The organism is Yersinia mollaretii ATCC 43969 (assembly GCF_013282725.1).
Classification (GTDB): domain Bacteria; phylum Pseudomonadota; class Gammaproteobacteria; order Enterobacterales; family Enterobacteriaceae; genus Yersinia; species Yersinia mollaretii.
Map to the genome: position 1 here is coordinate 4,498,373 of NZ_CP054043.1, position 57,671 is coordinate 4,556,043.

Here is a 57,671-nt window from a genome sequence, read left to right on the forward strand (position 1 = left end):
AAGCCATACACCTTGTTCTCTGTGGATCATGACCTGATGGCAAGCAACGATGTGGTCGTCAACAACGAGACTTTTGATAACAGCCGTAAAGGAACTCGTGTGAATGCCGGTGTTGGCGTCAATATCAACATGACCAAAAACTTGTCTGTCGGTTCTGAAGTGAAACTGTCTAAAGGCAAAAACATTGATACACCAATCACCATCAACTTGGGTGTCGGTTATACCTTCTAAACAGCACGGTGAGTTCTTCATGTAGCCATAAGAACTCGGTGCCATAAATTGAGCATCGTGATAAAAGCAAGGGAGCCATAACGGCTCCCTTTTTTATTGCCCCGGATGAGGTCATGCTGACGACTTAAAATTAGCGCCGTATTGGCCGCCATCAAGCCTAATGGCTAGTAGACGGGATCACATTTCTGAGCCAACTGCCCCATTTGCGCTGATAAAACGCCTGAGTATGGGTCATCAGATAGTGGCTGACGCCGCGCTCTTTCTCACTCACCAGACAAAAATCGACTGGGCTATCATCGGGCGCATGGTCACTGGCGATATTGCCAGCCTCTTGAATTAGCTGGTCAATCTCCTCTTCCGTGCCATCTACCTCTAGCCCCACCAATAAGTTAGGTTTCTCGTCCACACTCTTATCATGCATCAGCGCCAAAAATGCCCGGCGCACCGATTTACGCTGGCTGAAGAGTTGGATTAGCGCGTCCACCATCGCCGCAGGGTACTCTTCCGGCTGCCCGAGCAAAATTTGGCTCTCTTTATCCACTGTCATTTCAGCGGGTTGAGCTAAACCGCCATTTTCCAGCAGCATCGCCACCTCTTGTGGCCAGAACTCTTTGCCGTGCTCAGATTTCGGGTTCAAAAACAGATGTGCGCCCTGCGTCATTTCGAATAACACCCGCACTGGCATGGCGACAAAAGGCTGCTTTTCGCTGTCGATAGGGTGATCTTCGGCCAGATCCAGCGCCTGTTGCAGCACCTCGACTGAGGTGAAGAAAGGAATAACAGATTCACCATCCTGCTTTTCCCAGTGCAGAATATTGACCCCATTGCCCGCCGTGAAGCTCATCTCGCCCTCTTCACTGCCCTGCGCCGAAGGATCCACCAGCACTAAAACCGTGGCCTCCAGCAAGGCGCGGAAAAAGGCGATACGGTGAATCGACTCCGTCGCCGCCAGCTTAAGCAGGGACTCCAGACTCTGATCATCGTCATGGTGGTGATGATCGTGGTTATCATCAATGGGGGGTTGCGGCAAACTCATGCTCTACTCCAAAAATATCTTACGAGGCTAAATGGGAGGGAGGATGGGTAGAAGAGTAAAGCGTCCGCGCCAAGGATGGCGCGGCTCGAGCCTCCAGGGATGGCTTATTTTATAAACCAAGGGCGTCTCTACGATCTGCCTATTCTCACTCCTCAGTACACCAATTCCTTATTTTGCTTTCGCCAACAGCAAGTTGGCAATGGTCCGCACACCTAGCCCAGTAGCACCAGCGGACCACTGATCCACCGCACCTTTACGGTAAGTGGCAGAACAGTCAATATGCAGCCAGCCTTGCTGGTAATCTTTCACAAAATGGGACAAGAAAGCCGCTGCGGTGCTAGCACCCGCGCTGTAAGCGGCACCCGCCACATTATTCAACTCAGCAAAATTGGACGGCAACTGGCTGCGATGGAATTCAGCCAAAGGTAAGCGCCAGAAAGGTTCATGCTCACTTTTTGCACTGTTCAGCAGTTCTTGCGCCAACTCATCATCGAAACTGAACAGTGCATGGTAATCATTGCCCAGTGCGGTTTTTGCCGCGCCAGTTAAGGTGGCTGCATCAATAATCAAAGGCGCTTTCTGCTCTGAAGCATCAATCAAGCCATCAGCCAAGACCAAACGCCCTTCCGCATCGGTGTTCATGATTTCGACCGTCTTACCATTGCGGTAACGGATAATATCACCCAGCTTAAAGGCATTGCCGCTCACCATATTGTCGGCACAACAGAGATAGAGCTTCACGCGCTCCTTCAGCCCACGGGCCGCTGCCAGCGCCAAAGCCCCGGTCACGGTCGCCGCACCACCCATATCGGATTTCATGGAATCCATAAACGCGCTCTGTTTCAGGCTATAGCCGCCTGAATCAAAGGTAATTCCCTTGCCGACCAGACAGGCCATCACTGGTGCATCTGGATTGCCGGTCGGGTTATAGTCCAGCGCCAATAATACCGGCGCGCGATCAGAGCCGCGCCCGACGGTATAGATCCCGGCATAACCCTGCTCGCGCAGATCTTCACCTTTGGTGATGCGGTAGGTGACGGCATCACAGGAGACGGCACACATCAAATCAATGGCGTTTTTCGCCAGTTGCTCTGGGCCTAAGTCCTCTGCGGGCGCATTAATGGTGTCGCGCACCCAGTCGATAATTTTAAGGCGCTGTTCCAGCTCGGTTTTTTCGTTCTCTGGCAGTTCTGCCCACTCAACGCTGCGCTGGCCTTTTGGCCCACGGAACCCTTGCCAGAATGCCCAGCTTTGCTCCAGTCCCCAGCCCTCACCGGCCAGTTTGACCTGCTTAATACCTTGCCCATCTATCTTGCGGGCGGCACGTTGGATAGCCCCCAATTTGCCGTTCGCCGTCAGGTGAATGGTCATGCCCTTAGCATCAGTGCTGAGCAGCGCTTTTTCGCCCCAACGGGCATCGGCAGGCTTATCGGATAGAGATATTTGCATTGTTTCGGTTGTCATCGGTTACCTCGTCATTATTATTTTTTTACTGTATACCCTTCGTCCCTGAAGCCGCAGGGGTGTTAGCTGCGCGCACTCACCCGAATCACTTACCGATGTAAGCTCATCGGGATTCGTTTGCTGGCTGCCTACCTGCAACTCCAATGACTTTGGGTATAAGATATCAGATCCAACATAAAAAAAGGCCGCTTGCGCGACCCTCATCAATGATTAGCTAAATTCATCTAACCAGACCAACAAAATAGCTTCCAGCACTTTTTCATTTGATCCTTGCGGATCATCATCAAACTCTTCCAAATCACAAATCCACTGATGCATATCGGTAAAGCGCACCGTTTTAGGATCAAGATCGGGGAATTGGTCGTAAAGGGCTTCGCCAATCTCACGGGTATCTTGCCAAGTTAAGCTCATATCAATGCTCCCGGGCATGGTTGATGGTGTAACGCGGGATCTCGACCACCAGATCTTCATCGGTGACTCTGGCCTGACAGCTCAGGCGGCTCTCTGGCTCCAGACCCCATGCTTTATCCAGCATGTCATCTTCCAGCTCGCTACTCTCTGGCAGAGAGTCAAAACCTTCGCGCACCACACAGTGGCAGGTGGTGCAGGCGCAGGACATCTCGCAGGCGTGCTCGATGTCGATCCCATTGCGCAAGGCAACATCCAGAATGGTTTCACCTTGGGTTGCTTCCAGCACTGCGCCATCCGGGCAAAGGTCTTTATGGGGCAGAAATACTATTTTGGGCATGATTAAACCTCATCCACTGAATGGCCAGCCAAAGCACGGCGAATAGAAGCATCCATCCGGCGCGCGGCAAAATCTTGCGTTTGTGTATCTAACGCCTTGATCGCAGCTTCGATTGCTTGGGGGTCGTTGCCCTGCATCTGCTGCTGTAATAACGTTATCGCTTGCGCGATAGCTGCGTTTTCTTGCTCACTGAGGAGGGCAGCATCTTCCGCCAATGCGCCCTGTAAACTCTCCAGCACACGGGAGGCTTCGACTTGCTGCTCCGCCAGCTTACGTGCATTGATATCGGCGTGCGCATTCGCCATCGAATCTTTGATCATATTGGCAATTTCATCGTCGGACAGCCCATAAGAGGGCTTCACCTGAATCGATGCCTCAACGCCAGTGGATTTCTCCATCGCCGTGACACTCAATAGGCCATCCGCATCTACCTGAAAAGTGACGCGAATATGCGCTCCACCCGCCGGCAGTGGCGGCAGACCGCGCAAGGTGAAACGGGCAAGTGAACGGCAATCCTGCACCAGTTCGCGCTCACCTTGCAGCACATGGATCATCATCGCGCTCTGACCATCTTTAAAGGTGGTGAACTCTTGGGCGCGGGCTGCTGGAATGGTGGTGTTACGTGGAATCACTTTCTCCACCAGACCGCCCATCGTCTCCAGCCCCAATGAGAGCGGGATAACATCAAGCAGCAGCATGTCGCTGTCTGGCTTATTGCCCACCAGAATATCAGCCTGAATAGCCGCGCCAATGGCGACCACTTTATCGGGATCAATCGAGGTTAACGGCGTGCGACCAAAGAATTGCCCCACCTGTTCACGCACCAGCGGAACACGGGTCGATCCCCCGACCATCACCACTTGCAGCACTTCATCCGCCGTGACACCCGCATCTTTCAGCGCGCGGCGACAAGCCATTAATGTGCGTTTGATGAGTGAGGCAATCAGCGACTCAAACTGCATCCGCGTGATTTGCCCTTGCCAGCCCGCTACAGAGACCTCCGCAACATCGGCATCACTCAAGGCAATTTTGGCGGCAATCGCCGCATCAAGTAGCTGCCGTTGCACACTGTGGTCATCACGGGAATTAATACCTGCTTGCTCACGCAGCCAATCAGCTAATAGATGGTCGAAATCATCGCCACCTAATGCGGAGTCGCCACCTGTCGCCAGTACTTCAAACACACCACGGCTCAGACGCAGAATGGAGATATCAAAAGTGCCGCCCCCCAGATCGTAAACCGCGATCACCCCTTCCTGGCCGGAGTCCAAGCCATAAGCGATAGCCGCAGCGGTGGGCTCATTCAACAAGCGCAGCACATGCAGCCCAGCCAGACGCGCGGCATCTTTGGTGCCCTGCCGCTGTGCATCATCGAAATAGGCAGGAACCGTAATCACCACGCCATCCAGACTCCCTTCCAGCGCCGCCTGTGCACGCTGCGCTAAGGTTTTGAGGATATCCGCAGAGACCTGCACCGGATTGACTAATCCCGTCGCAGTCTGGATCATCGGCAAGCCGTTTTCGCTGGATTGGAATTGGTAAGGCAAATTGGGGTAACGCTGCTGGATATCCGCCAAAGAGCGGCCCATCATGCGTTTGACTGAGCTGATGGTATTGACCGGATCCAGTGCGGCAAACTCGCGCGCATGCCAACCGACATCAATACCATTTTTTTGATAATGCACCACTGAGGGCAAAAGATCCCGCAACTGCTCATCTGCCAGTGTTTGCGCTTTGCCGCTGCGCACCGTGGCGACCAATGAGTTGGTGGTGCCTAAATCTATCCCCGCCGCTAACCGACGTTGATGTGGGGCCGCCATTAAACCGGGCTCACTAATTTGTAATAAGGCCATGTTGAGCTTCCATCAATCATGAGTCTAAAAAGCAAAATCTATCCGGCGAGATACCAAGGCCCTGCGTTATATTCAGATCTGTTGCAGAGGTCGTTTGATAACTCACTGTTATGAGAGTTTGTTGGGCAAGATCCTCAAGAAAAATCGTCGAACAGGCGCTCTTCGAGCTGCTCAACCTGCTGCTGCAATTTATCCAGAAAACGTAATTTCCGCACTGTATCTGCTGCGGACTCCCACTGCTGTTGATCCAGTTGCTCAACCATCTGCTGACTGCGCGTTTGCGTCATCAACGCCAGACGACGATTGAACTCCGCAAGCAGGGCTTCAGCATTGGGTTGGCGTTCGATAGCATCAAGCTCTTCACGCAACTCCAACTGCTCCATCAGAAACGCGGTATCGTGCATTGTGTGCTGTTCATTGCCTAAATCAAAACCCTGCAAAGATAGCATATACTCGGCCCGTTTTAACGGGTGCTTGAGGGTTTGGTAAGCATCATTGATGGTCGCGGCTTGTTGCAAAGAGGCCAAACGCTCGCGTTCAGGCTGGTTTGCAAAACGGTCGGGGTGGAATTGGCGTTGCAATTCTTGATAGCGGGTCGTGACTAGGTTGCCGTCAATCTGATAGCGAGGCGGCAACCCGAATAATGTAAAGTAATCCATAACATGCTCTGGAGTTATCCCCTTCGCCCTTGAAGCTGCAGGGGTGTTAGCTGCAACTCCAATGACTTTGGGTATATAAGATATCAAGTGCTTGAGGCAGGAACGAAGCCGTGGTTAGACGTTAAAGCTTTCGCCACATCCGCACTCATTTGAGACATTCGGATTGTTGAACTTAAAGCCTTCGTTTAGCCCCTCTTTGACGAAATCCAGTTCGGTGCCGTCAAGATAGACCATGCTCTTGCCGTCGATGATCACTTTCACGCCCTTGTCTTCAAAAACGATATCGTCATCGTTCATTTCGTCAACAAATTCGAGCACATATGCCATACCGGAGCAGCCCGATGTTCTGACACCCAAGCGCAGACCTAAGCCCTTACCACGGTGACTCAAAAAAGCGCTGACCCGTTGTGCAGCACTGTCGCTGATTGATATCGACATACAACAACCTCAACAATGAGCTAGTTATTAATAACTTATGTTAAAACTACCTGCTGACCACAGCCATACCACCATTACTGGTTGGCAGTACGTTTGCTTTTGTAGTCGGCGATAGCGGCTTTAATAGCGTCTTCTGCCAGAATCGAGCAGTGAATTTTGACTGGCGGTAACTCCAGTTCTTCGGCGATCTGAGTGTTTTTGATCGCTTCAGCCTGATCGAGTGACTTACCTTTCATCCACTCAGTGACCAGAGAGCTGGAAGCAATGGCAGAGCCGCAGCCATAAGTCTTGAAACGCGCATCTTCAATGATGCCGGCTTCGTTCACTTTGATCTGCAACTTCATGACATCACCACACGCGGGTGCGCCAACCATGCCGCTACCTACGGTAGGATCTGCGTTGTCGAATGAACCGACGTTGCGGGGATTTTCGTAATGATCGATTACTTTTTCGCTGTAAGCCATGTGATTACTCCTCAATCTTAAAGTCTGGAATTAATGGTGAGACCATTCAATGCTGCTGATATCCACGCCCTGTTTGAACATATCCCACAACGGAGACAAGTCACGCAGACGGCCAATGGATTTACGTACCAGCGCAATGGCGTAGTCGATCTCCTCTTCGGTGGTGAAACGCCCCAGAGAGAAACGAATTGAACTGTGAGCCAGTTCGTCGTTCATCCCCAACGCACGCAACACGTAAGAAGGTTCCAGACTCGCGGAGGTACAGGCTGAACCGGATGAGACAGCCAAATCTTTCAGTGCCATGATTAGCGACTCACCCTCAACATAGTTGAAGCTGACGTTCAGAATGCCAGGTGCGCCATTCTCCAAATCGCCATTCAGGTAAACTTCTTCAATATCTTTGAGGCCGTTCCACAAACGCAGACGCAGTGAACGCAGACGCGCGGCTTCGCTCTCCATCTCTTCTTTTGCGATACGGTAAGCTTCACCCATGCCAGCAATCTGGTGCACCGGTAACGTGCCAGAACGCATACCGCGCTCATGACCACCACCGTGCTGCTGTGCTTCGATACGAATGCGAGGTTTACGGCGAACAAACAGCGCGCCAATCCCCATCGGACCATAAACTTTATGGGCAGAGAAGGACATCAGATCGACTTTCAGTTTGCTCAGATCAATGGGTAATTTACCGACGCTTTGTGTGGCATCAACATGGAAAATGATTCCGCGACTGCGGCACATCTCGCCGATTTCAGCGATATCCTGCACCACACCGATCTCATTGTTCACGTGCATGATAGAAACCAGAATGGTGTCTTCACGCATTGCCGCTTCAAGCTGTTTCAGGTCGATAATACCGTTAGACTGCGGAGCCAGATAGGTCACTTCGAAGCCTTCACGCTCCAGTTGGCGACAGGTATCCAGCACCGCTTTATGTTCGGTTTTACAGGTGATGATGTGCTTGCCTTTCTTCTGATAGAAGTTAGCAGCACCTTTAATTGCCAGATTATCAGACTCAGTTGCACCCGAGGTGAAGACGATCTCGCGAGGGTCAGCACCGACTAATGCGGCAATATCATTACGTGCAATATCAACAGCTTCTTCTGCTTGCCAGCCAAACTTATGGGAACGCGAGGCGGGGTTACCGAAAATGCCATCCAGAGTCAGATACTGCATCATTTTTTCAGCGACACGAGGATCTACCGGGGTCGTTGCTGCATAATCCAGATAGATCGGTGTCTTTATTTTTGATTCGGTCATTGCTCTTATGCTCCGTACATCACTTCCAAAACGTAAAATTCCGCAGATTCTGCTTATGCGCGCAGATTGACGTTGATCGTCTCTTGCGGTCGGCCATTGGCCGTACGGCGCGTATCGTTATTCTGACGATCCGCAACCTCTAGGATATCTTGGTTATTAACCAGTTCTGCGAGTGTGATGTTGTTGAGGAAGCTGCTAATGCGCTCGCTCAGATCACGCCACAATGTGTGAGTCAGGCAACGATCACCGCCCTGACAACCCTCTTTACCCTGACAACGGGTGGCATCAACTGATTCGTCAACGGCAGTGATAACAGCACCGACCGCGATTGCGGATGCATCTTTACCCAGCAGGTAACCGCCACCTGGACCACGTACACTGGCGACCAGACCATTTTTGCGTAACCGCGAAAAAAGCTGTTCCAAGTAGGATAACGAAATCCCCTGACGTTCAGAAATATCGGCCAGAGGAACTGGCCCGTCATGGGAATGTAATGCCACATCAAGCATGGCGGTCACGGCATAACGGCCTTTGGATGTCAGTCTCATAGCTAAATTACCTGTTGGTGAGAACAAGCCAGAATTCTGACATTCTTGAGTATTTTAGTCAACTATTTAACCTAGTAATCCACTCAAGTATTATTTGTCTGTCCCATTCTCAATAAACAGGTACAGATTTCATAATAACCAATTGATATAAATAATTAATTTTTATTATTTTCAGCCGAGTGACCCGCATCACGCTGTGGATATTTACCCTGCTTTTCGATTGATGTCAGCATACCGCGCAAGATATTCAGCTCTTGAGCCTCTGGACGCGCACGGGTAAACAGGCGACGTAACTTGCTCATTATCTGGCCTGGATGTGCCTGACGGATAAAACCGCTATGGGATAAAACCTGTTCCAGATGCAGATAAAAGCGCTCCAGATCGTCCACCAATGGGTAAGGGGCTTCCTCTTCTTCTATGACGGGTGCCGCCGCTTGCTGGCGATCAAGGAAGGCCACTCGCACTTCATAGGCTAAGATTTGAACCGCCATCGCCAGATTCAATGAGCTGTATTCTGGATTTGCGGGGATCGCGACATGATAATGGCATTTTTGTAGCTCCTCATTGGTCAAACCCACTCGCTCACGACCAAATACCAGTGCAACCGGTGCATGTTCTGCTTCACGCGCGCTGCGCACGCCACATTCACGCGGCTCCAGCATGGGCCAAGGCAAGGTGCGGGAACGGGCGCTTGTCCCGACGACCAAGCTGCACCCAGCCAGCGCTTCATCCAAGGTATCGACGATTGTGGCATTGCCAATGACATCGCTGGCACCGGCAGAGAGCGCAATCGCCTGAGAATCAGGTTTTACCAAAGGATTGACCAGATACAAATTGGTTAATCCCATTGTTTTCATGGCTCTGGCTGTGGAACCCATGTTGCCGGTGTGGGAGGTCTCAACCAAAACGATACGGATATTGTGTAACATACAAACTCTGAGGATAACGGGGAATCGGCATATCTTAACACAGACGTATACCCAAGCTACTTCGAGATGCAGGTAGGCGGCAACTGAGTGAACTCCTGGGAGCTTAGATAACTAAGTGACCGGGATAAGGGAAGACAGCCAACACCCCTGCATCTTGAAGGGGGACGGGTATAGGCATTTATCAGAACCCCTGCTATACTATGCGCCGTTTCTCGTTCTTTAACATCCTAGTGGAAAGATACCCATGCATCCGATGCTGACTATCGCCATACGCGCTGCGCGTAAGGCCGGTAACCTGATTGCCAAAAATTATGAGACCCCGGACGCTGTCGAAGCGAGCCAGAAAGGCAGTAATGACTTTGTTACTAACGTAGACCGTGATGCGGAGCATCTGATCATCGACGTTATCCGTAAATCTTACCCAAAACACTCTATTATTAGTGAAGAGTGCGGTGAGTTGCTCGGCGAAGATTATGATGTGCAATGGGTTATTGATCCACTGGATGGCACTACCAACTTCATCAAACGTCTCCCCCATTTTGCTGTTTCTATCGCCGTGCGCATCAAAGGCCGCACTGAAGTGGCGGTAGTTTATGACCCAATGCGTAACGAACTGTTTACAGCTACCCGTGGTCAGGGCGCTCAGTTAAACGGTTATCGTCTGCGCGGCACCAACGCCAAAGATTTAGACGGCACTATTTTAGCCACTGGTTTCCCATTCAAAGTAAAACAGCACGCGCCCGCTTATCTGCGCGTGGTGGGTAAACTGTTTGAACAGTGTGCTGACTTCCGTCGCACCGGTTCAGCGGCGCTGGATCTGGCGTATGTAGCTGCTGGTCGCGTTGATGGCTTCTTTGAAATTGGCTTGAAGCCGTGGGATTTCGCGGGTGGTGAGCTGTTAGTTCGTGAGTCTGGCGGTATCGTGACTGACTTTGCTGGCGGCCATAACCATTTCAGCTCTGGCAATATCGTGGCCGGTAATCCACGTATTGTGAAATCTATCGTTCAAGCCATGAGCGATGAAATCAGTGATGCATTGAAGCGCTAACGCTTCACGAGTCGCTGTTTCAACGAAAAAAGCCAGTCGGCTAATCCTGACTGGCTTTTTTTATTGCGAAATTTAGCGCCCGAAGGGCCGGATGCCCCCCATCATTTCTGGCTGGCTGGAGAGATAAAGCAGCACGCCAGCAAACAGCAAGATAATCCCGCCCGTTAGCGCCAACGTCGCCCATGCAATTGCCCCCCAAGCCGCAGGTGCCCGCTTGCGGCTTAAATGTACTGCCAATCGCCGCGCATAGTGTACAAAAAGGGCCAACAGCGAGATGGTGAGTGATGTCCCGATTGCCATGGCGATGGCCGATAAAATGCCCCACCAATATACTCCAATTACCTTGGCAAACAGCAGCACCATAATCGCACCGGAACAGGGCCGCATCCCCATCGCCAATACAATCGCCAAACGGGTGCGCCAGTCATCACCCGCCTGTAGCTCTTGGGCGCTGGGCAGATGGCGATGCCCACAGCCGCAGTCGTCACTGTGGACATGATCGGCCTCCAGAGGCTGTATCCGCTTGATAGTGATTTTCTGCGGTTTTAGCGCTTTTACCTGCTGATAAAGCCGTTTTATGGCGCGAAAACAGAGCAAAACGCCCAATGCAATCACCAGTAAGAAACTCCCCTTCTCCAGCCAGAAACTACTTTGGTGCAGATAGCGGGAGGAGAGTTGCAAAACCCCCAGCAATAATGTGACCAGCAAGATAGCCACCCCACCTTGCAGTATCGAGGCGGCAAAGGTCAGTTTCAGGCTACCTTTTAGCTGCGCTGGATGGGTTGCCAGATAAGTGATTATCACCACTTTACCGTGCCCCGGCCCCACCGCATGGAGTACCCCATAGATCAGGCTGAACATCATCAGCGCCATGCCAGTCTGATGAGGATTCTCCTTGACCTGTTGCAGTAACTGCGCCATCTGTTGATGCATACTTTTTTGCCAAACCACGGTTTTGAACAGCAGTTCAGGCCAATAGAGCCATGCCACTTGTGCCGCGCCAGCCAGCAGCAATAAAAACAGCAACAGTGGCCAGAGGTTTATCACCCAATGCCGCTGCCGCGTAGCCGCTGTGATACCTACTGACATTGCACAGTTATCCGTTGTGCGAATTGTTTTCCAAGTTCCATATCTTCTCCTGGGGAATCACTTTTATCCAACGACAACGCATAGGCCTGTAATGAGCTATTGGGGTTCGGCGTGAATAGGGTCAACTGGCAGCTTTTTTCCATTTCAGCCGATAACCTGACCGCCTTGTTACCGTCATAGGTCATATCCACAAAATAGGTCGGGTCGTAAGTTGAGATAATAAAAGGTTTACCCACCAGCGGCTGTGGCTCGGCCAGTGGCATCACAAACTCCAACACCGCCTGATGCCCCTTACGGGACAAGTGATACTCTGTCGGTAAATTTTTATATTTCACTGGTTTACCATCACGGTAAATATCCGTGAAGTAGTGCTGCCCCAACACATTTGCCATCACTTCAGCGGCCAATTTTTTCCAGATTTCAGAGTCACTTTTGGCATTTTCTGCGTCATAGAGCAGATCGGCCGAGGTGATTTCATCCATCGTCCAGACCATTTTCACCCCCACCAGCCTCTGTTTTTCACTGACGAAAGTGGCGTCCATATCAATAAAACTGTGCGGATGCGCCCCAGCCAATGGGCTATAAATAACGGCGCTCCCCGCGAGTAGTAAGGCCAATAGTCGGTTCATTACGACTAAATAGTAACGATATAACATATCATGCATTAATCAATCCTTGGATACTCTACGGTAACTATGATGTAAATCGATGTAAAAGCTCATCGACTCATTAAAACGGATAGAATCTCTTTTGCTATGCTTAAGGATGATGAATAACAACACATCCATCACGGAAGGTTATATGCGCTTGGAGACTTCTTCTGTGCCCCTGTTATCCGATCAACCACTATCAAGCCAACAACGGCGCTGTCATATGGTGCTCATGCTGTTTATGCCTGCGCGCAAGGTGCCACTGGAAACTATCAGCCAATTCAATGGGGTCGGGATACCGACTACCCGGCAAGATATAGCCGAGGTGGCTAACGAAATCCAGCGTTTCTACCATTTGCAGCTCAGTGCCGATAGCAACGATCATTGCGTGATTCAGGGGAGTCACCTCGACCAAAGACTCTGCCTGATTCATTGGTTGCGGCGTGGCTTGCGCTATTGCCCGCATTTCGTTGAGAACCAGTTTGCCCCCAGCCTATATCAAGCATTGTCGTGGGATGACTCGGTGCTATCGCAGCATTTACCCCACGTCGTCAGCCAGTGCGAACCGCACCTTAATCGGCAGCTCAATGACAAAGATCGCCAGTTTTTACAGCTCTATTTAGCCTATTGTACTTGGGAAAGTCAGCAGCAAGCACCGCCTGAACTCTCACTCACCCAGCAACAGTGGTTAAAATGTAAACCCGCGTTAGCGGCGGCTGACAGTTTGTATGATTCACTTAATCCACTGTTAGGCCACTCGCTATTGGGTCATCCGCTGGATAAGGTTGAACGGGATATCCTGATCCTGATGTTGACGATGATTAAAGCGCACAGCTATCACAGCACTCAATCAGCGGAAGATAACCGCCTGATTGAGGCTATTTATCTGTTGATCGCGCGTTTTCAGCAACTTTCAGGTATGACTCTCGGCAGTAATGACACGCTGATCAGCCAGCTCTTTGCCCATCTGGCCCCCGCCATTGAGCGCTGTTATTTCAATATCGGTATTGATAATTCATTACTGGAAGAGGTGATCCGTAAATATCCCCGGCTGCTACGGATCACCAAACAAGCGCTGATTATTTTCGAACAGGAGTATCAGATTGAATTTTCCACCGACGAAGTTGGCCTGATTGCCATTAGCTTTGGTGCGTGGCTGATGCAGGAAAATGCCTTGCAGGAGAAGCAGATTTTACTGCTGACGCGAAATAACCCGCAATTGGAACAGCAGGTGGAGCAACAGGTTCGCGAGTTAACCCTACTGCCGTTGCATATTAAGTATTTGCCCCATGATGTTTATCTGCAATCCGGCGCGCCACCAGGCACAGCGGTGGTGCTCACACCTTATGCGGTACGCCAACCTGAATCAGCCCCGCCACTGATTCAGGTGTTCTTGCCACTAAGTGACAAACAAAACAAGCAGTTACGCAACGTGCTGGAATTGCCTTAGTCGGTTTGCTCTTCCTGACTCGCTGCCACTTGAGGGCGAATAAACAGCGCCGGAATCACAATCAATGCCATCACCCAGAACACGCCTCCTTGATAATGCTCAAACAGGAAACCGGATATCACGGTCATCACCGCAATCCCCCCGCCCATTGCCAGTGCTGAATAGACCGATTGTAAGCGGATCACATCTGCCCCACGCCGTGCGGCAATAAACCGCATCGCCGCTAAATGGCAGACGGTAAACGAACCACAATGCAGGATTTGAATCAAAATGAGCCACGGCAGCTCAGTGGTTGAGGCCATTAGGCTCCAACGAATAATCCCGGTAATGGCAGAAAGCAGCAGCAGACCACGGGCAGTCCAGCGACGAAATAGCACATTACTGAACGCGAAAACCAGAATCTCGGCCACCACCCCTAACGACCATAAATAGCCAATGGTCGCAGCAGAATAGCCCGCCTCTTTCCAGTAAATGGAGCTGAAACTGTAATAACCGGCGTGTGCACCTTGCAATAAGGTGACACAGAGTAAAAAGCGCCACACTTGTGAATCAGACAGCAGCACCTTCCAGTGAGTGGCGACCACATTACGATGCTTAACCTCACCCTGTGGCATCACATTAGGTTTCAGTAGTGCGCCCAGCAACATGGCTGAAACACCAAAAATCAGGCTATAGAGAATGGCAGGATGACCCCAAATGGAGACCAATTGACCAGTCAACGCCGAACCGATAACAAAAGCTAACGATCCCCATAGCCGGACTTTGCCGTAATCCATGGTGATCTGTTTCTGCCAAGTGGCCGCTAGCGCATCAGTCAGTGGCACCAATGGGCCAAAAAATAGGTTAAATCCGGCGATCACCAGCATCAACCATGCCCAACCATGGCCAAAGCAAAAACCGACCACAAACACCAGTGTCAGCAGTGACAAAATGCGAATAGCTGTTACCAGATGGGAAGGATCTTTAACACTGGGGGCAATCAACAGACTGCCAAGAAATCGGGCAATTAACCCCGCGCCCAGTAAAATACCAATAGTTTCAGGGGGTATCCCTTCCCCTTGTAACCAGATGCCCCAAAAAGGCAGGAAAATGCCATAAGAAAAGAAATAGGTGAAGTAGCTGAGTGACAGCCAACGTGTTGATTGTAATACCATGAATCCCTCCGAGGTCAGCCATCACTGTGACAGAGGCCCCGTCTGCTAGCAACTTTGTCAGTATGTAAACATGGAGTTTGAGGTTAAGTTCACACTTAAGCCACAAGATTGACAAAATGCTCACAAGCGATGCGATATCCCGCGCATTATGCAATGGTCTTGGTTGCCCTCTGACACACATAAAAAAACCCGCATTTTCGCGGGTTTTTATTCGGCTAAAGCAAATTTGGCAATTAAAACAAATCCGACAATATTATGCGTAAACCGGTAAACGGGCGCAGATATCCAAGACTTTTTGCTTCACACGTTCAATGGTTGCTTCATCGTTGATGTTGTCCAACACATCACACATCCAGCCAGCCAGTTCGCGAGACTCTGCCTCTTTGAAGCCACGGCGGGTAATCGCTGGGCTACCAATACGCACACCGGAAGTCACAAACGGACTTTTCGGATCATTAGGTACGCTGTTTTTGTTCACAGTGATATTGGCGCGGCCTAAAGCAGCATCAGCATCTTTACCGGTGATATTTTTATCCACCAGATCCAGCAAGAACAGGTGGTTTTCAGTACCGCCAGAAACCACTTTGTAGCCGCGATCCAAGAACACCGACACCATAGCTTTGGCGTTTTTAGCCACTTGCTGCTGGTAAATCTTGAACTCAGGTTCCATGGCTTCTTTCAGCGCGACCGCTTTACCCGCGATAACGTGCATCAATGGACCACCCTGATTGCCAGGGAAAACAGATGAATTCAGTTTTTTGTAGAGGTCTTCATCTCCCCCTTTCGCCAAAATCAAGCCGCCGCGTGGGCCAGCCAGTGTTTTGTGCGTGGTGGTAGTCACGATATGTGCATGAGGAACGGGGTTAGGGTAGACACCCGCAGCCACCAGACCGGCTACGTGAGCCATATCCACAAACAGCCATGCATCAATGCTATCTGCAATTTCACGCATTTTTGCCCAATCAACGATACCGGAATAGGCAGAGAAGCCGCCGATGATCATTTTTGGTTTATGTTTTTCAGCCTGACGTGCCAGATCGTCATAATCAATCTGACCCGATTCGTCGATGCCATAAGGCACGATATTGTACAGTTTGCCGGAGAAATTCACTGGAGAGCCGTGAGTCAGGTGGCCGCCGTGTGCCAGATTCATCCCCAGAACCGTGTCACCCGGTTGCAGCAATGCGGAGTAAACCGCGACGTTCGCTTGTGAGCCTGAGTGTGGCTGAACGTTGGCATAATCAGCGCCAAACAGCTCTTTCGCGCGGTCGATAGCCAGTTGCTCAACCACGTCAACATACTCACAGCCACCGTAGTAACGCTTGCCCGGATAGCCTTCAGCATATTTGTTCGTCAACTGAGAACCCTGCGCCTGCATAACACGCGGGCTGGTGTAGTTCTCAGACGCAATCAGTTCGATGTGCTCTTCCTGACGCACCACTTCTTGCTCCATTGCACGCCATAGATCTGCATCATAATCGGCAATGTTCATTTCACGCTTTAACATCCGGCTCTCCTGACTTAGCTAACAAAATATACCTTGAAGGTCACCCGTTTGGGTTCTGACCCACAGTGTAAACTGTTTCCCCCTCGTTATGATAGGTCTTGACAGAGGTTTTTACGCAAACGATTGGCTCCAGACTGGGTAAGGCTTTGAGCTGTTCAAGGTTCATCCAAGGCAAGGGAATTATCCTCACATTCATCATGTGCTTTTTTCACATTATGTGAGCTGAGATGCCACTCTAATCCCCTATAACGACAAAGTGCATTTACAAATGAGGGGGCAAACTATAAGATGCATTTAAAATACATGTATTAAATTGCACACGATAAAAACCCAAAATACTTTTAGCTTCGGCTTTGAGTACCAAGGGATAAAATGACCAAGGAGTCACCATGCTTGACCACCAAACCATCGCCACCGTTCAATCCACCATCCCATTGCTGGCCGCCACCGGCCCTAAACTGACCGCGCATTTCTACGATCGCATGTTCGAGCACAACCCCGAGCTAAAGCACATATTCAATATGAGCAATCAGATAAATGGTGATCAGCGTGAAGCGCTATTCAACGCCCTTTGCGCTTACGCGGCGAATATCGACAATCTTGCCGCCTTGCTGCCCGCCGTCGAGCGAATTGCCCAGAAACATACCAGCCTAAATATTCAGCCAGAGCACTATGCTATCGTCGGCCATCATTTAATCAGCACGCTGGATGAAATGTTCTCACCCGGTCAGGAAGTGCTAGATGCTTGGGGGAAAGCGTATGGGGTACTGGCTGATGTGTTTATTCAGCGGGAAAATCAGATTTATCAACAAGGTGAAAAAAGTACTGGTGGATGGAGAACGTTGCGCCGCTTCCGCATCATCAAAAAAGAGATGCAGAGTGAGGTGATTTGCAGCTTCGTGCTCGCACCAGAAGATGGTGGCCGAGTGCTGGATTTCAAACCGGGTCAATATCTGGGTATTTATATTGAAGATGAGCAGCTCGAGTATCAGGAAATTCGCCAATACTCACTGACCGCCGCACCAAACGGCAAGACTTACCGCATTGCGGTGAAACGTGAAGAGCAAGGCACAGTCTCTAACTATTTACACCAACAACTGAACGAAGGCGACACGGTACGTATCGCGCCTCCTCGTGGTGATTTCTTTCTGGATATCTCACCGGATACCCCAGTGGCGCTGATCTCCGCCGGCGTGGGCCAAACCCCGATGTTGAGTATGCTTAATTCCCTGCACGACCAGCAACATGCCGCATCAGTGCATTGGCTGCACGCCGCTGAAAATGGCCGTGTTCATGCATTCGCCAATGAAGTCGCGGCGATAGCAGAAAATATGCCTAATCTCAGCCGCCACATTTGGTATCGCGAACCCACCGCGCAAGATAATCCGGGGGAGGATTATCACAGCAAAGGGGTGATGGACCTCAGTTCACATCAGTGGTTGGCGGCCGATCCCAACCGACATTATTACTTCTGTGGCCCACTAGGATTTATGCAATTTGCCGGGCGTCAATTATTGGCACAAGGGGTTGCATCCGAACGAATTCACTATGAATGTTTCGGGCCGCATAAAGTGATTTAATTATTGAATTTTATTTAATTTTCTGTGAGAGGTCATTCGGCCTTTCACATATTTCCGCGCCATAAATTCCGTCTGATTATTGTACTTAAATTTGGTAGAACGTGATTTAGATCTCATATATCCTAACTTAATATTGCCACGATGAGACATTCGGATGAATGTCTCAATATTCATATAACTGAAAGTTATTGATGTGGCTAAAATTATCCCCTCACTATTTATGACTCGGTAATATAATTTATCCCCAAGGAACTTGGTGTTGTCGTAAGACTTCAACTTCGTAAGGGATGTTGCTGAGTGTAATAAGGCTGAATTGACCTACCATGAGTAAGAAATTCATAAAAAAAGAAGGGTTGGCATTAGTATCTATGGCGCGCTATTTAATTGGTGAGCGCCCCGGCAATCGACTGAAAACTATTGATGAATTATCAGAAGATTTCGGCATCTCCGTCGGTGTTGTGCAGCACGCCTTAAAAGTGCTGGAAGCGGATGGAGCCATCATCGTTGAACGCCGTGGCCGCAATGGTACCTTATTGATTGACCTGAATATGCCACTGTTACTGCAACAGGCGGATCTGGGTAATATGGTGTGCGCTATGCCGCTCCCCTATACTAAACTTTATGAAGGTCTCGCCAGTGGTTTAAGGGAGCAATTTACCTTACTCCCCCTCTATTTTGCTCATATGCGTGGGGCTGAAGTGCGTATCGAATGCCTGATAGATGGTATTTACGATATGGCGGTGGTGTCGCATCTGGCCGCAAAAAGTTATCTGGCCCAAGGGCGAGTGGCGATGGCATTAAATCTGGGAAATGGCTCCTACGTGGATGGCCACCAGCTTATTTGCCGTCGTGGCGAACAGCACACGATTCGCCGGGTAGGATTGGACCCGCGTTCACCCGACCAATGTTTGCTGACTGAAATTAAATTTGCCGGGCAACCCATTGAGTTGGTTGAATTACCTTATAGTGACTGTATTGTGCACATTAATCGTGGTGATATTGATGCCGCTATTTGGAATCTGGCTGATGATGTTCCCCATGAACATTTACAAGCCATCAAACTGCAAGGCGATGCGCGTTATATTCAAGCCTCACAGGCGGTCATCCTTATCCGGCCAGATAACCACCCCATCAAATTATTGCTGGAGAAAGGGATCAACGAAACATTGCTGCTGAATCATCAGCGGGCAGTACAGAGGGGCGAAATAGAGCCTCGTTATTAATCACTTCGACTTAGCTACAGGCTAAGCTGTTGTTTTCAGGAGGCAAACTCTTTGGAAATTTGTGTTGATCCGCGTCTTAATATTTTGTGTCAGGCTGGGGTGATTGATGCCGATATTGGTCAGGGTTTAGATCAAGTTATCAATCGGTTAGAGAATTTTTGGCAGTTGCCGATTCGTAGCGAGCAGGGGGCGATGGCGATCACTCATATGGCAAATGCATTAATGCGCACCCGCCGTGGTGAGGAGATTAATGCTTTGGACCCAGAGATACTCGCTGAAATCGTCCAATGCGAAGATATTCACTATATTCGTGAGATTAATCAGGATTTATTGGCCTATTTTTCATTAAAACCAGCTGAAAATGAAATTGGATATTTACTCGCGAACCTTTACGGTCTATATCTTTCTAGTGACTTGCCACCTCTGCGCTAATTTAGCTTTGTGGCACGGTTTCAAGATAGACAACACTAGGGTTCTTTTTGTTATAAATATTCAAAATAATAATGATTTAATAAAAATAATTATGCCTCAGGCGCTTAGGACATGAAATGTTTCTAAAAACCCTATTAAAACAAAACAGTAAATTAATTGATGCGGCTATTTCGTTCTGGCATCAGGGAAAAATCAATCCAGATAGCTATGTTATTGATGTTGAACAAACAGAGGCCAATGCCCGCTTACTGCTAAAAACCGCTCATCATAACCAGATAAAACTGTATCTGATGAGCAAGCAGTTCGGGCGCAACCCTGAACTCTGTCGCCGCCTATTGGCCTGTCGTTATGAGGGCACGGGCTTTCAGGGCATGGTGGCCGTTGATTTCAAAGAAGTGCGGCAGCTCTATCAGCACGATATCCCTGTCGCTCATGTGGGTCATTTAGTACAGCCACCCTCCGGCATGGTGGCCGAAATAGTCCGTCAGCGGCCGGAAGTGATTACCGTTTTCTCATTGGAGAAAGCATTGGAGATCTCACAGGCAGCGCACCAACAACACATTACTCAGCCACTAATGCTGAAAGTCTGTCAGGCTGGCGACGTGCTGTATGCCGGGCAAGAAGCGGGGTTTGAATTAACGCAGTTACCCGCAATCATCGCGGCCATCCGTCAATTACCGGCGGTGCGATTAGTCGGGATAACCCACTTCCCTTGCATGATGTATGACCCCTCTTCACACCAGACCTTACCCACCGCGAATATGCGCACCTTACTGGCAGCGCGAGATATATTGGCGGCTGAGGGCGTAGATATTGAACAGGTGAATGCCCCTTCAGCCACCAGTTGTTCTACCCTGCCACAATTAGCCCAATTGGGCGTGACACACGGAGAACCCGGCCATGCCCTCACGGGGACAATCCCCGCCAATCAGCAGGGTGATCAGCCGGAGCAGATATCTATGCTCTATCTGTCCGAGATTTCCCACCATTTTTCGGGTAACAGCTATTTCTTTGGTGGTGGCTACTATCGCCGAGGTCATCTAAAAAATGCACTGATTCACCACGACAATCAGTTCAGCCAAAGTTCGGTATTACCGACTGATGAGAGCAGTATCGATTACTGCCTCCGTTTAGCGGGTGAATTCCCGATAGGCAGCCCGGTTATCATGAGTTTCCGCACCCAGATATTTACGACTCGTAGTGACGTGGTATTGATTGATGGCATTCAAAGCGGGGAACCCCGTTTACTCGGTTGCTATGACAGTCGCGGCAATCGGTTGGGTTAACAAACCCGGATAATCAGCGTCAACCTAATGCTTTAGCCTATGTAATATGTTCTCGTGATAGCTTTATCGAATAATATGGCTGATAAGTCATATTATTACTGTACTGATTGATTAATCTGCCGATATATTAGTTGCCGACATCATAAGCGACACTAATGAAATCAATCGCCCAGCGATAAACGGCTGTCAATATCGGGTGAGATTTTGCCCCTATATTTACCTGTTTCGGAGCCTGCCCGATGATTAATCCCAATGGATACACCTACGCGCACGAACATCTCCACATTGATCTGTCTGGATTTAAAAATAATCTGGACTGTCGGCTGGATCAATATCAGCCCATCTGTGACGAAATGCGCGAATTAGTGAGCAAAGGGGTCGCCAATATCGTCGAAGTGACCAACAGATACATGGGCCGTAACCCCCAATTTTTATTGAATCTGATGCGCGACAGTGGCATAAATGTCATCGCTTCAACCGGTTACTATACCGACAGTTTCTACCCGCAAATGGTGCGCGAAAGCACGGCGCAACAATTGGCGCAGACCATGATTGATGAGATCGAAACGGGGATCGACGGTACTGAACTGAAAGCGGGCGTGATTGCCGAAATCGGCACCAGTGAAGGTGTGATTACCCCCGATGAAGCAAAAGTTTTTCATGCCGCAGCGCTGACCCACCATGCTACCGGCCTCGCCATCTCGACCCATACCAGTTTCAGCACCATGGGCTTACAACAGATAGCCCTGCTCAAACAACATGGTGTGCCGCTGGATCGCGTGGTTATCGGCCATTGCGACCTGAAAGAGCAGCCGGACCTGATACTAGAAATGATCGATATGGGCGTCTATGTCCAATTCGATACTATTGGTAAAAACAGCTATTTCCCCGATGAACGCAGGGTCGCAATGCTTGTTATGCTGGCTGAACACGGTTTATTGGACAAAGTGATGCTGTCGATGGATATCACCCGCCGCTCCCATTTAAAAGCGAATGGTGGCAGCGGGTTTAGTTATTTAGTTGATTCGTTTATTCCCATGTTACTGGCCGCAGGGATTTCCCACGCTCAGGTGGAAATGATGTTGCGCCACAATCCTAATAAATTTTTCGCCACGCAAGGAAAGTGATTATGAAGAAGATTGGCATTGCCGGGCTGCAACGAGAATTAATTCGCGAAATGATTGAGCAGACGGCTCCGAATACCTTTGAGACATTTATTCTCTCGGACATGGATGCAGCCGTCAAAGTGAAAGAGGGACAGTTGGATTACTACATTGGTGCCTGTAATACCGGTGCTGGCGCGGCATTATCCATGGCTATCGCGATTATTGGCTACAACAAAAGCGCGACTATCGCCAAACCCGGCATCAAAGCCAAACCTGAGCAAATAGAAAAAGTGGTGGCAGAAGGTAAAGTGGCGTTTGGCTTATCCGTCGAACATATTGAACATGCCATCCCATTGCTGATTACACAGCTACGCTAAGGGGCCACCGTGGATTATATTCATATTGTTGTGGTTGCTCTGCTAACAGGGATGACTGCGTTGCTTTCTCACCGTTCTGTTGCCGTGTTCCATGACGGCATCCGCCCGATTTTGCCGCAATTGGTTGAAGGAAACATGAGCCGCCGTGAAGCGGGCAGTATCGCTTTCGGTCTGAGTGTCGGCTTTATTGCCTCCGTTGGTATCTCGTTTACGCTCTCAACCGGTCTGCTTAACTCCTGGTTACTGTTCCTGCCCACCGACATCATTGGTGTGCTGGCGATCAATAGCTATCTGGCCTTCGCACTCGGTGCCGCTTGGGGCATTTTGGCCCTCACTAGCCTGCCTGCGGTGAACACCGCGCTCACCTCATTGCCAGTGAACTTTATTGGCTCGTTAGGGGAGCTGAGCAGCCCGGTCATTTCCGCCTTTGCCCTGTTCCCACTGGTGGCTATTTTCTATCAATTTGGCTGGAAAACCGCGGTTGTCTCCGCTTTTGTGGTGCTGCTGACCCGTCTGTTGATTACCCGTTTTACGGGATTATTCCCTGAATCGATTGAGATTTTCGTTGGCATGGTGCTGCTGATTGGTATCGCCATCGCCCAAGACTTGCGAGCAAAAACCCACCTAGGAGGTGGTGGGCACTCTGTGTTTGAAGAGCGAACCCAGCGCATCATTAAAAATCTCCCCATGCTGGCGATTGTCGGCGGGTTAATCTCAGCGGTGGCAAGTATGAAGATCTTCGGCGGTAGCGAAGTGTCGATCTATACACTGGCGAAAGCCTATGCCCCCGGTATCACGCCGGAAGAATCGCTGGCCCTGATCCATCAAGCCTCACTGGCTGAGTTTATGCGCGGTCTCGGCTTCGTGCCGTTGATTGCGACTACCGCACTGGCGACCGGGGTTTACGCGGTGGCGGGGTTCACCTTCGTCTTTGTGGTCGGCTATCTGGTGCCTAACCCATTGCTGGCAGGCGTGCTCGGGGCGATAGTGATATCGCTGGAAGTGTTGATGTTACGTTCAATCGGTAAATGGTTGGGCCGCTTCCCATCAGTACGCAATGCCTCGGATAATATCCGTAACGCCATGAACTTGCTGATGGAGTACGCGCTGTTAATCGGGGCTATTTTTGCCTCGATCAAGATGGCCGGATACACCGGTTTCACCATCACCACAGCGCTCTATTTCCTCAACGAGGCGATTGGCCGCCCAGTGATGAAAATTGCAGCCCCAGTGGTCGCGGTGATTATCGCCGGTATAGTGCTGAATATATTCTACTGGTTGGGGCTATTTGTTCCTGCCTAAATGGCCGCGTTCAATATAAGTCAGCTTGAGATGTAAAAAAGAAAAAGCCCGTATCGTTTTGCACGAACGGGCTTTTTTGTTGCCAGTGAGGCAGAAATTAAATCGCTTCTTCGTCCTGCTCACCGGTGCGAATACGTACCACGCGGGAGACATCAAACACGAAAATTTTACCATCGCCGATTTTACCGGTCTGCGCTGTCTGCATAATCGCTTCGACACAGGTATCGACGATATCGTCCGCCACCACAATTTCGATTTTGACTTTTGGCAGGAAATCCACCATATACTCAGCGCCACGGTACAGTTCGGTATGCCCTTTCTGGCGGCCAAAACCTTTGACTTCTGTCACTGTCATCCCAGTGATGCCAACCTCAGCTAGCGCCTCACGGACATCATCCAGTTTGAATGGCTTAATAATCGCGTCAATTTTTTTCATGGTGAATCCCTGTTGTTACCAATTCTTGCGGCCAAAGCCTGATGTAATCGGATAGCGTCTATCTTTACCAAAATTGCGGGCAGTGATGCGCGGCCCGACAGCTGACTGACGCCGTTTGTATTCATTGATATCTACCAAGCGGATGACCTTACGCACGATAGTTTCATCAAAGCCGTCTGCGACCAAATCGGCCACCGACTTATCTTGCTCGACATAACCTTCGAGAATGGCATCCAAAATATCATAAGGCGGCAGGCTGTCTTCATCTTTCTGATCGGGTGCCAGTTCCGCAGACGGTGGGCGGGTGATCACCCGCTGTGGGATCACGTAGGAGACCGTATTGCGGTACTCCGATAATTTGAATACCAAGGTCTTGGGCACATCTTTCAGCACATCAAAACCGCCCGCCATATCACCGTATAAGGTGGCATAACCCACGGCCATTTCACTTTTATTGCCAGTGGTTAATACAATGCTGCGGCGCTTGTTGGAGAGCGCCATCAGCACCACGCCACGGCAACGCGCCTGAAGGTTCTCTTCCGTGGTATCACGCGCCGTATTGGCAAACATCGGTGCTAGTTGGCCCATGAAAGCATCAAACATCGGCTCAATGGAGAGCACATCAAATTCGATGCCCAGAATTTCCGCTTCCTCTTTGGCATCGGCAATACTGATATCTGCGGTGTATCGGAACGGCATCATCAATGCCTGAACCTTATCTTTACCCAGCGCATCAACGGCAATCGCCAGTGTCAATGCAGAGTCAATCCCACCGGATAAGCCCAGCACCGCGCCATTAAAGCCATTTTTCGTGACGTAATCACGCACCGCCAACACCAGCGCCTCATAGACCTGCGCTAATGGTGGTAATTCTGCGGCGGGAGCCATCATCGGCACCACTTCGCACTCATTGAGCTGCAATAAGGTAGTTTGCTCAGCAAATGCGGCCAAACGGTGGGTCAGGTTACCCGCCGCATCGAAGGCTTTGGAACAGCCATCAAAAATCAGCTCATCCTGCCCGCCAATCTGGTTGAGATAGACCAAGGGCAAACCCGTTCGCTGGCAATGTGCGGCCATCAAAGTTTTACGGATATAGGGTTTTTCGCGGTTGTAAGGGGAGGCATTGATCGACAGCAGCACTTCTGCACCGGCAGCTTTCGCGGCATCAACCGGGCCATCGAACCATAAATCTTCACAAATCAGCAGCCCGAGGCGGTAGTCTTTTAGCGCCACCACACAACTTTCATGGCCGGCTGAGAAGTAGCGTTTTTCGTCGAACACGCCGTAGTTCGGCAATTGCTGCTTAAAATAACGCGCCAGCAATTTACCCTCAGAAAACAGTGATAATGCATTGTACAGGTGACCCGCTTCGCGCCACGGATGACCCACCAGCACCGCGATATGCTGGGTTGCGGCTTGTAAACGATCCAGTTGCGCTTCACAGCGTTGATAAAAATCATCGCGATACAGCAGATCTTCTGGCGGATAACCGGACAAAGCCAGCTCAGAGAACATGACCAGATCGGCCCCCGCCTTCTGCTGCTCATTTAAGGTTTGCAACATACGTTCAGTGTTGCCTTCGATATCGCCAACCAGCCAGTTCAACTGGGCTAACGCAATGGAAAGTGATCTGCTCATTTGTATTTAAACTCGGTTATCAGCGTTGTCATTGATTAACAACAGTTATTCTTTAAAATCGTTGGCATCCAGCTCATGGCGTGACAACAATTTGTAAAACTCGGTTCGGTTACGCCCCGCCATTCTGGCGGCTTGGGTCACATTACCTTTGGTGATTTGTAGCAGCTTACGCAAATAATTCAATTCGAATTGATTACGCGCCTCAACAAACGTCGGTAATGCGGTATTTTCCCCCTCCAGCGCCTGTTCAACCAGTGCTTCACTGATCACCGGTGCCGAGGTTAATGCCACACATTGTTCGATGACGTTGACCAACTGGCGCACGTTACCGGGCCAACTGGCCGTCATAAGCCGTTTCATGGCGTCGGTTGAGAAGCTACGGACAAAGGGCTTATGGCGCTTGGCTGATTCACGTAACAGATGGTTCGCCAACAGCGGAATATCTTCTGAGCGCTCATGTAGCGCAGGGATTTTCAGATTCACCACATTCAAACGATAGTAGAGATCTTCGCGAAATTCATTTTTCGCCATCGCCTTAGGCAAGTCGCGGTGCGTGGCGGAGATCACTCGGACATCAATGCTTAAATCGCGGTTACTGCCCAATGGGCGCACTTTGCGCTCCTGCAAGACTCGCAGCAATTTCACCTGCAAAGACAACGGCATATCGCCGATTTCGTCCAAGAAAAGTGTACCGCCTTCGGCGGCCTGAAATAGCCCTTCACGGCTACTGACTGCACCAGTAAATGCGCCTTTGGCATGACCAAATAATTCGGACTCAAGCAACTGCTCAGGTAACGCGCCACAGTTGATGGCGATAAAGGCTTTTTTCGCCCGAGGGCTAGCTGCATGGATAGCTTGCGCCAAGACCTCTTTACCCGTGCCGCTTTGCCCATTAATCAGCACGCTGACATCAGATTGCGCCACCATTTTAGCTTGTTCCAGCAAGCGCAACATCACTGGGCTGCGGGTCACTATCTCTTCGCGCCAAGAATCATCACCGGCAGGCATAGAAAGCGCTAAAGCTGCATCGATTGCTTTATATAAAGCATCGCGATCAACCGGTTTGGTCAGGAAGCTGAACACCCCTTGCTGAGTCGCGGCGACGGCATCAGGAATCGAGCCGTGAGCTGTCAGGATAATCACTGGCATACCGGGTTGATGCTTCTGAATTTCGACGAACAGCGCCATGCCATCCATTTCGTCCATCCGCAAGTCACTGATCACCAAATCAATCTTCTCACGCATTAACAGGCGCAATGCTTCCTGACCGCTTTCAGCGGTGGTGACATTAAATCCTTCGCTGGTTAAACGCATCCCCAGTAACTTAAGTAAGCTGGGGTCGTCATCAACCAGCAGTAGATTGGCCGGTTTGCGTGGCGTCATGAGATTCCTTATTCGTCGCAGGGGAGACATCCGTTGGCGGCACCACTGGCGGAGTATCAGCCGGTTTTTCTATTAATGGTGCTGCCGATTTAGCCTCAGGTTGAGGTGCCACTGGCTTGACGTCGATGGGCTTGGTTTCTGCCGGTTTCGTTTCTGTCGGCTTAGTTTCTACTGGCTTAGTTTCAGTCGGTTTAGCTTCAGTCGGCTTAGTTTCTGCCGATTTAGTCTCTACTGGCTTAGCTTCAGTCGGTTTAGCCTCAGCCGGCTTAGTTTCTACTGGTTTGGCTTCAATCGGTTTAGCTTCAACGGGTTTGGCTGGCTCCACTTTGGGCTGAGGTTTAGCCTCTGTCGCTTTGGGTGCCGCTGCTGCGGGTTTGCTCTCCGCGTCAGTTTCCGGAATTTCATTCTGTAGCTGCTTACGCGAGGAGAGCTGCCGTTCGATATCGGTTAGATTTTCCAACTTACGGGTAGTGTCCAGTAAGTTATATTGCAACCGGACTTGGCTCTCCCGCAGACGATCAATCTGAGCATCCGATTCGTCCTGTAAGCGCTGATAGCGAATTCGCTCTTCAGCAAGGGAGATGCGCAGAACCTGCTGCTCGCGCCACAGTTGAATCAGTGGGCGCACAGCACCGGGGATGGTTTGGCTATAGCTGTTCAGGCGTTCAACCACCTGACGCCGTTCGGCCATTGACGGCTCGGCACTGCTAATCAAAATGCCTTGTTTAAAGGCCGCAGACCATGTTGCGACTGGCAAGGTTTTCGCTAATGCTCGCGCTTGCGTTGAACCCAGACGCTCGGCACAGTCCATCGCCCTTAACCAGTAAAGCGAGTTTTCCAACGTCTCTTTATCATCAAGATCCCACAGCACATCACAGGATAAGGTACGATAATCAACGATTTTCGTTTCCGGCATCACCATCTGGACCGCTTGTGAAAAACGGTTGCTAGCAGGATTATCCGTACACCCGGTGAGTAAAAGTGGGGCCAGCAATAACGCTCGCCAAAAAATACCCGTGCCCTGACTGCCCGCTGCTATAGCGGCCACAGTTGATGTAGGACGTGATAAAAAGACGGTCTTTTTAATGATGCTGCTCATAGACCATTTGTACATTATTCATTCATTCTCGGCGGTTAATGGCAATTCAACACGGAAACAGACGGCGGCGTAATCTACGGACACCAGTTGCAAGTCGCCCTGCATGCGTCTGATACAATCCTGAGCAATACTCAGCCCCAATCCGCTGCCTTTGACAGCCCCTTTTCGTTGATGGCTTCCCTGGAAAAAAGGCTCAAATATCATTGTTTCTTCTGAATTCGGGATGGGCGCCCCGCTATTGGCGATATCGATTTGTACGCGGTTATCTACCTGACGACTGCGAATCCAAATGGTACCGGATTCCTCGCCATAGTGTACCGCATTGGAGTAGAGATTATCTAATACCCGCATTAATAGCGTTGGGTCTGCCCAACAAATGTCCACCTGCAAATCCTGCTCGGTGCGGATCATCTTGGCTCGCGCCGGTAAACTGTGCGCGGAGATCACATCCTCGACCATTTCGGCCAGTTCAACATTTTCAAGTTCACCGGGGCCATCCGCTAATTTGCGGTTATAGTCCAGCAATTGCTCAATCAGTAGCTGTAAATGGCGGCTGCTATTATCGAGGATAGCCACCACCTCTTTTTGATCTTGCGTCAATGGCCCGGCAACTTCATCAGCCAGCAGCTCGGTTCCTTCGCGCATACTGGCTAATGGCGTTTTCAATTCATGGGAGATGTGGCGCAAAAACTCATGGCGCTGTGACTCTAGCCAGGCCAAGCGCTCGCTGAGCCAAATGATGCGCTGTGCCAGTGAACGTAGCTCCCGTGGCCCTTTAAACAAGGCCGTATTACCCAGTGGCCGCCCCTCCCCCAAGCGATTAATCATTCGCTCGATACCTTTAACCGGCCCGATTATCATACGGGTGAATAGCACTACTAATAGCACACTCACTAAAAACAGCAGCAGGGATTGCCAGCCAAAGAATTGCCCACGTTCGGCGATATCTTTTTGCAGTTGTTGACCGCGAGAGAAAATCACATCGCGGGTGGCCTGTACCATTTCGGCATTCGAGCGAGAGAACTGCTCCAATAAAGTGGAGGCGTTCTGTTCCGGGCCGCTATTTTTACATTGAATATCAGAAAGTTGGTCTAGTAGACCACTCAGAGTTTGATAGTAGCGGGCATCCGGCAAGATAGGGGCATGGGTCGCCAGCATTTGCGCGTACTGTTTACGCTGATGCTGGTACAACTTCGCCAGTGTCGCATCATCCAATACACAATATTGGCGATAGCTACGCTCCATTTCGAGCGCGATGCTGGTCATGGCTTCGCTGCGCCGGGCATCTGCCAGCGTAGTGCGATTAATATCAGCCGCCTGCGTGCTCAAATGGTCAAGGCTTTGATAAGCCTGATAGGCCAGAACCAATAGCGGCAGCAGCACCAACAGAAATGCCATGAGCACCAGTTGACGTAAAGATCGGGGAAATAAGCGCCATCTTTTCAACGAAATCATCTCATTACCTATCATTCTGTTGTGATGCTAACTGACTTTGTCAGGATTACAATGCTTGCAACTCAATAAATACCGATATCACGATGTGCGGGATAAAAAAAAAGCACTGAGCTTTGAGCAAAGTGCTTTTCATCGAGGTTGCTTGTTCATTATCGTCAAAATCGTCATCAGACCTGCTTTTAGTGTCAGAGACAGCCGGAATGGAGAGTTTTAAATGTCACAACCATTAAATGTGACAACGGGGCAATAAATTGCCCCGTTGCAGAATATGTGGATGCCCTTATACATCGTCTCCAGTTTGATGAAGCCGAAGCAATCATCGGGAGGATGAGACGAATAGCATCCATATATGTCCAAAATTGATGAACAACTCATCACAGCAGGACATAGGCGGTACCTCACTCAACGTGTCGCCCGATGTTTGATAATGTGTATTCACACGATATCGGTTTAGGTGGACGATAGGTACCAGTCTTAGGCATCATTCGATGGCTTATGAAGCGCATATTCCGCTTAACAGCGGGACTATCATAAAAAGGTGAATGAGCATCTGACAGTAATAATGCAGAAAGCGTGCCAAGTTTTAATTAATTTTATTAAATGATTGAATTTATTTACTATTTTATTTTAAAAAACCATCATATTCGAAAATCACGTAGTGACTGTGGCAGCATTTCCGCTGTTTTGTCGCCGTTTCCCGACACTGAACACCCATAAAAATAAAATCTATAAAAATCAATTGATTAAATGTCTCCTTTTTGAGACACACATTCAGGTGATTGTCTCAGTTTCCCGACAATAAAACTAAAAACCTTAATAATCATTGCTTTAACATTTATCCAATCAGCGTTTAACCATCGGACTCCCTACCGTCTGCCCCCCCTCAACTTATGCACGACAACTAAAATCACCATCACATCATAAATTATGAGATTTAATAATTGCAGCGAACGAGTCACGCTAATCACTCGGCTCTAGTCGCGATAAAAAATATCAGATAATGACTTTCATGATAAATCACGCTATTAACGCCATAATATGAGCACTTCCCCACGGAGGTATTATGCTGAAAATATCTAATACAATATTAGTTTCTATTTCACTCGGATTTATCATCACTTGCTTTAATGCTCATGCCGTAAAACCCACATACGCCATAATGGAGCAGGGTGCTAGTTTAGCGCCACTGGCCATGAACGCTGGAGACAGTGCCCTCCCAGAGTTCACAGTGAATGATGTCAGAAGCACCTATCACCTTGTAGAAAACAACGCCATAGTTGACTTTATTATAAGTTCCAATGAGTTCCTAAACTATTATGCTTATGTGAGAAGAAATAACGTTATCTATGGCGATGCATCAGGTTTTGTTAATAATCGTTCGGTTGGTGTCGCCATATTAGCTAAAGAGATGAGTATGGGACATTACGAACTGGTAATAGATGCTTATAATAATGATAAGCTTTCGGCAAATAAAACATTTACATTCTTGATAGTCCAATAACACAATAATTTGATAACGAAAAAATGAATAAGGGGTATCAGAGCAATACCCCTAAAATAGTTAACCCGGCTTAGCCTAATTGCTTACGTGCATTACGGAACATCCGCATCCACGGGCTATCCTCGCCCCACTCTTCGGGGTGCCACGAGTTACTGACCGTACGGAAGACGCGCTCAGGATGTGGCATCATGACTGTTGCCCGACCACTGGCACTGGTCACGGCCGTAATCCCGTTAGCTGAGCCGTTCGGGTTAGCCGGATATTGCTCGGTAACTGCGCCGTCATTATTTACAAAGCGCAATGCCACCAAGTTATTCTGTTCCAATGCAGCCAAATGCGCAGCATCACGCACTTCCACCAGCCCTTCGCCGTGTGAAACCGCAATAGGCATCCGTGAACCGACCATATCCTGCATAAACAGCGACGGGCTGCTCGCCACTTCAACCAGACTGAAGCGCGCTTCAAAGCGATCGGACAGGTTGCGAACAAATCGTGGCCAGTGCTCCGCGCCGGGAATCAATTCACGCAGGTTAGACATCATTTGGCAGCCGTTACAGACCCCCAACGCCAGTGTTTCAGGGTGATGGAAGAAGGCTTCGAACTCATCACGAACACGGTCATTGAACAGAATCGACTTCGCCCAGCCCTCACCCGCGCCCAAGACATCGCCGTAAGAGAAGCCGCCACAGGCCACTAAAGTCTGGAAGGCGCGCAAATCAGTGCGCCCAGCCAGCAGGTCACTCATATGCACATCGATAGCATCAAAACCGGCGCGGTGGAAAGCAGCGGCCATTTCAACGTGGGAGTTAACCCCTTGCTCACGAAGCACAGCCACTTTAGGTCGAGCTTGCTTGATGATGTACGGCGCGGCGATATCTTCAGCCGGATCGAAGGTCAGTTTCACATTCAAGCCAGGATCGCGTTCGTCCTGTTTCGCCTGATGCTCTTGATCCGCGCAATCCGGGTTATCCCGTAGACGCTGCATTTGCCAAGTGGTTTCAGCCCACCACAAACGCAGGGTGCTACGTTTTTCATGGTAAACCACCTCGGTGCCACGGCGAATAGCGAAAGTATCCCCCTCCACTGCCCGGCCCAGATAGTGAACACAATTTGCCAACCCATGGTCTGCCAGCACTTTCTCCACAGCAGCGCGCTGCTCGGCGCGCACCTGAATCACTGCACCCAACTCTTCATTGAACAATGCAGCCAGTGAATCGTTGCCTTGAGAGTGAATATCGACATCTATACCACAGTGACCGGCAAAGGCCATTTCAGCCAAGGTCACCAACAAACCGCCGTCAGAGCGATCGTGATAGGCCAACAGAGCCTGATCAGCCACCAAGCGCTGCATGGCGTTGAAGAAGCCCGCCAGTTGTTGCACATCGCGCACATCTGCTGGTTTATCCCCTAACTGGCGGTAGACCTGAGTCAGCGCAGTCGCACCCAATGCATTGTGGCCTGCGCCGAGATCAATCAGCAGCAGGGCATTGTCGCCTTTATCCATCCGCAATTGAGGTGTCACGGTATGGCGCACATCTTCGATGCGGGCGAAAGCAGTGATCACCAGTGACAGTGGTGAGGTCATTTCGCGCTGCTCGTCACCCTCCTGCCAGCGAGTTTTCATCGACATGGAGTCTTTGCCCACTGGAATGGTAATTTCCAGCGCCGGACAAAGCTCTTCGCCGACCGCGCGCACCGCATCATACAAACCAGCATCTTCACCGGGGTGGCCCGCTGCTGACATCCAGTTGGCCGACAGCTTAATGCGCTTTAGCTCACCAATTTGGGTGGCGGCGATATTGGTCAGTGCTTCACCGACCGCCAAACGAGCTGAGGCGGCAAAATCGAGCAGGGCCACGGGGGCGCGTTCGCCCAGCGACATCGCCTCGCCATAGTAGCTATCAAGGCTAGCACTGGTGACGGCGCAGTCAGCCACCGGGATCTGCCACGGGCCGACCATCTGGTCACGAGTGACCATGCCAGTGACGGTGCGGTCGCCAATGGTGATCAGGAAGGTTTTCTCTGCCACCGCAGGCAGGTGCATGACCCGTTTTACCGCATCGGCAATGGTGATATCCGCGCGTTGCAGCGCTTCACCTTTGGCCTGCAAGGTTTTGACGTCACGCAGCATTTTCGGCGTTTTACCCAGCAGCACATCCAGCGGCATATCAATGGGTTGATTATCGAAATGGCGGTCATTGAGGGTGAGATGTAACTCTTCAGTGGCTTCACCAATCACCGCGTAAGGGGCGCGTTCCCGGCGGCAAATCTGGTCAAACTGAGCCATCTGCGCGGGGGCGATCGCCATGACATAACGTTCCTGAGATTCGTTACACCACACTTCCAGCGGGCTCATGCCCGGCTCATCGTTCAAAATGTCACGCAGTTCAAAACGGCCACCCCGGCCGCCATCGCTGACCAGCTCTGGCATGGCGTTGGATAGACCGCCCGCGCCGACGTCATGGATAAACAGAATAGGGTTGTGGTCACCTAACTGCCAGCAGCGGTCAATCACTTCCTGACAGCGGCGTTCCATTTCTGGGTTATCGCGCTGTACCGAGGCAAAATCGAGATCCGCATCAGACTGACCGGAGGCCATAGAGGAAGCTGCACCGCCGCCCAGACCGATATTCATTGCCGGGCCGCCAAGTACCACCAGCTTAGCGCCGACAGTGATTTCGCCTTTTTGCACGTGATCCGCGCGGATATTACCAATCCCGCCCGCCAACATGATCGGCTTATGGTAGCCCCGTAGCTCAGTGCCGTTATGGCTGTTAACCCGCTCTTCATAGGTGCGGAAGTAGCCCAGCAGTGCTGGACGACCAAATTCGTTATTAAATGCGGCACCGCCCAAGGGGCCTTCAGTCATGATATCCAGCGCGGTGACGATCCGGTCTGGCTTGCCGAAATTCTCTTCCCATGGCTGTTCGAAGCCAGGAATTCGCAAGTTAGAGACGGAGAAGCCCACCAAACCCGCTTTCGGTTTCGCGCCACGCCCAGTGGCACCCTCATCACGGATTTCTCCGCCGGAGCCAGTCGCCGCCCCCGGCCATGGCGAAATTGCCGTCGGGTGGTTGTGGGTTTCCACTTTCATCAGAATATGGGCTTCTTCCTGATGGTAGCCATAAACGCCATTATCTGGTGCAGCAAAGAAGCGCCCGACCTGAGAACCTTCCATCACCGCTGCATTGTCTTTATAAGCAGACAGCACGTAATCCGGCGTGTGTTCAAAGGTGTTTTTGATCATTTTGAACAGTGTTTTAGGTTGAGCAACACCGTCGATAATCCAATCTGCGTTAAAAATCTTATGGCGGCAGTGCTCAGAGTTTGCCTGAGCAAACATATACAGTTCGATATCCGTCGGGTTGCGCCCAAGCCCAGTAAAGGCGGCCAGCAGATAATCAATTTCATCCGATGCCAGTGCCAGACCCAATTTCGTATTGGCCTGCTCCAGTGCACTGCGGCCCTGCGCCAGAATATCCACCCGTTGTACCGGAGCGGGCTGGTGATGAGAGAAAAGTTGTTCTGCTTGCTGCAAATCGGTGAATACCGTCTCCATCATGCGGTCATGTAGCAGCGCCGACAGTTGTTGCCATTGGCTCTCATTCAGATTCGGGCCTTGAATATAGAAAGCCAAACCCCGCTCCAGACGCAGAACTTGTGGTAATGCACAGTTGTGCGCGATATCAGTGGCTTTGGAAGACCACGGAGAGATGGTTCCCGGTCTTGGGGTCACCAGCAGTAAACGCCCTTTTGGCGCGTGCTCAGGGAGAGAGGGTCCATACTTAAGCAGCCGCTGGAGTCTGGCATGTTCATCAGCACTCAGGGGTGCGCTAACATCGGCAAAGTGAACATATTCGGCGTAGATATCACTCACCGGCAGGTGAGCATCCTGACAACGGGACAGCAGTTTGGTAATACGAAAAGCCGACAAAGCGGGCGAACCACGCAGTATTTCCATAATCTAAGTTTCTCTCGTCTTCGAAGCGACTGGACCAGCACTTCATTGGGCGCAGCATTTATTGGTGCAATGACTGGGGGAAAACGCGCGCCATTATAGTGAATCTAAGCCGCCGACGAAACCGTTTGCGTAGCTATTATTCATAATTGCGTCAGAAACTGCGGTTAAGGTTATCGGCTGCTTACCGCAGAAATAAGCTCGCAATAAAGTTGCACAGTGACGATTTGTTGCGCAAAATGCCACTCCACTGGGGATTTAACCATGTCGATCTTCGCTTCACGACACATAGATAAAGAGCGCTGCCGAGAGATAACTATTTGACGCGCATAAAATTAAATTACTTTGTTATCGCTGTCGTTGCCTTACTTTTGGCCCTCGCGCTGTGGCCCAATATTCCTTGGCGCAATGGTCAGGAGGGGCAACTCGATCGCATAAAAGCCAGTGGTGAACTGCGAGTTAGCACAATTAGTTCACCGCTGATCTACACGCCCGGAAAAGATGGCCCTTCCGGCCTCGACTATGAGCTGGCAAAGCGTTTTGCTGATTATCTGGGGGTCAAGCTGGTCATGACCCCGCGCCATAATATTGACGATCTGTTTGATGCTTTAGATAGCAATGATGCCGATATGCTGGCTGCCGGGCTGATTTATAACCGTGAGCGTCTCAATCGGGCGCGCACTGGCCCTGCCTACTATTCCGTCTCGCAACAGTTGGTCTACCGGGTGGGCACACCGCGACCAAAATCATTCAGTGATCTGAAAGGGCAACTGATCGTCGCCTCCGGTTCAGCTCACATGACCACGCTAAAACAGCTCAAGCAGAGCAAGTATCCCGACCTTAACTGGGGATCGTCCGTTGATCGCTCAGGAAAAGAGTTACTGGAGCAAGTGGCTGACGGCAAACTCGACTATACCCTCGGTGATTCCATCACCATCGCCCTGCTGCAACGCATTCACCCACAGTTGGCGGTCGCCTTTGATGTGACGGATGAAGAGCCCGTGACGTGGTATTTCCGCAAAGGCAGTGATGATAGCCTGTATGCGGCGATGCTCGATTTCTACAGCCAGATGGTGGAGGACGGCAGTTTGGCGCGGCTAGAGGAGAAATATCTCGGCCACGTCGGCAGCTTTGATTATGTCGATACCAAAACCTTCCTGTCCGCCATCGACAATGTGCTGCCCACCTTCCGGCCACTGTTTGAAAAACATGCGGGCGATATCGATTGGAAGTTGTTGGCCGCCATTGCTTATCAGGAATCACACTGGAACCCGCAAGCCACCTCACCGACCGGCGTGCGGGGGTTGATGATGCTCACCCGCGCTACCGCAGATGGTTTAGGGGTCAAAGACCGGGTTGATCCCGAAGAGAGCATCAGAGGCGGCTCTGTTTATTTACAGCGACTGATGCAAAAAGTGCCGGAAACCATCCCCGAAGATGAGCGCATTTGGTTCGCGCTGGCGGCCTACAATATGGGTTATGGTCATATGCTGGATGCACGCCGCCTCACCAAAAACCAGAATGGCAATCCAGACAGTTGGGTTGATGTCAAAATGCGGCTCCCCATGCTGAGCCAAAAACGCTACTACCCAAGCACCACCTATGGCTACGCCCGTGGTCACGAAGCCTATAATTACGTCGAGAACATCCGCCGTTATCAGGTGAGTTTGGTGGGATATTTGCAGGAAAAAGAGAAAAAAGCAGCCCAACATGCCGCGATCGAGGCGGAGTTGGGGAGAGCCTACCCGGTGGTCGCCCCCGGCTGGTCAATCAATAACTAGCCTTCATTCTATATATCAAGCTATCGCGATATCACGCTATCGCGCACGGGTTAATTTTCGTCCAGAGAGTTCCGTTGCGCGATTTTCAATGCCTTCTGCTGCTCCCGCCGCAGGCGAAAAAAGGCACTCAACTGATGGGAACAGGCGTCAGCCAGCACGCCAGCACTGATCTCGACCTGATGATTCATCCCTGGATGGCGTAAAATATCCACCAGCGATCCCGCCGCCCCAGTTTTCAGATCATTCGCACCATACACCAAGCGGCGAATCCGGCTGTGCACCATCGCCCCGGCGCACATCACGCAAGGTTCCAAGGTCACATATAAGGTGGCTTCCAGCAGGCGATAATTCTGCACCGCCTGCCCACCTTGGCGTAGCGCCATGATCTCTGCATGAGCGGTGGGATCATTATCGCGAATGGAGCGATTCCAACCTTCGCCAATCACCTGATTATCCAGCACCAACACGGCACCCACCGGAACTTCACCCTCTTCCTGCGCGCGCAGGGCCAGCGTCATTGCGCGCTGCATCCAGTACTCATCACTGTACTCAGCGGCCGACACACATTCAGAAGATAAATTATTATCAGCAGACACATTAACCTCTCTGGTCCTTTTGCGGCGTGCATTATACACAGCTAACGATAGCCGCTACACCCGTTATCCCCACGATCACCTCGCGAGATACAGATAAAGTAGCTCAATAGAGGATGATCGGTTAATGTTTCGCCTAGATAGAAAACGTATCTGACCGAAAGGATACGCCCTGATATGAGTGTTCTCTGATAATGGAAGCCAGATAAATGAAGCTCAGCAAGAAAAATGCCGCGATTGTGCGCAAAACCCTCAATGGATGGGCCAATGAAGGGGTGATCCCCGAGGAAGAGCATCAGCGCTTAATCAACCACATTGATATTCAGCCTTTTGACTGGCGCAGGCTAGCCGGTTATGCCTTCCTCGCGGCACTGGCGTCACTGGTTATCGCCATTGGCAGCTTAATGGCCGACACTTTCCTGTTGGCTTGGATTAGCCAATTTTTCCGCTTTGATCCGCCGATTCGGGTCATCGTCACCGGGGTTTTAGCCGCCCTTTTTTATGCTTGGGGCTTTCGCCGCCGTCGGCAAGATCCCAGTAAAATCTACAGCAATGAGGCGATATTGTTCCTCGGCGTCATAATGACGGCTGCCGCCATCGGCCAACTCGGTCTCTGGCTGGATAATGGCAGCGGGCGGTACTCCGTGCTATTGCTGCTCGGCACCCTTATCTATGGCGTGGTGGGTTGGTTAGGCCGCTCACCGCTGGTGTGGCTATTTGCCCTACTCTCGCTGGGGAATGCCTTTGGCGCGGAAACCGGCTATGCCTCGGGTTGGGGTGCTTATTGGTTGGGCATGAACTTCCCACTGCGCTTTATCGCCTTTGGCTTGCTGCTTTGCGCAGCCGCGCTGGCGTTGCAACCGCAACTGGCCATACGCCGACTCGATCGTGTGTCGCAGGCGATGGGGCTGCTCTACCTGTTTATCGCCTTATGGATACTGTCTATTTTTGGCAATTACGGTGACATTGAGCACTGGTATCAGACCCGCCAAATAGAGCTGATGCACTGGAGTTTACTGTTTGCCATCGCCGCCGGAGCCGCTATCTGGCTGGGGTTAAAACGGGATGATGCGATGTTGCGCGGCTTTGGCCTGACATTCCTCGCTATCAACCTGTATACCCGCTTCTTTGAGTTTTTCTGGGATGCGATGCCAAAAACCCTGTTCTTCCTGCTGCTGGGCATCAGTTTATGGTTGCTGGGAAGACATGCTGAGCGGATCTGGCAGCTCGGCCACCATGACAATGATGTCACCCACTAAGGGCCGAACCCATTAACGTGGCGAATAGTAGCAGCTGTCTTTATTCCAGTTGCTGCAATTCGCCCGTTTTACTGACCCGCCAGCGATGCTCGCAGAAGTGCAATAGCGGGTTATCCTGCTTACTGTCGCTGTATCCACTGTAGAGTTTCAGCGGCGAACCCAAGCGCTGCTCCAGTTGTACCACTTTCTCTGGCCCTAAACAGCGCAGGGGCAGCACCCACCCTCCATTGCGCCGTGCCATGCGGCTGCCCACCAGCCGTAAGCGGTGAATAAAGGCTGAATCATGGTAAACCTGTTCGACCAGTCGTTGCGGCGAACCAGTAATCAACCAGACCTCGGCGTCACTGCTCTCCAGATATTCGCGCAACCGCATCACCACCACGGGAAACGCGGTGACTTTCTGCCGAAATGCCTTCACAAAGCGCAACTCCAAATCTTTTAGATGGGCTTCACGCCGCCCAAAAGTCGCCGCCCACAGCAATAGACTCATCGGCCAGCGGGCGCAGCGCCCCCCAACCAGCAATCCCAGCCCAATCACAGGTAGTAGCGGGATCACCAGCAACAGATTCAGTGGCAGGTGGCGCAACAAAAACCGCAAAAAGCTGCCAAACATATCCTGCTGATGCAAAGTGCCATCTAAATCAAAAAAGACCACGCGTTTGGCACTGGCGACTTGCGGCTCGCGTGCGGCCTTAGAATCAGTGTCAGCTTGCTCAAAGGGGGATGTGGCCTGCTCTGCACTCAAAAGTTACTCCTCAGGGTCATTGAATCCCATAAACCAAGTAAATAGAAAACCTGCCAGTATGGTGACAACCATAGCCACTAAATACAACATCACTTTACCAGTGACGATAGTCAGCGCCAGTGGTAAGCCGGAAATACCAAACGTAATCACGGTCGCCACTTTCCAATAACTGATCAGTGCCCCGCCGACCGCGCCTCCTAAGCAAGCCGCAATGAAAGGTTTGCCCAGCGGCAAGGTGACACCGAAAATCAGCGGCTCACCGATGCCCAGAATCCCCACGGGCAACGCCCCTTTGATCACTTTTTTCAATCGACTATTCCGGGTTTTCATTAGCACCGCCAACGCGGCCCCCACCTGCCCGACCCCCGCCATAGCCAAAATCGGCAGCAGTGGATTGGCTCCGTGAGCCTGAACCAGCTCCACATGAATAGGCACTAGCCCTTGATGCAGCCCGGTCAATACCAGTGGCAGGAAGAAACCAGACAACAGCGCCCCCACCAGCAAACCGCCATGATCAATCGCCAAATTGACACCATGAGTGATGCCCTCGGAAATATAGCCGCCCAGTGGCTGCAAAATCACAATCGCCAGTGAGGCGGTAATCAGAGTGGTCAGCAGTGGGTTGACGATAAGCTCGATGGACTCCGGTAAGCGCTGGCGTAGCCACTTCTCCAGCCAGCACATTAAGGCCACCACCAGTAACACAGCAATCACACCGCCGCGCCCTGGCTGCAATGGTTCGCCGAATAGGGTGATTTGCGCCAGTGCCGGGCTGGTCAGAATCCCCGCCATCACCCCGCCCATCGCCGCTGAGCCGCCAAAGACCTTGGCCGCATTGACCCCCACCAGAATATTCATAATGGCAAAAACCGCGCTACCGAAAATGGCCAGCAGGCCAAGCAGATTCGGGTATTGCAGCGCCAGATCTCCTGAGATATCAGGTCGTTTCAGCAGGTTTACTATCCCCATAATCAAACCTGATGCGATAAATGCAGGGATGATCGGGATGAATATGTTAGCCAGTTGCCTTAAGGCTTCACTCATCGGGGCGGCATATTTGGCCTTGGCCTGCGCCTTATTACGGCTGATATCATCCAGAGACACCGCAGTGTCATCTCTCTGGCTTTTCAACAAGGTACGCATACGATCAACCACTTTTGACGCCGCACCGGGGCCAACAATCAGCTGATGCTGATCCCCCTGCTTGATGTAACCCTTTACGCCCTCCAACTGCTTAAGCAGCACCAAATCCGGCAGTTGCTCATCTTTCACCACAATGCGCACCCGGGTCATGCAGTTCTCAAGTTTGAGAATATTCCCTTCGCCACCAATGCCCGCAAGTATTTGTGTTGCCAATATGGTTGACTTATCCATCGCCGATCCTCTGAGAGTGAGTCTTACAATGCTGCGCGCAAATAGCCCTGATGCTGCTGGAGATCCTGACGGGCCTGCTCGGCGCTCACCCCTTTCAGAATCATCAAAATGGCGGGTTTCACTTCAAATTCAGTTTGTGACAGTGCATTTTCAGCCTCCGCGCGGCTGGCTCCGGTAGCCTCAACCACAATGCGGCAAGCACGATCGACCAGCTTCACATTGGTCGCTTTCACATCCACCATTAGATTTTGGTAAACCTTACCCAACCTGACCATCGCCCCGGTGGATAGCATATTCAGTACCAATTTCTGCGCCGTACCCGACTTCATTCGGGTGGAACCGGTCAGCGCTTCCGGCCCGACCACGGGTGAGATGGCAACCAATGCTTCCTGCGCGATAGGGGAGTCTGGATTACAGGAGATGGCCGCCGTCGGGCAGCCAAGTTGCCGGGCATAGCGCAGAGCACCAATGACATAGGGGGTACGGCCCGAGGCTGCCAGACCCACCACCATATCGGTTGCGGTAAGATTTAAATCTTGCAGATCCCGCATCCCGAGCGCCATATCATCTTCGGCCCCTTCTACGGCTTTGAGTAACGCACTGGGGCCGCCCGCAATTAAGCCAATCACCATGCCATGAGGCACACCAAAGGTCGGTGGGCATTCCGAGGCATCCAGAACCCCGAGCCGGCCGCTAGTTCCAGCCCCCAGATAGATCAGCCGCCCGCCCTGCTTGAGTGCCTCGGCTGCCAGATCAACCGCCTGCGCAATCGCCGGTAAAACCAAGCGAATGGCCTCCGGCACTTTGCGATCCTCATCATTAATGCAGGTCAGCATCGCCAGCGTAGAGAGTTTGTCCAACTCCATAGTGGCCGGATTACGACTTTCAGAAATTAACATGCCCAGATTCATGATTTGTTCCTCGTTGAATTTTTAATTCAAAAATATTTATTTATAATTGAATATAATATTCATTAAAGCGACTGTTTTCTTGTCGCATTCATCGGATGATCACAAAAAAAGGGTGTTATGCTCGCTAACTTAGCCTTTGCCCTCTGTTTTTATGGGTATTCTTAACCCGCATGGCAAAATAGCTTCCCTTATTCAGGAACTGATTTATGAGCACTCTTCTACGTATCCGCCAGCTCTACCCGACGCTGGCACAAAATGACCGCAAGCTGGCCGACTTTCTGCTGACCAATCCTGAGCAGGCACGCCATCTGAGTTCGCAGCGATTGGCGTTGCAGACCGGTGTCAGTCAATCTGCGGTGGTCAAATTTGCTCAGAAATTAGGCTACAAAGGCTTTCCGGCTCTGAAGCTGGCACTGAGCGAGGTGGTCGCCGCACCAGCGCAGGCCGTCACACTTCACAACCAAATTCTGAGTACCGATAGCTTAAAAACCGTCGGCGAAAAGCTATTGAGTGAAAAAGCCGCCGCACTGCGGGCGACACTGGATATCAACAGTGAACAGCGCCTCACCCAAGCATTAGAGATGCTGCGGGCAGCACGACGTATTATCTTGACCGGTATTGGTGCATCTGGGCTGGTGGCGAAAGATCTTGCCTATAAGCTGTTAAAAATTGGCGTGATGGCGGTATCGGAAACGGATATGCATGCCCAGTTGGCCGCCGTGCAAGCATTAGATTCGCGGGATTTGCTGTTGGCGATCTCCTTTAGCGGTGAACGCCGAGAGATCAATCTGGCCGCTGAAGAGGCACAGCGGTGTGGTGCTAAGGTACTGGCACTGACCAGCTTCTCCCCCAACAGTTTGCAACAGCGCGCTGACCATTGCCTGTATACCATCTCAGAAGAGCCAGCCATTCGCAGTGCCGCGATATCTTCAAGCACCGCGCAATATGCCCTGACGGACCTGCTGTTTATGGCGATGATTCAGCAAGATCTTGAAAGCGCTCAGGATCACATTAAGCACAGTGCGGCACTGATGAAAAAACTGGTCTAAGGAGTTCAGAGGCGTATAATCCTCCGCTGTTCAGAATACCCGACCTAAGGTAAGAAAATCATGGCCCTGTTGATCACTCGTAAATGCATTAATTGCGACATGTGCGAGCCGGAATGCCCTAACGAGGCAATTTCCATGGGTGCGGAAATCTATCAGATTGACCCGATGCGCTGTACGGAATGTGTGGGTCATTACGAAACGCCAACTTGCCAGTTGGTCTGCCCAATTGATAATACGATATCGATCGATCCTGCTTGGGTTGAGTCTAACGAGCAGCTGTGGGATAAGTTTGTCCAACTGCATCACGCCGATCGTTTGTAGCCTTTGCGACTCCCCAATACTGTGAATGATCAGTGCCTCCGTGGAAGCACTGGTCACAAATCAACTCAAAACCGCGTTAAACAAACAGGCTGATCAGCAGCACCATCCCCAAGCCAACCACCGAGTTAGTCAACTCCAGCAAGCCCCAAGTTTTCAGCGTGTCTTTAATCGACAGCTCAAAATACCCTTTAAACAGCCAGAATGAAGCATCATTAATATGGGTGAAGGTGTTAGAACCTGCCGCCGTTGCTAGCACCAACAGCGCCGGATCGACCGAGGTAATGGTGTGGGTGACGGGGTCCATGACAGCGGCACCAATAATCCCCGCTGCGGTCATGGCCGACACCACACCTTGCCCAGTTGATAGGCGAATAAGCACCGTAATCAGCCAGGCCATGATATAAGGTGATACCCCACCCGCTGACATCAGCATACCGATGGTATCGCCAATGCCAGTATCAATGATGACCTGTTTTAGCGCCCCACCCGCACCGATGATCAAGATGACCATCGCAATCCCTTTTACCGCCCCTTCAAAGGAGTGCATCACCCATTCCATCTTATGACCGCGCCCAGTGCCGAAAAGAACAAAGGCGACCAGCATCGCGATAAACATGGCAATAGGTGACGAACCAAGGAAGTTGAGGAGGGTGTACGATGTCGTCCCTTTAACCAACCAGATGTTAGCAATGGTCGTGAAAATCATAATAAAAGCAGGGATGAGCGGAACCAAAATTGAGGTGCTAAACGACGGTAAATTATTTTCATCCAGCGGGTTTTCTGCCTTCAGGAACGTCGGTACTGGCCGCTCCAGATTGCCAAGGAATTTCGGCAAAATTAGTCCCGCACAGATAACTGAAGGGATGGCAACCAGCACGCCGTAGATATAAACCATCCCCATATCAGCACCATACGCACTAACAAGGGCAACTGGCCCCGGCTGTGGTGGGAAAAGGGAGTGCGCAGTCGTCGCAGCAGCAACGGCGGGGATCGCCAACTTCAGGAATGGGATCTTGGCTTCAACCGCGATAGCAATGATCAAGGGTGCCAAAATGATAAAGGCAACTTCATAGAACATAGCCAAACCAAAGATCAGGCCAATGATGATGACGGCAAACTCGACATACTTAAGCCCAAACCGACGCAACAGAGTCTGAGCTATCTGATGAGCGGCACCAGAGTCGACCATCAGCTTGCCGATCACCGCACCAAAGACGACGATGATAGCCAGTTCACCGAGCGTCCCCCCAAACCCCGCTTTAATGGTATGCAGAAGTTTGAGCAGATCCATCCCGGCGAGAGTTCCCACCAACAGTGCCGCTAACAGCAATGCAATCATTGAGTTAATTTGATAGCGGATATTGAGCAGTAGCATCAAGCCAATGCCCAATACCACCCATAGGATATTAATCCATTCCATCTTTTATTTTCCCCAGAGGTTAATTATCAATGTCTTCAAGTATCACTATTTTTATATTGGTCAGGCCAAATTAAGTGATTTTTAGTTGGCAGAAGATCACATTCATACTGGAGTTTTTGCTTTAACCCCACACTCTTGCGATCAAGCCGTTCATTGCATCCAATAATTTGGTATTACAAGTACCACTTACTGGGCGACCAAATGAAGTATTGGTTAACCAACTTGTCGGACAGATCGCAAAATTAAGATTTATTGCAAAATAAAGACTTATTACAAAAAGTTTTTACACCCTGATGCGGATTGAGAAACGGAGAGCGGGATGGGAGTGATAGGAGTGATGAGTTAGGGTCGGGTTGAATAGGGCTAGGTTGGATGGGATAAGTCACAAAAAAGGAGCGGCATTTTCATGCTCGCTCCTTAATGCTTATTAGCAGCCTCTTGGCAGCAATAGGTAATCTTAGCTTTCAATGATCACAGTGGCACAGGCATAGCGCCGCTCATCCGCTAAAGTAACATGCAGGGATTTGACCCCTAGCTCGGCTGCCAATTCTGCCGCCCGTTGATGCAAATGCAGTGTCGGCTTACCCAATGCATCGTTAATCACTTCAAACTGATTAAACGCCAGACCATTACGGATGCCAGTGCCAAATGCTTTGGCCGCCGCTTCTTTGACCGCAAAACGTTTAGCCAGAAAACGGATGGGTTGCTGATGCTGCTGATAATGTTGCCATTCGGATGGACTCAGGATACGCCGTGCCAATCTGTCACCGCTACGTTCAACCACGGCCTCTATCCTTGAAATCTCAACAATATCAGTACCTAAGCCAAGAATAGCCATTAACGACGCGCTTCCCGCATCAACACTTTCATATCGCCAACCGCAGCGGCAAGCCCGGTCATCACTGCCTGACCAATAATAGCATGGCCAATATTCAGCTCCTGGATTTCAGGTAAGGCGGCGATGGGTTGCACATTGTGGTAAGTCAGGCCATGGCCTGCATTGACCTTCAGCCCTTTGCTGGCCGCATAAGTCGCGGCTTTCGTGATCCGCACTAACTCGGCCTGACGCGCTAAATCAGTAATGGCATCGGCATAAGCGCCGGTATGGATTTCAATATAAGGTGCACCCACGGTAACAGCCGCATCAATCTGGCGCATATCTGCATCAATAAATAGTGATACCAAAATGCCCGCCTCAGCTAATCTGCTGACGGCTATCGTCATTTTGTCAATTTGCCCGGCGACATCCAGACCACCTTCGGTCGTCACTTCCTGACGTTTTTCCGGCACCAAACAGCAAAAGTGGGGTTGTAACTCACAGGCGATCCCCACCATTTCATCCGTGACGGCCATTTCCAGATTCATGCGGGTCTGGATGGTCTGACGTAAGATACGCACATCGCGATCCGTGATATGGCGACGATCTTCACGTAAATGCACCGTAATGCCGTCGGCACCGGCTTGTTCGGCGATAAACGCGGCCTGAATAGGATCAGGGTAAATGGTTCCACGTGCATTTCGTAATGTCGCAATGTGATCAATATTAACGCCCAGCAACAAATCAGCCATGACAGCCCTCCCGTTATGGATGCATCTTGATTAGGTCAATAAGCACGCAAAAAGCCTGCTATGAAACGCATAAGTGCCTCGCAGTTTACACTGAGTAGACGGGCGGCAATAAGTGAAAATTGGCGATGGAGAGTTTAAATAATGTCGGAACGCACTAGGTTAAGGGTTCAACCGGTGGCTTAATCACGAATTGGCGGAACAGTTCACGACTTTTTAGCGGCTTACCGCCCAGATAGGGTTTCAGCGCAATGCGGGTAAATCGTTTGGCAGCACGCAGAGTGTCGGCATCAGGAAATTCACGATGAGCCAAGGCCAGCAATTGGCGGCCGGTAAAGCTGTAATGGTCGATCACCAGACTGGCGATAAAACCTTTTTCTTCCCGATAGCGGTAGGTCATGGTCTCCGATACGGGCTGCCCGCTGCCTGAACAATGAAGAAAATCAACGCCATAGCCAAGGTGAGCCAATATCGCCAATTCAAACTGGCGTAATGCATATTCAGGCGTTCCATCACTGCCAGCCAATGATTGCAAACAGTGCAGATAGTCGAAGAATAAGGCAGAGTAATTGGTTTGGTGTTCTAACACCCGAGAAAGCAGCTCATTGACATATAAGCCGCTGTACAACATAGAGCCGCTCAATGGGAGAGCTAACGATACTGGCTCGGCACTGCGTAATGTTTTGACCTCACCTCGTCCGCTCCAGCGAACCAGTAAAGGCGTAAAAGGCTGCAAGCAGCCTTTTAGATTGGATCGGCGACCCCGCGCACCTTTTGCCAATACCCGCATGCGGCCTTCTCCTTCAGTGAATAGATCCAGCATCAAACTGGTTTCACTGTAAGGTCGCCCATGCAGGACAAATGCGCGTTGCCAACCGTCCATCGGCGGCCTTACTTCAGGTCGTCGGTATAGCCTAAGCTGCGCAATGCACGTTCGTCATCTGCCCAGCCTGATTTCACTTTCACCCACAGCTCAAGATGCACTTTAGCCTCGAACATTTTTTCCATGTCCTGACGGGCTTCAATACCGATCGTCTTGATTTTTGTACCTTTGTTGCCGATGACCATTTTTTTCTGGCCTTCGCGCTCGACCAAAATCAAACCGTGGATGTTATAACCACCGCGTTCATTGGGTACGAACTGTTCAATCTCAACCGTCACTGAGTAAGGTAACTCCTCACCCAAAAAGCGCATCAGTTTTTCACGAATGATCTCTGACGCCATAAAACGCTGGGAGCGGTCAGTGATGTAATCTTCTGGGAAGTGATGTTCAGCTTCCGGCATAAGCTTGCGCACAATGCTAGCAATAGTATCCACATTCATCCCTTTCTCCGCAGAGATCGGCACAACATCGAGGAAATTCATCTGCTGGCTTAAGAACTGGATATGTGGCAACAGCTTGCTTTTATCGGTGACGTTATCAACTTTGTTGATCGCCAATAATACTGGGCAATCTAAGCTGCGCAGCTTATTGACCACCATTTCGTCGTCGGCAGTCCAATTGGTGCCTTCAACCACAAAAATTACCAACTCCACATCACCGAGAGAGCTGCTTGCCGCGCGATTCATTAAGCGGTTAATGGCGCGTTTTTCTTCAATATGCAGCCCTGGGGTATCAACATAAATGGCCTGATATGGCCCTTCAGTATGGATACCCATAATACGGTGGCGTGTGGTTTGTGGTTTACGTGAAGTGATGGAGATCTTTTGCCCCAACAATTCATTCAGCAAGGTAGATTTGCCCACATTCGGACGACCTACAATTGCAATAAAACCACAATACGTTTTTTCTACTTCGCTCATTCAAGCTCCAACTGTTTCAGCGCTTGTTCCGCTGCCGCCTGCTCAGCTTTACGTCGACTTGAGCCAGTACCTATTACTGGTTCATTCAAGCCACTCACCTGGCAGTGGATAGTAAATTCCTGATCATGTGCTTCACCGCGAACCTGCACAACCAGATAAGAAGGCAATGGCAGATGACGGCCCTGCAAATACTCTTGTAGGCGCGTTTTTGGGTCTTTCTGCTTATCACCGGGGCTGATTTCCTCTAATCGACTGCGATACCAGTCAAGAATCAGCCGTTCAATCATATGTATATCGCTATCTAAGAATATACCGCCAATCAAGGCTTCTACCGTGTCCGCTAAAATTGATTCGCGGCGAAAACCACCACTCTTCAATTCGCCCGGCCCGAGGCGTAAACATTCACCAAGGTCAAACTCACGGGCCATTTCGGCGAGGGTATTGCCTCTGACCAATGTTGCACGCATCCGGCTCATATCCCCTTCGTCAACACGGGGGAAACGGCGATACAGCTCATTGGCGATAACAAAACTTAATATAGAGTCACCCAGGAACTCCAAACGCTCATTGTGTTTGCTACTGGCGCTACGATGAGTCAGTGCTTGCAGCAAGAGCTCCTGCTGTTGAAAAGTGTAGCCCAGCTTCCGCTGTAGCCTGTTTATTACGATGGGGTTCATGAGTTACCAATAGATCAAGAATGCGTCAAAAACTACAGCATACGGAACAGGTCTGATCCACCAAAAATATCAGGACAAAACTGTTTCGTTTGCAGTGGCCCCCATAAAAGAGCCAACTTTTATCGCTCGAAAGTATATTCTACAACGAGTGGAAATATAATGCTGCGTTTAAATACCCTGCTCACCTGAACTCATCGCGGTATTACCAGCGGCCACACACCCGAATCACTGACATTTATCAGATCATCGGGATGTGTTAACAACAACTGACGACTACGCCAATGACTTTGGGCCGCCGATATTAATGAACGCCACCAATCCGACTTAAACGTACGCCCGTTGGCCATTCACCTTCTTGCTTTTCAAAACTCATCCAAATAGCCGTAGCCTTACCCACCAGATTACGCTCTGGCACAAAGCCCCAGTAACGGCTATCTGCGCTATTATCGCGATTGTCGCCCATCATAAAGTAATGACCTTCCGGCACCACCCAAACCCCGAGAGGCTGATTAGGCTGCTGATAATAGCCACCAATCTGATCCTGACGCCCTGGCACTGTCAGAATATGGTGTGCAACCGTGCCTAACGTCTCACTACGTTCACGCAGACGCACACCACCGTCAGGTACAGCCTGATTGGTCGGGATCTGGAAGAAGCCAGCAGAAGTCTCGCCATTACCGCTATAGCGGAATGTCTGCACAAAATCACTTGGTTCAGACGGGCTGTAAGTAATCGGTAACGCGCTATCGCAAGAAGTACCGGTATTGCACGCAGGCTGAACCGTCACTTCTTTGCTAATTGGATTATAGCTAACACGGTCACCCGGTAAACCCACCACCCGCTTGATATAATCTACTCGCGGATCTAGCGGATATTTAAACACGGCAATATCGCCACGTTTTGGATGCCCAGTAGGGATCAGCGTAGTTTGCGTTATCGGATCTTTAATACCGTAAGCAAACTTCTCAACCAGAATGAAATCACCAATCAATAGCGTGGGCATCATCGAACCAGACGGAATCTGGAAAGGTTCGTAAATAAACGAACGCACGATAAATACCAGTGCCAATACCGGGAAAACGGAAGCACAAGTCTCAATCCAGCCGGGTTGTCTCGCCGCCTGTGATAATGTTTTATTATCTACCGCGTCACCCGCCTGAGCCTTGATTTCCGCAGTTTGTGCGTGTACTGCGGCAATTTTCGCCTGACGTGCCGGGCCCCATTTAAACCGCTCGAAGCACCAGATAATCCCTGTCAACAGCGTTGCTATCGCTAAAATCAAAGCGAACATATTAGCCATCAAAACTCCTTATTTACTGTCTTTTCCGACGTGCAGAATAGCCAGGAAAGCCTCTTGCGGTAATTCAACGTTACCGACCTGCTTCATACGTTTCTTACCATCTTTCTGTTTCTGCAGAAGTTTTTTCTTACGGCTAACGTCACCGCCATAACACTTCGCCAGTACGTTTTTACGTAGCTGTTTCACTGTTGAACGGGCAATGATGTGGTTGCCGATAGCAGCCTGAATCGCAATATCGAATTGCTGGCGTGGGATCAGCTCTTTCATTTTCTCAACCAGATCACGGCCACGGTACTGCGCATTGTCGCGATGGGTAATCAAGGCCAATGCATCCACTCGTTCATTATTGATTAATACATCAACACGAACCATATCAGAGGTCTGGAAGCGTTTGAAATTGTAATCCAGTGAAGCATAGCCGCGAGAGGTTGATTTCAGGCGATCGAAGAAATCAAGGACCACTTCAGCCATTGGAATTTCATACGTCAATGCAACTTGGTTACCGTGGTAAACCATGTTGGTCTGCATACCACGCTTTTCGATACACAATGTGATGACGTTACCCAGATACTCCTGTGGCAACAGCATATGGCATTCAGCAATCGGCTCGCGCAGCTCTTCAATATTGTTCAGAGCGGGTAGCTTGGAAGGGCTATCAACATAAACCGTTTCCTGATTGGTGGTGATCACTTCGTAAACCACTGTCGGTGCCGTGGTGATAAGTTCCAGATCGTATTCGCGCTCCAAACGTTCCTGAATGATTTCCATATGCAGCAAGCCAAGGAAACCACAACGGAAACCAAAGCCTAGTGCCGTCGAGCTTTCTGGTTCATAGAACAAAGAGGCATCATTCAGGCTTAACTTGCCGAGCGCATCACGGAAGGCTTCATAATCATCAGAGCTAATCGGGAACAGACCCGCGTAGACCTGTGGCTTAACTTTCTTAAAACCGGGTAATGATTTCTCTGCTGGGTTGCGAGTTAATGTCAAGGTATCGCCGACGGGCGCACCGAGAATATCTTTAATCGCACAGACCAACCAACCCACTTCACCGCAGTTCAGCACATCACGATCAATACGTTTTGGCGTGAAAATACCCAAGCGCTCAGCGTTATAGCTCTGACCGGTACTCATTACCTTAACTTTATCGCCTTTGCGCAATGAGCCGTTCTTGATACGGATTAATGACACCACACCTAAATAGTTATCAAACCAAGAGTCGATGATCAGTGCCTGCAATGGCCCCTCAGGATCACCTTTTGGTGGTGGGATATCACGCACTAAACGCTCAAGAATATCAGGCACACCGACACCCGTTTTGGCTGAGCAACGAACAGCATCAGTCGCATCAATGCCAACGATATCTTCGATCTCTTCAGCAACGCGTTCAGGATCAGCAGCAGGCAGGTCGATTTTGTTCAGAACCGGAACAACTTCCAGATTCATTTCCATTGCGGTGTAGCAGTTTGCCAGCGTCTGTGCTTCAACGCCCTGCCCTGCATCAACCACCAACAGAGCCCCTTCACAAGCCGCCAAAGAGCGGGAAACTTCATAAGAGAAGTCAACGTGTCCGGGGGTATCAATAAAGTTGAGTTGATAGGTTTGACCATCCTTCGCGTGATAATCAAGGGTCACACTTTGTGCCTTGATGGTAATACCACGCTCGCGCTCCAGATCCATAGAATCGAGCACTTGAGCGGCCATTTCACGCTCAGATAATCCGCCACAAATCTGAATAATACGGTCCGACAGTGTCGATTTACCGTGGTCGATATGGGCAATAATAGAAAAGTTTCTTATGTGCTTCATTTATATGAATTTTTCTCTAGTCGTTGTCTTTAATTAATTATTGGTGGACACAGCGATGGATTCAAACCCAAAACTACCCACATAAATATGCACGCATCTTACACTGTAAGTTAGCCTCGTGAAAGGCATCGCACTTAGCTTGTTAGCTGATTTACCCTGCTAAAATGTATCCACACCTTACCGCTCACGGCAATTGATACCCGCAACACAGAAAACTATTTCTATCTAAAAAACCGATAAGAATAGACAATACCCTTAATTAATTTATGCCTATAAACTCTACATTCGAGCCTCAATAATTTTTTACTGAAAAAGACAGCGCGCTAGGCAATAGCGTTGTCATTATTCATGACCGTCAATAATGTCTATTTTTAGCTGTCATTTTTATTAAATCACTTTAGGAAAATGCTCATTTACCTCAAGAAAAAACAACCTAGAGTTATTAATATCAACCAAGTGAAATATCCTCTTGGCGGCCATGTGGAGAATATTATGATTGACGAAGGAAAAATACTTAGCCGCCATGAATTTAAAAATGAAAAATCGAATCTAACTATTGCTGCTATAACATTTACTTTATTACTTATTTTATTACTCATTGCTGTATCGATAACAAATTCTACATTTTCAACGCTAACTACCCTCTCTATTTTATGTGTCGTTATTTCAGCGCTCTCACTGAGTTTAATGATTTACTACCGATTAAATAACAGCCCGATGTTTACCTATTTTCTGTATGAAAAAGGTGTGCGAGTTTTTAATCATGACAACGGAAATGTCTATTTTATTCCATTTAATAAAATTAAATACATTCACAAATATCACACCGGAATAAACCCTAATGGTAAAATTAACACTATGGCCTTCCGTACATCAAAAACTCAATCATGGAATATCATAATTAAGAATATAAGTAATGCTTTCCCACTTATAAATACGATAATTCATCAACAAGTTATGCATGTCGGTGTAGTCAGCTTAAATACTTTATCTCTAGGTAAAAACGTTATATTTGAGTTAATAAAGAAGAACGATAAATGGCTAAATTTGCCGATAGTTAAAGGTATTTTAAATATCATTAAAGCAAATAGTACTCAGATGGACACGACTCCACTGACACTAAATGCACATGCATTGATGACGATAGAAGGTATTATTTATATTGAAGATATTTCATACGTCAAGGTTTCTCGCGAAAAACATCATGAAAAAATACAATTGTTTAATGCAGAAGGTAACATACTTTTATCATTAGACTATTCAGCGCTTATCAGTGCTGATCTTTTTATTGCTTTAATTGAGCACATGATACAAAACCGCATCCCCGCCTATTCTGACTAAGATTGAGATTATGGATCACTGCTCTTGCTGAATTCGTATAGCCGTTGGCGGTAGCCCAATTTGTAAAACAGTCGGCTGATAATTACTCTGCCCTTCAATTCTAGTAGCCAATTTTTTGGCTAACAAAAAACCCAACCCAGTCCCTGAAATAGCACCGAGAGCAGTAAAAGCATCAGTGACAAATAACGCTTGGAATAAAGCACCGCCGGTAATTAACCCCGCTAATGGGGTTAAATACACCAAAGAGGCTGAACGTAACAAACTGCCTTCGCTGATCCCGACTTCAACCTTCTGCCCTGGTTCAAGCGGCTGTGAAATGGCTATTTGTAGCTGATGATTAGATTCTGGTCCCAACTCATTTAATAAATGACTACCACAGCCCCTCTGTGCATTACAGCTTCCACAACCAGATTGTGGCTCGCAACGTAGAAGCGCAATTCCGTTTGTCCACGAGATAACTGTGGCCCACTCTTTCATCATTTTGCAGACTCCAGAACCACACTGTCAGCAATGCGCTTCGCCGTTGCAGGTGGTAGTTCACCGACGACAGTGATTTCTACATTATTACGAGCTTCAGTATGAACAGTACGCCGCCCCTGACGCAGAGATTGTTCTGAAGGAACATCTTTACCCAGTAGGTTCACATTCACCGAAAAGCTAAATAAACCATCACTATATAGCCGTGACTCCGTTGGTGTATCCATATTCGGCAAAGTGCGGCGGCTGCGTGAAATCTCAGTAACACCTTCCGGTAACCAGCGGGGAGCCCAAGTGAAATCCACCTTAGTTTTAGCCGGTAATGCCAGCAACGGCGGCAAAGAGAGTTTAACCAAGCCTTTTAGTATCTCCTGAATAGGCTCCCCGATAGCAAAAGAGATCACACGAAACTGCTCAAGTGTTTCACCATCTTTGTCTAACAGGTCTATTCGCATCGGCAGTTTGGTTGTCTCATCCATCCAAATAATATAGCTGTAGCGTGTACTGTCACGGGATACCACTCGAATAACCTGACAGGGTCTATCTGCCACGCGGGCACGACCAAGCGCAATATAGTTATAATATTTTGACAGTTTTTCAAAATCGGGGAAAACAACAGAAGGCAATGCATCGACAATATGCTCACCAGCAAGGGTGAAAGAGTCAAAACCTGGCTCGAAATAACTTATTTCATTTCCACGCTGTAAGATCTCAGTGCGCGGACCATCCATACGCAGTAATTGCGCTAAGGTTTTTTTATCTAAAATAGCATGTCGATAGCGAAGAGAATCAATCCCTTGCTTGTTAACATTGATATACGATAGCTCATAGTTGAGCGATTGGCTGGCATTGCTCATTTCCTGCAACATAGCTATCGGCGCTGTTTCCGCCGAAGCTAGTGTTGGCATGAATAGGCTGCCCGCCATTAAACAAACGGAAAACCAAATTTGCTTCATTACTGCTGCTGCATTCCTAAGGACTGGGTGCCAGGGACCTGAATTGCAGCTTGCGTTGATGTTGAAGGCTGCTGCAACACATCAGTTTGTGGTAAACGACGTTGCAATTCAAAATCCTGCAACTGGGTCATCATATTGACGCGCCGACGTTGCTCTTGAACTTGATGTTGTTGAGATGTTCCAAAAGACCCATCAGCAGGCACACCAAAACTGACTGGTGAGGCTTTACCCATCATCGGTAACGTATTAAATGCAGGTGACTCTGGCTGCAAATTACCTGACGCAGGTTGATTATATTGCTGAACGCCAACAATGACGGCTAACGAAACACAGGCTGCCACACCCACTTGCGTAATCTGACTGGCCCATGGGCGAACTTTTTGCCAGAAAGGCATTTTCTGCCAGATATGGGGTTGTGGCTGAGATTCAGGCACAGCAATAGGAACAAAACGAGTTGGCTCGTTTTTGAGCGCTTCTGCAACACGGCTGGCAATATCCAGATGCAAGACTTCACCAATGTCCCCCCGCAGGGTATCACGGATTAAATGATAGCTCTGCCAGCTTTGCTGCAATGCTTCATCTTTCGATAAAGAACCAAGCAGCTCACTATCAAGAGTTTCTCCGTCCATCAGAGCGGAAAGCTTTTCTTTCTGCATGCCAAATACCCTTTATGTGTCCGCCTAACGCTGAATTAGCGGCTGAACTTTGTTATCAATAGCTTCTCTGGCACGGAAGATACGGGAACGAACAGTACCCACCGGACAGTCCATAATTTCAGCTATCTCTTCATAGCTTAGACCATCTAACTCCCTGAGTGTAATCGCCATCCGGAGATCTTCAGGAAGTGACTCTATGGTTTTAAAAACTATCTGCCTTAACTCTTCAGACAACATTAAGTTCTCAGGGTTCGATATTTCTTTCAATGCACCCGCATTTTCGTAATTTTCAGCATCATTTGCATCCACATCACTGGATGGCGGACGCCGCCCCTGAGCAACTAAATAATTTTTCGCTGTATTAACAGCAATACGGTAAAGCCACGTATAGAAAGCACTATCGCCACGGAATGATGCCAATGCGCGATACGCCTTAATAAAAGATTCCTGCACTACATCAGGGACATCGCCCTGAGGCACGTATCGGGATACGAGGCTCGCAACCTTATGCTGGTATCGAATTACCAGTAAATTGAACGATTGCTGATCACCTTTCTGGACCCGTTCAACCAGCATCTGATCCGTTAACTGCTCGCTCATCCGAGGTGAACTCTCCCGAAATCTATCCCCACGCTATAAATAGTACTGCCAGCCATATCTTTATTTTCCTGAGCAAGCACACGCTTGGAGTTTATAAAAATTGCAAAGTTCCATGTTGCCAGATTTTTTGTCTGAATATTATTCAGGCATCTTATAGCCATAGCTTTTGCTCTGGCAGATAGGCTAACATGAAATTCACTCTTCTTCTGCACACATCATACGATATGCAATCATCATCTGAACACGTTAGCGATGTATTGATCATCGGGAGTGGCGCTGCTGGCTTGTCATTAGCGCTACGCCTCGCACCACATTGTAAAGTCACCGTTCTGAGTAAAGGGCCGCTCAATGAAGGCGCCACTTTTTATGCTCAGGGAGGAATTGCTGCCGTGTTTGATGAAACCGACAGCATCAGTTCACATGTCGATGACACCCTAATTGCTGGGGCCGGACTTTGTGACAAAGACGCCGTAGAATTTATTGCCAGCAACGCCCGTTCTTGTGTGCAATGGCTGATTGATCAAGGTGTCCTATTTGATACCGAAACCAGTGCCAGCGGCGAAGAGCGTTATCACCTGACGCGTGAAGGCGGCCATAGCCATCGCCGCATTTTGCATACCGCTGATGCTACAGGTAAAGAAGTAGAAACTACACTCGTAGGTAAAGCAAGTACCCACCCTAATATTTTAGTTAAAGAGCGCTGCAATGCAGTCGACCTTATCACATCCAACAAAATCGGCCTGACAGGGACTAAACGCGTAGTTGGCGCTTACATCTGGAACCGCGAGTTGGAAAAAGTTGAAACTTTTCGGGCTAAAGCCGTGGTGTTAGCGACAGGTGGCGCGGCTAAAGTTTATCAATACACAACCAATCCAGATATCTCTTCTGGCGATGGTATTGCCATGGCATGGCGTGCCGGATGCCGAGTCGCTAATCTGGAATTTAACCAATTTCACCCAACCTGCCTGTTCCACCCGCAAGCACGTAACTTTTTATTGACTGAAGCATTGCGTGGTGAGGGTGCCTATCTTAAGCGCCCTGATGGCAGCCGTTTCATGCCTGATTTTGACTCACGAGGTGAACTCGCGCCACGTGATATAGTCGCCCGCGCGATAGACCATGAAATGAAGCGTCTCGGTGCAGATTGTATGTATTTGGATATCAGTCATAAACCCGCTGATTTCGTGGTACAGCACTTCCCGATGATTTACGAAAAACTGTTGTCATTGGGTATTGATCTGACCAAAGAAGCCATTCCTATCGTCCCGGCCGCTCATTATACCTGCGGTGGTGTGATGGTGGACCAGCACGGGCGCACTGATCTGGATGGGTTATATGCTATTGGTGAAGTCAGCTATACCGGATTGCATGGCGCTAACCGTATGGCCTCTAACTCGCTGCTCGAGTGTCTGGTTTACGGCTGGTCTGCCGCTGAAGATATTCTTACGCGCTTACCCCATGCCAAGCTGGCTAAGCATCTGCCGGACTGGGATGAGAGTCGTGTTGATAACTCAGATGAACGAGTTGTCATCCAGCATAACTGGCATGAATTGCGCTTATTTATGTGGGACTACGTCGGTATCGTGCGAACCACCAAACGCTTAGAACGCGCCTTACGCCGAATTAATACATTGCAGCAGGAGATTGATGAGTATTATGCGAATTTCCGTATCTCCAACAATCTGCTTGAATTACGTAATTTGGTACAGGTTGCCGAGTTGATCGTGCG

53 protein-coding genes and 1 pseudogene (2 of these 54 running past the window's edge) are annotated in these 57,671 nt (G+C 49.8%); 17 read left to right on the forward strand and 37 right to left on the reverse strand.

Annotation, left to right across the window (positions count from 1 at the left end; translation table 11 throughout):
* Positions 1–231, forward strand: a pseudogene (locus tag HRD69_RS19935) (autotransporter outer membrane beta-barrel domain-containing protein) (its annotated part extends 414 nt beyond the left edge of the window); the annotation flags it as partial.
* Positions 232–388: 157 nt separating this feature from the next.
* On the opposite strand, the gene sseB reads toward HRD69_RS19935, so the two are convergent.
* The 11 genes from sseB to trmJ all read right to left on the reverse strand — a co-directional run bounded on the left by sseB (position 389) and on the right by trmJ (position 9,630).
* Entirely contained in the window at positions 389–1,267 is an 879-nt protein-coding gene (sseB, locus tag HRD69_RS19940; protein WP_004875792.1) for an enhanced serine sensitivity protein SseB, read from the reverse strand.
* A 168-nt stretch (positions 1,268–1,435) separates the two neighbouring features.
* Positions 1,436–2,731: an aminopeptidase PepB gene (gene pepB / locus HRD69_RS19945; RefSeq protein WP_032814856.1), complete on the reverse strand. Its 1,296-nt coding sequence runs from the start codon at positions 2,729–2,731 to the stop codon at positions 1,436–1,438.
* Between the two features lie 210 nt (positions 2,732–2,941).
* Positions 2,942–3,142, reverse strand: a complete 201-nt coding sequence (gene iscX, locus HRD69_RS19950; protein WP_004874659.1) for a Fe-S cluster assembly protein IscX — start codon at positions 3,140–3,142, stop codon at positions 2,942–2,944.
* Between the two features lies 1 nt (position 3,143).
* Entirely contained in the window at positions 3,144–3,479 is a 336-nt protein-coding gene (gene fdx, locus HRD69_RS19955; RefSeq protein WP_004874658.1) for an ISC system 2Fe-2S type ferredoxin, read from the reverse strand.
* Between the two features lie 2 nt (positions 3,480–3,481).
* Positions 3,482–5,332, reverse strand: coding sequence for a Fe-S protein assembly chaperone HscA (gene hscA, locus HRD69_RS19960; RefSeq protein WP_004874657.1), 1,851 nt, complete (start codon positions 5,330–5,332; stop codon positions 3,482–3,484).
* A gap of 134 nt (positions 5,333–5,466) precedes the next feature.
* A complete protein-coding gene (gene hscB / locus HRD69_RS19965) occupies positions 5,467–5,991 on the reverse strand; it encodes a co-chaperone HscB (protein WP_004874656.1) in 525 nt (174 codons plus the stop codon).
* A gap of 114 nt (positions 5,992–6,105) precedes the next feature.
* Positions 6,106–6,429, reverse strand: a complete 324-nt coding sequence (gene iscA / locus HRD69_RS19970) for an iron-sulfur cluster assembly protein IscA (RefSeq protein WP_004874655.1) — start codon at positions 6,427–6,429, stop codon at positions 6,106–6,108.
* Between the two features lie 74 nt (positions 6,430–6,503).
* Entirely contained in the window at positions 6,504–6,893 is a 390-nt protein-coding gene (gene iscU / locus HRD69_RS19975) for a Fe-S cluster assembly scaffold IscU (protein ID WP_004874654.1), read from the reverse strand.
* A 30-nt stretch (positions 6,894–6,923) separates the two neighbouring features.
* Entirely contained in the window at positions 6,924–8,138 is a 1,215-nt protein-coding gene (locus tag HRD69_RS19980) for an IscS subfamily cysteine desulfurase (RefSeq protein WP_032813951.1), read from the reverse strand.
* A gap of 68 nt (positions 8,139–8,206) precedes the next feature.
* Positions 8,207–8,701: a Fe-S cluster assembly transcriptional regulator IscR gene (gene iscR / locus HRD69_RS19985; RefSeq protein ID WP_004393583.1), complete on the reverse strand. Its 495-nt coding sequence runs from the start codon at positions 8,699–8,701 to the stop codon at positions 8,207–8,209.
* Between the two features lie 155 nt (positions 8,702–8,856).
* Positions 8,857–9,630, reverse strand: a complete 774-nt coding sequence (gene trmJ, locus HRD69_RS19990) for a tRNA (cytosine(32)/uridine(32)-2'-O)-methyltransferase TrmJ (protein ID WP_004874652.1) — start codon at positions 9,628–9,630, stop codon at positions 8,857–8,859.
* A 244-nt stretch (positions 9,631–9,874) separates the two neighbouring features.
* On the opposite strand from trmJ, the gene suhB reads away from it, so the two are divergent.
* Positions 9,875–10,678 (forward strand): inositol-1-monophosphatase, encoded by an 804-nt coding sequence (gene suhB, locus HRD69_RS19995; protein ID WP_004874651.1) that lies wholly within the window; start codon positions 9,875–9,877, stop codon positions 10,676–10,678.
* 72 nt (positions 10,679–10,750) lie between these two features.
* On the opposite strand, the gene HRD69_RS20000 is transcribed toward suhB, so the two are convergent.
* Complete coding sequence (locus HRD69_RS20000) at positions 10,751–11,767, reverse strand: nickel/cobalt transporter (protein WP_032813932.1); 1,017 nt, start codon at positions 11,765–11,767, stop codon at positions 10,751–10,753.
* Positions 11,758–12,423, reverse strand: coding sequence for a DUF1007 family protein (locus HRD69_RS20005; RefSeq protein WP_161597830.1), 666 nt, complete (start codon positions 12,421–12,423; stop codon positions 11,758–11,760). The genes HRD69_RS20000 and HRD69_RS20005 overlap by 10 nt, the downstream gene beginning before the upstream one ends.
* 145 nt (positions 12,424–12,568) lie before the next feature.
* Between HRD69_RS20005 and csiE the strand changes: the two genes are divergently transcribed.
* Positions 12,569–13,867: a stationary phase inducible protein CsiE gene (gene csiE, locus HRD69_RS20010; RefSeq protein ID WP_032813949.1), complete on the forward strand. Its 1,299-nt coding sequence runs from the start codon at positions 12,569–12,571 to the stop codon at positions 13,865–13,867.
* Here the strand turns inward: csiE and HRD69_RS20015 are convergent.
* The gene (locus HRD69_RS20015; protein WP_032813928.1) at positions 13,864–15,021 is read right to left on the reverse strand and encodes a 3-phenylpropionate MFS transporter; all 1,158 of its coding nucleotides are present in this window, start codon (positions 15,019–15,021) and stop codon (positions 13,864–13,866) included. The genes csiE and HRD69_RS20015 overlap by 4 nt on opposite strands.
* A gap of 253 nt (positions 15,022–15,274) precedes the next feature.
* Entirely contained in the window at positions 15,275–16,528 is a 1,254-nt protein-coding gene (gene glyA, locus HRD69_RS20020; protein WP_004874647.1) for a serine hydroxymethyltransferase, read from the reverse strand.
* A gap of 389 nt (positions 16,529–16,917) precedes the next feature.
* Between glyA and hmpA the strand changes: the two genes are divergently transcribed.
* The 7 genes from hmpA (at position 16,918) to HRD69_RS20055 (ending at position 23,834) form a co-directional block, all read left to right on the forward strand.
* On the forward strand, positions 16,918–18,108 hold the full coding sequence (hmpA, locus tag HRD69_RS20025; RefSeq protein ID WP_004874646.1) for an NO-inducible flavohemoprotein: 1,191 nt from the start codon (positions 16,918–16,920) through the stop codon (positions 18,106–18,108).
* A 323-nt stretch (positions 18,109–18,431) separates the two neighbouring features.
* Positions 18,432–19,331, forward strand: a complete 900-nt coding sequence (gene yhfZ, locus HRD69_RS20030; RefSeq protein ID WP_004874644.1) for a GntR family transcriptional regulator YhfZ — start codon at positions 18,432–18,434, stop codon at positions 19,329–19,331.
* A 51-nt stretch (positions 19,332–19,382) separates the two neighbouring features.
* The gene (locus HRD69_RS20035) at positions 19,383–19,763 is read left to right on the forward strand and encodes a PRD domain-containing protein (RefSeq protein ID WP_004874643.1); all 381 of its coding nucleotides are present in this window, start codon (positions 19,383–19,385) and stop codon (positions 19,761–19,763) included.
* Between the two features lie 116 nt (positions 19,764–19,879).
* The gene (locus tag HRD69_RS20040) at positions 19,880–21,049 is read left to right on the forward strand and encodes a YhfX family PLP-dependent enzyme (protein WP_004874642.1); all 1,170 of its coding nucleotides are present in this window, start codon (positions 19,880–19,882) and stop codon (positions 21,047–21,049) included.
* 239 nt (positions 21,050–21,288) lie between these two features.
* Positions 21,289–22,176 carry a phosphotriesterase-related protein gene (locus HRD69_RS20045; RefSeq protein ID WP_004874641.1) on the forward strand — a complete coding sequence of 296 codons (888 nt, stop codon included), beginning with the start codon at positions 21,289–21,291 and terminating at the stop codon, positions 22,174–22,176.
* Between the two features lie 2 nt (positions 22,177–22,178).
* The gene (locus tag HRD69_RS20050) at positions 22,179–22,532 is read left to right on the forward strand and encodes a DUF2620 domain-containing protein (protein WP_004874640.1); all 354 of its coding nucleotides are present in this window, start codon (positions 22,179–22,181) and stop codon (positions 22,530–22,532) included.
* A gap of 51 nt (positions 22,533–22,583) precedes the next feature.
* The gene (locus tag HRD69_RS20055; protein ID WP_050413186.1) at positions 22,584–23,834 is read left to right on the forward strand and encodes a YhfT family protein; all 1,251 of its coding nucleotides are present in this window, start codon (positions 22,584–22,586) and stop codon (positions 23,832–23,834) included.
* Positions 23,835–23,931: 97 nt separating this feature from the next.
* Here the strand turns inward: HRD69_RS20055 and glnB are convergent, their stop codons facing one another.
* From glnB to HRD69_RS20080, 5 genes are read right to left on the reverse strand one after another with little or no spacing between them, the layout of a single operon-like run.
* A complete protein-coding gene (glnB, locus tag HRD69_RS20060; RefSeq protein ID WP_002231018.1) occupies positions 23,932–24,270 on the reverse strand; it encodes a nitrogen regulatory protein P-II in 339 nt (112 codons plus the stop codon).
* A gap of 15 nt (positions 24,271–24,285) precedes the next feature.
* On the reverse strand, positions 24,286–25,908 hold the full coding sequence (locus tag HRD69_RS20065; RefSeq protein ID WP_004874638.1) for an NAD+ synthase: 1,623 nt from the start codon (positions 25,906–25,908) through the stop codon (positions 24,286–24,288).
* 45 nt (positions 25,909–25,953) lie between these two features.
* Positions 25,954–27,291 carry a two-component system response regulator GlrR gene (glrR, locus tag HRD69_RS20070; RefSeq protein WP_032813923.1) on the reverse strand — a complete coding sequence of 446 codons (1,338 nt, stop codon included), beginning with the start codon at positions 27,289–27,291 and terminating at the stop codon, positions 25,954–25,956.
* Complete coding sequence (qseG, locus tag HRD69_RS20075; protein ID WP_152412082.1) at positions 27,254–28,390, reverse strand: two-component system QseEF-associated lipoprotein QseG; 1,137 nt, start codon at positions 28,388–28,390, stop codon at positions 27,254–27,256. The genes glrR and qseG overlap by 38 nt, the downstream gene beginning before the upstream one ends.
* An 18-nt stretch (positions 28,391–28,408) precedes the next feature.
* On the reverse strand, positions 28,409–29,845 hold the full coding sequence (locus tag HRD69_RS20080; protein ID WP_032813919.1) for a sensor histidine kinase: 1,437 nt from the start codon (positions 29,843–29,845) through the stop codon (positions 28,409–28,411).
* Positions 29,846–30,908: 1,063 nt separating this feature from the next.
* Here HRD69_RS20080 and HRD69_RS20085 point away from each other — a divergent pair.
* On the forward strand, positions 30,909–31,346 hold the full coding sequence (locus HRD69_RS20085; protein WP_032813917.1) for a hypothetical protein: 438 nt from the start codon (positions 30,909–30,911) through the stop codon (positions 31,344–31,346).
* Between the two features lie 70 nt (positions 31,347–31,416).
* On the opposite strand, the gene purL is transcribed toward HRD69_RS20085, so the two are convergent.
* Entirely contained in the window at positions 31,417–35,307 is a 3,891-nt protein-coding gene (gene purL, locus HRD69_RS20090) for a phosphoribosylformylglycinamidine synthase (protein WP_004874632.1), read from the reverse strand.
* 317 nt (positions 35,308–35,624) lie between these two features.
* On the opposite strand from purL, the gene mltF reads away from it, so the two are divergent.
* On the forward strand, positions 35,625–37,085 hold the full coding sequence (gene mltF, locus HRD69_RS20095) for a membrane-bound lytic murein transglycosylase MltF (RefSeq protein WP_004874630.1): 1,461 nt from the start codon (positions 35,625–35,627) through the stop codon (positions 37,083–37,085).
* 50 nt (positions 37,086–37,135) lie between these two features.
* Here the strand turns inward: mltF and tadA are convergent, their stop codons facing one another.
* On the reverse strand, positions 37,136–37,720 hold the full coding sequence (tadA, locus tag HRD69_RS20100) for a tRNA adenosine(34) deaminase TadA (protein WP_032813915.1): 585 nt from the start codon (positions 37,718–37,720) through the stop codon (positions 37,136–37,138).
* A gap of 167 nt (positions 37,721–37,887) precedes the next feature.
* Between tadA and HRD69_RS20105 the strand changes: the two genes are divergently transcribed.
* Positions 37,888–38,937: a DUF2157 domain-containing protein gene (locus HRD69_RS20105; protein WP_004874628.1), complete on the forward strand. Its 1,050-nt coding sequence runs from the start codon at positions 37,888–37,890 to the stop codon at positions 38,935–38,937.
* A gap of 40 nt (positions 38,938–38,977) precedes the next feature.
* Here HRD69_RS20105 and yfhb read toward each other — a convergent pair whose 3' ends face one another.
* From yfhb to murQ, 3 genes are all read right to left on the reverse strand, one after another.
* On the reverse strand, positions 38,978–39,592 hold the full coding sequence (gene yfhb, locus HRD69_RS20110; protein WP_080545005.1) for a phosphatidylglycerophosphatase C: 615 nt from the start codon (positions 39,590–39,592) through the stop codon (positions 38,978–38,980).
* A 93-nt stretch (positions 39,593–39,685) separates the two neighbouring features.
* Positions 39,686–41,056 carry a PTS transporter subunit EIIC gene (locus HRD69_RS20115; RefSeq protein WP_004874626.1) on the reverse strand — a complete coding sequence of 457 codons (1,371 nt, stop codon included), beginning with the start codon at positions 41,054–41,056 and terminating at the stop codon, positions 39,686–39,688.
* A 23-nt stretch (positions 41,057–41,079) separates the two neighbouring features.
* Complete coding sequence (gene murQ / locus HRD69_RS20120; RefSeq protein WP_004874625.1) at positions 41,080–41,967, reverse strand: N-acetylmuramic acid 6-phosphate etherase; 888 nt, start codon at positions 41,965–41,967, stop codon at positions 41,080–41,082.
* A 206-nt stretch (positions 41,968–42,173) separates the two neighbouring features.
* Here murQ and HRD69_RS20125 point away from each other — a divergent pair, with 206 nt between their 5' ends.
* Together HRD69_RS20125 and HRD69_RS20130 are read left to right on the forward strand one after the other, a co-directional pair.
* Positions 42,174–43,016, forward strand: coding sequence for a MurR/RpiR family transcriptional regulator (locus tag HRD69_RS20125; RefSeq protein ID WP_004874624.1), 843 nt, complete (start codon positions 42,174–42,176; stop codon positions 43,014–43,016).
* Positions 43,017–43,076: 60 nt separating this feature from the next.
* Entirely contained in the window at positions 43,077–43,337 is a 261-nt protein-coding gene (locus tag HRD69_RS20130; protein WP_032813912.1) for a YfhL family 4Fe-4S dicluster ferredoxin, read from the forward strand.
* A 76-nt stretch (positions 43,338–43,413) separates the two neighbouring features.
* On the opposite strand, the gene gntP is transcribed toward HRD69_RS20130, so the two are convergent.
* The 8 genes from gntP to lepA all read right to left on the reverse strand — a co-directional run bounded on the left by gntP (position 43,414) and on the right by lepA (position 51,912).
* Positions 43,414–44,757 carry a gluconate permease GntP gene (gene gntP / locus HRD69_RS20135; RefSeq protein WP_004874623.1) on the reverse strand — a complete coding sequence of 448 codons (1,344 nt, stop codon included), beginning with the start codon at positions 44,755–44,757 and terminating at the stop codon, positions 43,414–43,416.
* A 457-nt stretch (positions 44,758–45,214) separates the two neighbouring features.
* Complete coding sequence (gene acpS / locus HRD69_RS20140) at positions 45,215–45,595, reverse strand: holo-ACP synthase (RefSeq protein ID WP_032813910.1); 381 nt, start codon at positions 45,593–45,595, stop codon at positions 45,215–45,217.
* Positions 45,595–46,326, reverse strand: a complete 732-nt coding sequence (pdxJ, locus tag HRD69_RS20145; RefSeq protein ID WP_004874622.1) for a pyridoxine 5'-phosphate synthase — start codon at positions 46,324–46,326, stop codon at positions 45,595–45,597. The genes acpS and pdxJ overlap by 1 nt, the downstream gene beginning before the upstream one ends.
* 154 nt (positions 46,327–46,480) lie before the next feature.
* Positions 46,481–47,206, reverse strand: coding sequence for a DNA repair protein RecO (recO, locus tag HRD69_RS20150; RefSeq protein ID WP_004874621.1), 726 nt, complete (start codon positions 47,204–47,206; stop codon positions 46,481–46,483).
* A gap of 8 nt (positions 47,207–47,214) precedes the next feature.
* A complete protein-coding gene (gene era / locus HRD69_RS20155) occupies positions 47,215–48,126 on the reverse strand; it encodes a GTPase Era (protein ID WP_032813908.1) in 912 nt (303 codons plus the stop codon).
* The gene (gene rnc / locus HRD69_RS20160) at positions 48,123–48,803 is read right to left on the reverse strand and encodes a ribonuclease III (protein WP_019212212.1); all 681 of its coding nucleotides are present in this window, start codon (positions 48,801–48,803) and stop codon (positions 48,123–48,125) included. Before rnc ends, era begins: the two co-directional genes overlap by 4 nt.
* Positions 48,804–49,104: 301 nt before the next feature.
* A complete protein-coding gene (gene lepB, locus HRD69_RS20165; protein ID WP_004874618.1) occupies positions 49,105–50,103 on the reverse strand; it encodes a signal peptidase I in 999 nt (332 codons plus the stop codon).
* 9 nt (positions 50,104–50,112) lie between these two features.
* Positions 50,113–51,912: a translation elongation factor 4 gene (gene lepA, locus HRD69_RS20170; RefSeq protein WP_004874617.1), complete on the reverse strand. Its 1,800-nt coding sequence runs from the start codon at positions 51,910–51,912 to the stop codon at positions 50,113–50,115.
* 492 nt (positions 51,913–52,404) lie between these two features.
* On the opposite strand from lepA, the gene HRD69_RS20175 reads away from it, so the two are divergent.
* Positions 52,405–53,253, forward strand: a complete 849-nt coding sequence (locus tag HRD69_RS20175; protein ID WP_032813947.1) for a hypothetical protein — start codon at positions 52,405–52,407, stop codon at positions 53,251–53,253.
* A 15-nt stretch (positions 53,254–53,268) separates the two neighbouring features.
* On the opposite strand, the gene rseC is transcribed toward HRD69_RS20175, so the two are convergent.
* Genes rseC through rpoE form a run of 4 tightly spaced genes read right to left on the reverse strand, consistent with a single transcriptional unit; the run spans position 53,269 to position 55,942 of the window.
* Positions 53,269–53,733: a SoxR-reducing system protein RseC gene (rseC, locus tag HRD69_RS20180; RefSeq protein ID WP_032813905.1), complete on the reverse strand. Its 465-nt coding sequence runs from the start codon at positions 53,731–53,733 to the stop codon at positions 53,269–53,271.
* Positions 53,730–54,686 carry a sigma-E factor regulatory protein RseB gene (rseB, locus tag HRD69_RS20185; RefSeq protein ID WP_004874614.1) on the reverse strand — a complete coding sequence of 319 codons (957 nt, stop codon included), beginning with the start codon at positions 54,684–54,686 and terminating at the stop codon, positions 53,730–53,732. Before rseB ends, rseC begins: the two co-directional genes overlap by 4 nt.
* Positions 54,686–55,342 (reverse strand): anti-sigma-E factor RseA, encoded by a 657-nt coding sequence (rseA, locus tag HRD69_RS20190; protein ID WP_032813903.1) that lies wholly within the window; start codon positions 55,340–55,342, stop codon positions 54,686–54,688. The genes rseB and rseA overlap by 1 nt, the downstream gene beginning before the upstream one ends.
* A 24-nt stretch (positions 55,343–55,366) precedes the next feature.
* Positions 55,367–55,942, reverse strand: a complete 576-nt coding sequence (rpoE, locus tag HRD69_RS20195) for an RNA polymerase sigma factor RpoE (RefSeq protein WP_032813901.1) — start codon at positions 55,940–55,942, stop codon at positions 55,367–55,369.
* Positions 55,943–56,166: 224 nt separating this feature from the next.
* Here rpoE and nadB point away from each other — a divergent pair, with 224 nt between their 5' ends.
* Positions 56,167–57,671, forward strand: partial view of an L-aspartate oxidase gene (gene nadB, locus HRD69_RS20200; RefSeq protein WP_004874612.1) — the 5' portion only. Its footprint extends 97 nt past the window's final position; 1,505 of the gene's 1,602 nt are visible here — the first part of the coding sequence; the start codon lies at positions 56,167–56,169; its stop codon lies off the right edge, out of view.

What these genes read in the sequence shown, in the direction of transcription:
- sseB (WP_004875792.1), bottom strand. Translation starts at nt 1,267, where the DNA reads ATGAGTTTGCCGCAACCCCCCATTGATGATAACCACGATCATCACCAC.
- pepB (WP_032814856.1), bottom strand. Translation starts at nt 2,731, where the DNA reads ATGACAACCGAAACAATGCAAATATCTCTATCCGATAAGCCTGCCGAT.
- iscX (WP_004874659.1), bottom strand. Translation starts at nt 3,142, where the DNA reads ATGAGCTTAACTTGGCAAGATACCCGTGAGATTGGCGAAGCCCTTTAC.
- fdx (WP_004874658.1), bottom strand. Translation starts at nt 3,479, where the DNA reads ATGCCCAAAATAGTATTTCTGCCCCATAAAGACCTTTGCCCGGATGGC.
- hscA (WP_004874657.1), bottom strand. Translation starts at nt 5,332, where the DNA reads ATGGCCTTATTACAAATTAGTGAGCCCGGTTTAATGGCGGCCCCACAT.
- hscB (WP_004874656.1), bottom strand. Translation starts at nt 5,991, where the DNA reads ATGGATTACTTTACATTATTCGGGTTGCCGCCTCGCTATCAGATTGAC.
- iscA (WP_004874655.1), bottom strand. Translation starts at nt 6,429, where the DNA reads ATGTCGATATCAATCAGCGACAGTGCTGCACAACGGGTCAGCGCTTTT.
- iscU (WP_004874654.1), bottom strand. Translation starts at nt 6,893, where the DNA reads ATGGCTTACAGCGAAAAAGTAATCGATCATTACGAAAATCCCCGCAAC.
- iscR (WP_004393583.1), bottom strand. Translation starts at nt 8,701, where the DNA reads ATGAGACTGACATCCAAAGGCCGTTATGCCGTGACCGCCATGCTTGAT.
- trmJ (WP_004874652.1), bottom strand. Translation starts at nt 9,630, where the DNA reads ATGTTACACAATATCCGTATCGTTTTGGTTGAGACCTCCCACACCGGC.
- suhB (WP_004874651.1), top strand. Translation starts at nt 9,875, where the DNA reads ATGCATCCGATGCTGACTATCGCCATACGCGCTGCGCGTAAGGCCGGT.
- HRD69_RS20000 (WP_032813932.1), bottom strand. Translation starts at nt 11,767, where the DNA reads ATGTCAGTAGGTATCACAGCGGCTACGCGGCAGCGGCATTGGGTGATA.
- HRD69_RS20005 (WP_161597830.1), bottom strand. Translation starts at nt 12,423, where the DNA reads ATGTTATATCGTTACTATTTAGTCGTAATGAACCGACTATTGGCCTTA.
- csiE (WP_032813949.1), top strand. Translation starts at nt 12,569, where the DNA reads ATGCGCTTGGAGACTTCTTCTGTGCCCCTGTTATCCGATCAACCACTA.
- HRD69_RS20015 (WP_032813928.1), bottom strand. Translation starts at nt 15,021, where the DNA reads ATGGTATTACAATCAACACGTTGGCTGTCACTCAGCTACTTCACCTAT.
- glyA (WP_004874647.1), bottom strand. Translation starts at nt 16,528, where the DNA reads ATGTTAAAGCGTGAAATGAACATTGCCGATTATGATGCAGATCTATGG.
- hmpA (WP_004874646.1), top strand. Translation starts at nt 16,918, where the DNA reads ATGCTTGACCACCAAACCATCGCCACCGTTCAATCCACCATCCCATTG.
- yhfZ (WP_004874644.1), top strand. Translation starts at nt 18,432, where the DNA reads ATGAGTAAGAAATTCATAAAAAAAGAAGGGTTGGCATTAGTATCTATG.
- HRD69_RS20040 (WP_004874642.1), top strand. Translation starts at nt 19,880, where the DNA reads ATGTTTCTAAAAACCCTATTAAAACAAAACAGTAAATTAATTGATGCG.
- HRD69_RS20045 (WP_004874641.1), top strand. Translation starts at nt 21,289, where the DNA reads ATGATTAATCCCAATGGATACACCTACGCGCACGAACATCTCCACATT.
- HRD69_RS20050 (WP_004874640.1), top strand. Translation starts at nt 22,179, where the DNA reads ATGAAGAAGATTGGCATTGCCGGGCTGCAACGAGAATTAATTCGCGAA.
- HRD69_RS20055 (WP_050413186.1), top strand. Translation starts at nt 22,584, where the DNA reads ATGACTGCGTTGCTTTCTCACCGTTCTGTTGCCGTGTTCCATGACGGC.
- glnB (WP_002231018.1), bottom strand. Translation starts at nt 24,270, where the DNA reads ATGAAAAAAATTGACGCGATTATTAAGCCATTCAAACTGGATGATGTC.
- HRD69_RS20065 (WP_004874638.1), bottom strand. Translation starts at nt 25,908, where the DNA reads ATGAGCAGATCACTTTCCATTGCGTTAGCCCAGTTGAACTGGCTGGTT.
- glrR (WP_032813923.1), bottom strand. Translation starts at nt 27,291, where the DNA reads ATGACGCCACGCAAACCGGCCAATCTACTGCTGGTTGATGACGACCCC.
- qseG (WP_152412082.1), bottom strand. Translation starts at nt 28,390, where the DNA reads ATGAGCAGCATCATTAAAAAGACCGTCTTTTTATCACGTCCTACATCA.
- HRD69_RS20080 (WP_032813919.1), bottom strand. Translation starts at nt 29,845, where the DNA reads ATGATTTCGTTGAAAAGATGGCGCTTATTTCCCCGATCTTTACGTCAA.
- HRD69_RS20085 (WP_032813917.1), top strand. Translation starts at nt 30,909, where the DNA reads ATGCTGAAAATATCTAATACAATATTAGTTTCTATTTCACTCGGATTT.
- purL (WP_004874632.1), bottom strand. Translation starts at nt 35,307, where the DNA reads ATGGAAATACTGCGTGGTTCGCCCGCTTTGTCGGCTTTTCGTATTACC.
- HRD69_RS20105 (WP_004874628.1), top strand. Translation starts at nt 37,888, where the DNA reads ATGAAGCTCAGCAAGAAAAATGCCGCGATTGTGCGCAAAACCCTCAAT.
- HRD69_RS20115 (WP_004874626.1), bottom strand. Translation starts at nt 41,056, where the DNA reads ATGGATAAGTCAACCATATTGGCAACACAAATACTTGCGGGCATTGGT.
- murQ (WP_004874625.1), bottom strand. Translation starts at nt 41,967, where the DNA reads ATGAATCTGGGCATGTTAATTTCTGAAAGTCGTAATCCGGCCACTATG.
- HRD69_RS20125 (WP_004874624.1), top strand. Translation starts at nt 42,174, where the DNA reads ATGAGCACTCTTCTACGTATCCGCCAGCTCTACCCGACGCTGGCACAA.
- HRD69_RS20130 (WP_032813912.1), top strand. Translation starts at nt 43,077, where the DNA reads ATGGCCCTGTTGATCACTCGTAAATGCATTAATTGCGACATGTGCGAG.
- gntP (WP_004874623.1), bottom strand. Translation starts at nt 44,757, where the DNA reads ATGGAATGGATTAATATCCTATGGGTGGTATTGGGCATTGGCTTGATG.
- acpS (WP_032813910.1), bottom strand. Translation starts at nt 45,595, where the DNA reads ATGGCTATTCTTGGCTTAGGTACTGATATTGTTGAGATTTCAAGGATA.
- pdxJ (WP_004874622.1), bottom strand. Translation starts at nt 46,326, where the DNA reads ATGGCTGATTTGTTGCTGGGCGTTAATATTGATCACATTGCGACATTA.
- recO (WP_004874621.1), bottom strand. Translation starts at nt 47,206, where the DNA reads ATGGACGGTTGGCAACGCGCATTTGTCCTGCATGGGCGACCTTACAGT.
- era (WP_032813908.1), bottom strand. Translation starts at nt 48,126, where the DNA reads ATGAGCGAAGTAGAAAAAACGTATTGTGGTTTTATTGCAATTGTAGGT.
- rnc (WP_019212212.1), bottom strand. Translation starts at nt 48,803, where the DNA reads ATGAACCCCATCGTAATAAACAGGCTACAGCGGAAGCTGGGCTACACT.
- lepB (WP_004874618.1), bottom strand. Translation starts at nt 50,103, where the DNA reads ATGGCTAATATGTTCGCTTTGATTTTAGCGATAGCAACGCTGTTGACA.
- lepA (WP_004874617.1), bottom strand. Translation starts at nt 51,912, where the DNA reads ATGAAGCACATAAGAAACTTTTCTATTATTGCCCATATCGACCACGGT.
- HRD69_RS20175 (WP_032813947.1), top strand. Translation starts at nt 52,405, where the DNA reads ATGATTGACGAAGGAAAAATACTTAGCCGCCATGAATTTAAAAATGAA.
- rseC (WP_032813905.1), bottom strand. Translation starts at nt 53,733, where the DNA reads ATGATGAAAGAGTGGGCCACAGTTATCTCGTGGACAAACGGAATTGCG.
- rseB (WP_004874614.1), bottom strand. Translation starts at nt 54,686, where the DNA reads ATGAAGCAAATTTGGTTTTCCGTTTGTTTAATGGCGGGCAGCCTATTC.
- rseA (WP_032813903.1), bottom strand. Translation starts at nt 55,342, where the DNA reads ATGCAGAAAGAAAAGCTTTCCGCTCTGATGGACGGAGAAACTCTTGAT.
- rpoE (WP_032813901.1), bottom strand. Translation starts at nt 55,942, where the DNA reads ATGAGCGAGCAGTTAACGGATCAGATGCTGGTTGAACGGGTCCAGAAA.